General features: G+C 44.2%; 46 protein-coding genes, 1 pseudogene and 1 other annotated feature (2 of these 48 running past the window's edge). Of the genes and pseudogenes, 16 read left to right on the top strand and 31 right to left on the bottom strand.

Going from position 1 to position 57,671, the window contains the following annotated elements; all coding sequences use genetic code 11:
- The 10 genes from BM100_RS09735 to BM100_RS09685 all read right to left on the bottom strand — a co-directional run.
- Window positions 1–174: the 5' end (the start) of an MFS transporter gene (locus BM100_RS09735; protein WP_092510357.1), read on the bottom strand. It extends 1,098 nt beyond the left edge of the window; only the first 174 of its 1,272 coding nucleotides appear in the window; it begins with the start codon at window positions 172–174; its stop codon lies beyond the left edge, outside the window.
- A 321-nt stretch (window positions 175–495) separates the two neighbouring features.
- Window positions 496–1,071, bottom strand: a complete 576-nt coding sequence (locus BM100_RS09725; RefSeq protein WP_092510353.1) for a flavoprotein — start codon at window positions 1,069–1,071, stop codon at window positions 496–498.
- A gap of 51 nt (window positions 1,072–1,122) precedes the next feature.
- Window positions 1,123–1,965, bottom strand: a complete 843-nt coding sequence (locus BM100_RS09720) for a metallophosphoesterase family protein (protein ID WP_092510351.1) — start codon at window positions 1,963–1,965, stop codon at window positions 1,123–1,125.
- Between the two features lie 58 nt (window positions 1,966–2,023).
- The gene (locus BM100_RS09715; RefSeq protein WP_092510349.1) at window positions 2,024–2,488 is read right to left on the bottom strand and encodes a group II truncated hemoglobin; all 465 of its coding nucleotides are present in this window, start codon (window positions 2,486–2,488) and stop codon (window positions 2,024–2,026) included.
- Between the two features lie 77 nt (window positions 2,489–2,565).
- Window positions 2,566–3,435 (bottom strand): GNAT family N-acetyltransferase, encoded by an 870-nt coding sequence (locus BM100_RS09710; RefSeq protein WP_092510347.1) that lies wholly within the window; start codon window positions 3,433–3,435, stop codon window positions 2,566–2,568.
- A gap of 106 nt (window positions 3,436–3,541) precedes the next feature.
- A complete protein-coding gene (locus BM100_RS09705; RefSeq protein WP_092510345.1) occupies window positions 3,542–4,678 on the bottom strand; it encodes an acyl-CoA dehydrogenase family protein in 1,137 nt (378 codons plus the stop codon).
- 2 nt (window positions 4,679–4,680) lie between these two features.
- Window positions 4,681–5,412, bottom strand: a complete 732-nt coding sequence (locus BM100_RS09700; protein WP_092510343.1) for a thioesterase II family protein — start codon at window positions 5,410–5,412, stop codon at window positions 4,681–4,683.
- Entirely contained in the window at window positions 5,402–7,075 is a 1,674-nt protein-coding gene (locus BM100_RS09695; protein WP_169924699.1) for a GMC family oxidoreductase, read from the bottom strand. The genes BM100_RS09700 and BM100_RS09695 overlap by 11 nt, the downstream gene beginning before the upstream one ends.
- Entirely contained in the window at window positions 7,072–10,464 is a 3,393-nt protein-coding gene (locus BM100_RS09690) for a non-ribosomal peptide synthetase (protein ID WP_092510341.1), read from the bottom strand. The genes BM100_RS09695 and BM100_RS09690 overlap by 4 nt, the downstream gene beginning before the upstream one ends.
- A 719-nt stretch (window positions 10,465–11,183) precedes the next feature.
- Window positions 11,184–11,681 (bottom strand): DUF2938 domain-containing protein, encoded by a 498-nt coding sequence (locus tag BM100_RS09685; RefSeq protein WP_092510339.1) that lies wholly within the window; start codon window positions 11,679–11,681, stop codon window positions 11,184–11,186.
- A gap of 281 nt (window positions 11,682–11,962) precedes the next feature.
- Here BM100_RS09685 and BM100_RS09680 point away from each other — a divergent pair, with 281 nt between their 5' ends.
- From BM100_RS09680 to BM100_RS09670, 3 genes and pseudogenes are all read left to right on the top strand, one after another.
- Window positions 11,963–12,601, top strand: coding sequence for an ArsR/SmtB family transcription factor (locus BM100_RS09680; protein WP_092510399.1), 639 nt, complete (start codon window positions 11,963–11,965; stop codon window positions 12,599–12,601).
- A 523-nt stretch (window positions 12,602–13,124) separates the two neighbouring features.
- Window positions 13,125–14,573, top strand: a pseudogene (locus tag BM100_RS09675) (PTS transporter subunit EIIC); the annotation flags it as partial.
- A 135-nt stretch (window positions 14,574–14,708) separates the two neighbouring features.
- Complete coding sequence (locus tag BM100_RS09670; protein ID WP_092510335.1) at window positions 14,709–16,109, top strand: glycoside hydrolase family 1 protein; 1,401 nt, start codon at window positions 14,709–14,711, stop codon at window positions 16,107–16,109.
- Between the two features lie 90 nt (window positions 16,110–16,199).
- On the opposite strand, the gene mog is transcribed toward BM100_RS09670, so the two are convergent.
- Together mog and tal are read right to left on the bottom strand one after the other, a co-directional pair.
- Window positions 16,200–16,775 (bottom strand): molybdopterin adenylyltransferase, encoded by a 576-nt coding sequence (gene mog, locus BM100_RS09665; RefSeq protein WP_092510333.1) that lies wholly within the window; start codon window positions 16,773–16,775, stop codon window positions 16,200–16,202.
- A 77-nt stretch (window positions 16,776–16,852) separates the two neighbouring features.
- The gene (gene tal / locus BM100_RS09660) at window positions 16,853–17,806 is read right to left on the bottom strand and encodes a transaldolase (protein ID WP_092510331.1); all 954 of its coding nucleotides are present in this window, start codon (window positions 17,804–17,806) and stop codon (window positions 16,853–16,855) included.
- 194 nt (window positions 17,807–18,000) lie between these two features.
- On the opposite strand from tal, the gene yaaA reads away from it, so the two are divergent.
- The gene (gene yaaA, locus BM100_RS09655) at window positions 18,001–18,777 is read left to right on the top strand and encodes a peroxide stress protein YaaA (protein WP_092510329.1); all 777 of its coding nucleotides are present in this window, start codon (window positions 18,001–18,003) and stop codon (window positions 18,775–18,777) included.
- An 89-nt stretch (window positions 18,778–18,866) separates the two neighbouring features.
- Here the strand turns inward: yaaA and thrC are convergent, their stop codons facing one another.
- From thrC to thrA, 3 genes are read right to left on the bottom strand one after another with little or no spacing between them, the layout of a single operon-like run.
- Window positions 18,867–20,159 (bottom strand): threonine synthase, encoded by a 1,293-nt coding sequence (gene thrC / locus BM100_RS09650; protein WP_092510327.1) that lies wholly within the window; start codon window positions 20,157–20,159, stop codon window positions 18,867–18,869.
- Between the two features lie 2 nt (window positions 20,160–20,161).
- Window positions 20,162–21,112: a homoserine kinase gene (thrB, locus tag BM100_RS09645; RefSeq protein ID WP_092510325.1), complete on the bottom strand. Its 951-nt coding sequence runs from the start codon at window positions 21,110–21,112 to the stop codon at window positions 20,162–20,164.
- Window positions 21,094–23,553, bottom strand: coding sequence for a bifunctional aspartate kinase/homoserine dehydrogenase I (thrA, locus tag BM100_RS09640; protein ID WP_092510323.1), 2,460 nt, complete (start codon window positions 23,551–23,553; stop codon window positions 21,094–21,096). Before thrA ends, thrB begins: the two co-directional genes overlap by 19 nt.
- A gap of 24 nt (window positions 23,554–23,577) precedes the next feature.
- Window positions 23,578–23,696 (bottom strand) — a sequence feature (Thr leader region).
- 683 nt (window positions 23,697–24,379) lie between these two features.
- Between thrA and arcA the strand changes: the two genes are divergently transcribed.
- Window positions 24,380–25,096, top strand: coding sequence for a two-component system response regulator ArcA (gene arcA / locus BM100_RS09635; protein WP_092510321.1), 717 nt, complete (start codon window positions 24,380–24,382; stop codon window positions 25,094–25,096).
- Window positions 25,097–25,334: 238 nt separating this feature from the next.
- Here arcA and creA read toward each other — a convergent pair whose 3' ends face one another.
- On the bottom strand, window positions 25,335–25,808 hold the full coding sequence (gene creA, locus BM100_RS09630; protein ID WP_092510319.1) for a protein CreA: 474 nt from the start codon (window positions 25,806–25,808) through the stop codon (window positions 25,335–25,337).
- A 655-nt stretch (window positions 25,809–26,463) separates the two neighbouring features.
- Here creA and robA point away from each other — a divergent pair.
- The gene (gene robA / locus BM100_RS09625; RefSeq protein ID WP_092510317.1) at window positions 26,464–27,351 is read left to right on the top strand and encodes an MDR efflux pump AcrAB transcriptional activator RobA; all 888 of its coding nucleotides are present in this window, start codon (window positions 26,464–26,466) and stop codon (window positions 27,349–27,351) included.
- Here robA and gpmB read toward each other — a convergent pair.
- Window positions 27,348–27,995, bottom strand: coding sequence for a 2,3-diphosphoglycerate-dependent phosphoglycerate mutase GpmB (gene gpmB, locus BM100_RS09620; protein WP_092510315.1), 648 nt, complete (start codon window positions 27,993–27,995; stop codon window positions 27,348–27,350). The two genes, robA and gpmB, sit on opposite strands and share 4 nt — an antisense overlap.
- A 55-nt stretch (window positions 27,996–28,050) precedes the next feature.
- On the opposite strand from gpmB, the gene yjjX reads away from it, so the two are divergent.
- A complete protein-coding gene (gene yjjX / locus BM100_RS09615; protein ID WP_092510313.1) occupies window positions 28,051–28,584 on the top strand; it encodes an inosine/xanthosine triphosphatase in 534 nt (177 codons plus the stop codon).
- Window positions 28,585–28,649: 65 nt separating this feature from the next.
- Here yjjX and trpR read toward each other — a convergent pair whose 3' ends face one another.
- Together trpR and sltY are read right to left on the bottom strand one after the other, a co-directional pair.
- On the bottom strand, window positions 28,650–29,006 hold the full coding sequence (gene trpR, locus BM100_RS09610) for a trp operon repressor (protein WP_092510311.1): 357 nt from the start codon (window positions 29,004–29,006) through the stop codon (window positions 28,650–28,652).
- Between the two features lie 65 nt (window positions 29,007–29,071).
- Window positions 29,072–30,991, bottom strand: coding sequence for a murein transglycosylase (gene sltY / locus BM100_RS09605; RefSeq protein WP_092510397.1), 1,920 nt, complete (start codon window positions 30,989–30,991; stop codon window positions 29,072–29,074).
- 581 nt (window positions 30,992–31,572) lie between these two features.
- On the opposite strand from sltY, the gene ettA reads away from it, so the two are divergent.
- On the top strand, window positions 31,573–33,240 hold the full coding sequence (ettA, locus tag BM100_RS09600; RefSeq protein ID WP_092510309.1) for an energy-dependent translational throttle protein EttA: 1,668 nt from the start codon (window positions 31,573–31,575) through the stop codon (window positions 33,238–33,240).
- A 77-nt stretch (window positions 33,241–33,317) separates the two neighbouring features.
- On the opposite strand, the gene BM100_RS09595 is transcribed toward ettA, so the two are convergent.
- From BM100_RS09595 to serB, 4 genes are all read right to left on the bottom strand, one after another.
- Complete coding sequence (locus tag BM100_RS09595; RefSeq protein ID WP_092510307.1) at window positions 33,318–34,043, bottom strand: ATP-binding cassette domain-containing protein; 726 nt, start codon at window positions 34,041–34,043, stop codon at window positions 33,318–33,320.
- Window positions 34,044–34,720: 677 nt separating this feature from the next.
- Window positions 34,721–35,947, bottom strand: coding sequence for a multifunctional transcriptional regulator/nicotinamide-nucleotide adenylyltransferase/ribosylnicotinamide kinase NadR (gene nadR, locus BM100_RS09590; RefSeq protein WP_092510305.1), 1,227 nt, complete (start codon window positions 35,945–35,947; stop codon window positions 34,721–34,723).
- Window positions 35,948–36,316: 369 nt separating this feature from the next.
- Complete coding sequence (gene radA / locus BM100_RS09585; protein WP_092510303.1) at window positions 36,317–37,702, bottom strand: DNA repair protein RadA; 1,386 nt, start codon at window positions 37,700–37,702, stop codon at window positions 36,317–36,319.
- Between the two features lie 143 nt (window positions 37,703–37,845).
- Complete coding sequence (serB, locus tag BM100_RS09580) at window positions 37,846–38,823, bottom strand: phosphoserine phosphatase (RefSeq protein ID WP_092510301.1); 978 nt, start codon at window positions 38,821–38,823, stop codon at window positions 37,846–37,848.
- 116 nt (window positions 38,824–38,939) lie between these two features.
- Here serB and BM100_RS09575 point away from each other — a divergent pair, with 116 nt between their 5' ends.
- The gene (locus tag BM100_RS09575; protein ID WP_092510299.1) at window positions 38,940–39,596 is read left to right on the top strand and encodes a YtjB family periplasmic protein; all 657 of its coding nucleotides are present in this window, start codon (window positions 38,940–38,942) and stop codon (window positions 39,594–39,596) included.
- 971 nt (window positions 39,597–40,567) lie between these two features.
- Here BM100_RS09575 and dkgA read toward each other — a convergent pair.
- From dkgA to BM100_RS09550, 4 genes are all read right to left on the bottom strand, one after another.
- Window positions 40,568–41,398 carry a 2,5-didehydrogluconate reductase DkgA gene (gene dkgA / locus BM100_RS09565; protein WP_092510295.1) on the bottom strand — a complete coding sequence of 277 codons (831 nt, stop codon included), beginning with the start codon at window positions 41,396–41,398 and terminating at the stop codon, window positions 40,568–40,570.
- Window positions 41,399–41,422: 24 nt separating this feature from the next.
- Window positions 41,423–42,583, bottom strand: coding sequence for an alcohol dehydrogenase (yqhD, locus tag BM100_RS09560; RefSeq protein WP_092510293.1), 1,161 nt, complete (start codon window positions 42,581–42,583; stop codon window positions 41,423–41,425).
- Window positions 42,584–42,873: 290 nt separating this feature from the next.
- On the bottom strand, window positions 42,874–43,545 hold the full coding sequence (locus BM100_RS09555) for a DedA family protein (RefSeq protein ID WP_092510291.1): 672 nt from the start codon (window positions 43,543–43,545) through the stop codon (window positions 42,874–42,876).
- 414 nt (window positions 43,546–43,959) lie between these two features.
- Window positions 43,960–44,871: an MFS transporter gene (locus BM100_RS09550; RefSeq protein ID WP_211284493.1), complete on the bottom strand. Its 912-nt coding sequence runs from the start codon at window positions 44,869–44,871 to the stop codon at window positions 43,960–43,962.
- 1 nt (window position 44,872) lies between these two features.
- Here BM100_RS09550 and BM100_RS09545 point away from each other — a divergent pair, with 1 nt between their 5' ends.
- Window positions 44,873–45,511, top strand: coding sequence for a LysR substrate-binding domain-containing protein (locus BM100_RS09545; protein ID WP_211284494.1), 639 nt, complete (start codon window positions 44,873–44,875; stop codon window positions 45,509–45,511).
- 51 nt (window positions 45,512–45,562) lie between these two features.
- Here the strand turns inward: BM100_RS09545 and metC are convergent, their stop codons facing one another.
- On the bottom strand, window positions 45,563–46,756 hold the full coding sequence (gene metC / locus BM100_RS09540) for a cystathionine beta-lyase (RefSeq protein ID WP_092510287.1): 1,194 nt from the start codon (window positions 46,754–46,756) through the stop codon (window positions 45,563–45,565).
- Window positions 46,757–47,166: 410 nt separating this feature from the next.
- On the opposite strand from metC, the gene exbB reads away from it, so the two are divergent.
- The 5 genes from exbB to BM100_RS09515 all read left to right on the top strand — a co-directional run bounded on the left by exbB (window position 47,167) and on the right by BM100_RS09515 (window position 52,219).
- Entirely contained in the window at window positions 47,167–48,141 is a 975-nt protein-coding gene (gene exbB, locus BM100_RS09535; RefSeq protein ID WP_092510285.1) for a tonB-system energizer ExbB, read from the top strand.
- A 6-nt stretch (window positions 48,142–48,147) separates the two neighbouring features.
- Window positions 48,148–48,573, top strand: coding sequence for a TonB system transport protein ExbD (gene exbD / locus BM100_RS09530; protein ID WP_092510283.1), 426 nt, complete (start codon window positions 48,148–48,150; stop codon window positions 48,571–48,573).
- A gap of 323 nt (window positions 48,574–48,896) precedes the next feature.
- Window positions 48,897–50,111 (top strand): alpha-xenorhabdolysin family binary toxin subunit A, encoded by a 1,215-nt coding sequence (locus BM100_RS09525; RefSeq protein WP_092510280.1) that lies wholly within the window; start codon window positions 48,897–48,899, stop codon window positions 50,109–50,111.
- Window positions 50,112–50,167: 56 nt separating this feature from the next.
- The gene (locus BM100_RS09520) at window positions 50,168–51,220 is read left to right on the top strand and encodes an alpha-xenorhabdolysin family binary toxin subunit B (protein ID WP_092510277.1); all 1,053 of its coding nucleotides are present in this window, start codon (window positions 50,168–50,170) and stop codon (window positions 51,218–51,220) included.
- Between the two features lie 366 nt (window positions 51,221–51,586).
- The gene (locus BM100_RS09515; protein WP_092510275.1) at window positions 51,587–52,219 is read left to right on the top strand and encodes a DUF6058 family natural product biosynthesis protein; all 633 of its coding nucleotides are present in this window, start codon (window positions 51,587–51,589) and stop codon (window positions 52,217–52,219) included.
- Window positions 52,220–52,352: 133 nt separating this feature from the next.
- On the opposite strand, the gene BM100_RS09510 is transcribed toward BM100_RS09515, so the two are convergent.
- Window positions 52,353–54,737 (bottom strand): beta-N-acetylhexosaminidase, encoded by a 2,385-nt coding sequence (locus BM100_RS09510; RefSeq protein ID WP_092510273.1) that lies wholly within the window; start codon window positions 54,735–54,737, stop codon window positions 52,353–52,355.
- Window positions 54,738–54,893: 156 nt separating this feature from the next.
- Entirely contained in the window at window positions 54,894–55,532 is a 639-nt protein-coding gene (locus tag BM100_RS09505) for a TetR/AcrR family transcriptional regulator (protein WP_092510271.1), read from the bottom strand.
- Between the two features lie 577 nt (window positions 55,533–56,109).
- Between BM100_RS09505 and BM100_RS09500 the strand changes: the two genes are divergently transcribed.
- Window positions 56,110–57,258, top strand: coding sequence for a porin (locus BM100_RS09500; protein ID WP_092510269.1), 1,149 nt, complete (start codon window positions 56,110–56,112; stop codon window positions 57,256–57,258).
- 106 nt (window positions 57,259–57,364) lie between these two features.
- Here BM100_RS09500 and rdgC read toward each other — a convergent pair whose 3' ends face one another.
- Window positions 57,365–57,671, bottom strand: partial view of a recombination-associated protein RdgC gene (rdgC, locus tag BM100_RS09495; protein WP_092510267.1) — the 3' portion only. 605 nt of this gene lie beyond the right edge of the window; 307 of the gene's 912 nt are visible here — the last part of the coding sequence; the start codon falls outside the window, past its right edge — the gene reads right to left on this strand; it ends in the stop codon at window positions 57,365–57,367.

Raw genomic sequence — 57,671 nt, 5'->3', positions numbered from 1 at the left:
TTGCAGTTGTCTCAGCCATTCTGGGATGTCCGCAGGGAAAAATAATCCTCCAAGCACGACGGCAAAAAAGACAAAGATGATAAAGTCATAAAACTCCAGGGCACCGCCTAAAGCAGCCAAAGACAGAGTTTTATAGTCTTGCTTGTTTAATGAGCGAGTGTGATGTTGTGACATAAGTTACCGATTTATAGTTATAAAATTAGATTTTTATGATTATTTTCAATTACTCTCCTGTACACCGAGTAGATGAAAATAAAACTTATGCTATATTAAAAGGCATTTATTCTGCAATTTTTCAAATGAAATTCTTTCAGGTGAGTTATTTTGAAATCGTCACGGAAGGGTATAATTCTGTTTTTATCAATGGGTTGTTGAGGGAAGAGTCAAAATCCCAACTGTTGATTAACGCAACGATTGGGTAAGAATTACTGAACACTCTTCCACAAAATCAACTGACTTCCACAAAATCAACTGATTGCCGTATAACGTATAAAGTTAAGTTGGCAGGTATTCTTTCAATAAAGAAATAACGGTTTCAGTATCCGGCAAGGAAGGATGACCCACCATTCGTTGCAGTGATGCGTCAAAATTTTCGTGCCATACCGGTTCAATAACATGATAACCATCATCGCGCAATTGTATGATATTGCGTCGAGTTGCATTTTTATCCCACATCACGCTTCCCATGACCGGAAAAAACAGCACTGGAAACGTAGAGGCCAGAATGACGGTCGTCAAGCGATTGGGGGCGCCGCCGTGGGCTACGGTTGAAAGTGTATTGGCCGTCGCCGGTAAAACAGCCATGAGATCGTGGTCGGCAACAATGCGTGAAGGTTTGTCTGTCGGCCAATCTTGCGGCTTCTCACCACTGATGACGCGATCAGCGTAGAGTGCAACGGTTGCTGCCGGCAGAAAACTCGTGGCGCTGTTTGTCATCAATACCGTTAAGGTACAGTCAATGGTGGCTTTGATAGTTTGCAGGTATCTGGGAAGATGCGTGATATCCACTGACCCGGTTGCTCCAATGAGAATGCGTGGTTTTGTCTGTTGAATCATTTCATCATTTTTCATGGGTAAATTAACCTCTTATTATCGAAATGCCTGATTAGCGACAACACGTTGTCAGCGATACTCAACTGACATGTCCAGTAATCCATCCAACTCGTTCAGGTAACAATGCCGCCGATATTTTTGCCATTCCCGTGGATACCCAAGGGAGACTTCTACATGAGCAACGTTTTGAATATATTCAAGATTGGGGATGTGCAGATGGCCGTATATCACCATGCGCACTCCTTTCCTTGAGGCCCATTGGTGCGTTTTTTCGCTGCCGCACCAAATGGAGAATTCGGTATTCCGCAATGATTCGAGTGGTTTTCGGATAACGGGAAAATGGCTCATCAGTAGGATGTTCTCACCATCCGGGATAGCGTTAAGACGCTTCTCGGTGTACAGAAGGCGTTCCCGACACCAATCAACAATATTCTTATAGGGATAGGTTTTAAGGAAAAACTCATCAGAACTAATGACGCCACAGCGACGGGCGCGTTCGATGGCTTGATCAACCGTATAGTCGCAAGTATTTCTGAACGAATAATCGTATAGCGTGAAAATAGGGGCGATGGTGATTCTGGTACCATCGCCCATGCAATAGCTGCGGAACTCATCTTCAGGGGTGAGCACGTTATATTGTCGGCAAATGTTGACCAAATGTTCATAACGCAACACGCCGGGCAACTTTAATAAATCTTTGGGCGTACACCAAAGTTCATGATTGCCCGGTGTCCAGACAACTTGTGAAAACCGTTGGGACAGTGTACTTATGGCCCATATAAAATCAGCTTCCTGTTCGGCAATATCGCCTGCCAGCAGGAGCCAGTCATCTGATGTGGATGGCTCGAATGATTCAACAATCAATCGATTTTCGGCATGGGATACATGCAAGTCACTGATAGCCAACAGCATGAGCTCACCTCACTTTTACTTATTTTTTCTCGGCATTCGGGTGAATGCATTTGGTGAATTAAGGGGTTCCCGGAGGCGCATCTCCCCAACCCCATTTAGGTACAGTTTCACGACGTGATGGTGCTGCATCAGGTTGAGAATTTGCTTCCGCCCGACGAGAACCCCATTCGATATACCCCACAAATGCCGCACGAAATTCAGGATCGGATGGCAGGCCGACTTCATCGGCAGACAGCATCAACAAATCGACCCATCTTTTCCGTTGTTCCGGTTGGATACTTCTGCCCCGGTGACGGCTTATCATGACCTTGAATCCGCCACGTTCATTGGTATAGCGTTCTTCACCACCGAGTACTTCTTCCAGCCACATAGCAACGTGGCCTGGGTGATCGGATTTCATATTTTTGAACAGCGGGGCAAGCAGTTCATCTTGTTCAACCTTGGCATAAAAGGTGGTCATCAGTTTCATGAGCACCTCACGGCCTCCCATCCACTCAAATAAGGTGGGTGTTTCATTTGCCATAACATAACCTCTCATTTCAATACATTAATGATGTCAATGATGTATTCGCCCGAATCATGGTGACTCCGGGGTATCCATCAGCCCAATTCCAAAGAAGCAATGGCCTTGACTTTATCCTGCCGTCCTTTCGGTACGATATTGCCCTTGTACATTCGGTATGTGTGGAAGAGCTTCCGCAGCCCGTGCTCGTGAGCCAGCAGGAGAAAATCGTTGCTATCGGTTTCAGGGATATCGACTGAGACACTTTTACCGATGGGAACCAGTGCCAGTGCGCTCAGGGCGAGTATTTCGAGCACGTCAGAGTTATCGGCGTGAAAAGGCCCTATCCGATAGCCGTCGTGGGATCTCCTGATGCCGATAACGCCGGAAATTCCCGTCTGGGAATAGGTGCAAAATCCATAACGCTCTTTTCCCCAAAACCAGTCGGCAAGTAATGCATCCCGATGGACGCCGACACACTCGGCGTCATATTGAATAACTTCGTCAATATTGGCTGGCGTAATTGGAACGGCGCCTGCCGGTGGGATAATTTTCCGTGTGATGTCTCCGGAAAGCCGGACATTGCGGTGATGAATGACAAACCCTCTTTTTTCATAGAGCCGGGTTCTGTCCCAATTGCCGTCACAACCAATTGTTCGGTGTTCTGCATAGGCAATGGTTGGATCCCAGACTTTTGCCCCGCAAACGTTGTTACGGAATTCCGGTGCAATGATGAAATTGCCGGCAAACGCATAACTATCCGAATAATTCACCATCGACATTGATGAGATAGGCTGATCACCGCGGTAGACAATAAAAAAACCATTCGGCTCAACATTAAAGAAACGAGCCGTATCGCCTGCGCTTAAGTTCCAGTTCTCAGCATTTGCCCAATGGTAAACAATGGAGTTCCATTGATGGACATCCACAGATTGGATGAGACATGATTTGCGGTTCTTCTCATTCATGGCCAACAATCCTCCCAAATAGAATCTCGGTTTAAATGTGGGGGGCGTCAGACTTATCCATAACCACTTGGCGAGATATCTCTGCACTTGTGCATCGGATTAATTCCTAAAGCCCCATGGATTTACTGATAATTTCTTGCAGCACCTCGCTGGTTCCGCCGTAAATGGTTTGAGCGCGGCTGTTCAGCCAATTTTTGCCGGCAATGGAATCACGCATATATCCCATTCCCCCATGTAATTGCAGGCAGCGATCTGCTACTTTCATTTGCAGTTCAGTGGTCCACAATTTAATGCGTGCGGCATCCACCAAACTGAAAAGACCTTGGTTGAAGAGAGCAATGGCGTTATCAAGGTAGATTCGGGCAATTTTCACTTCGGTATCCAATTGCGCGAGGATAAAACGGTTGTACTGGAAAGAGCCTATGGACTGATTGAAGGCTTTTCTTTCTTTCACATATTCCAGAGTGTGTTGCAAAATATTCTCTGCGCTGGCAACCGCCACGGTTGAGATACTGAGCCGTTCACGGGGCATGGCAGACATAAAATAATAGTTACCGAGGTTCTCACGGCCGAGCAAATTGGTGACGGGTACTTTGCAGTCATGGAAAACGAGTTCGGCGGTGTCGCTGCCATTCCAGCCAATTTTTTTCAGCGGCTCTCCTCTGGAAAAACCGGGCATATCCCGTTCGATAACCAGCAGGCTGATGCCTTGGCCTTGCTGTCCTTCATCCGTCTTGACTGCCACGACGATCAAATCTGCATTGAAGCCATTGGTGATATAGGCTTTGCTGCCATTGACCACATAATAATCGCCTTGTCGCTCGGCCACGGTTTTAATATCTGCAGTGTTGGAGCCTCCGCCCGGCTCCGTCATGGCAATGGCTGCGACCCGCTTGCCGAGACATAATTCCGGCAGCCATCTCTTTTTTTGTTCTCCAGTGCCGAGGGCAAAAATGTAACTGGCAACAACATCATTGTGGGCGACGATCCCCGGTACGGTGACACCGGCTTTGATGAGTTCTTCAGTCAGGATCACGGCGAATCGATAGTCATGTTTCCCTTGCCCGCCAAATTCAGGGCTGACGCTGATGCCCAATAAGCCTGACTTTCCTAATTTTTCCCAGAAAGATCGCTCCATCAGTCCGTTCTCTTCCCATGCCTGATGATCAGGCACAATTTCACGCTTAAGAAACTCACGGCAGGATTTCCGATAGTTGTCCAAATTCTCAGTCTCAATACGCATAGTTACTCCAGATTCTGTGTCAGCAGTGTTTGCTTGATGGCATCCCAGTGTTGATATACAGCGAAATGACCCCCTTCAATACGAATGAGTGAAGTATTGCGGGAGGTGTGATGCTTCCAGGCTTCCATGTCTGACGAAGAGACATGAATGTCATCGGTGGCAGAAATCAACACCAGTGGATAATCCACTTGCAGATTGCCAAGCCGGGGAAATTGGCTGCGTATCAAATAATCACTGCGCAATTGCTTGATGAATGGCTTTATCAGCGCAGGTTCGTTCAAAATGGCGTCGGGAGTGCCTCTGTCTTCTTTGGTTTTCTGAATCAATTGCTCATCACTCCATTGGTGCCGCTCATCCTCTTTTTGAAGATGGGGAGGAACAGAGCAGGACACCACGCCAAACTGGGGAGAGATGCCATAGTTTTTCACCAATGCATGACCCACGGCGATGCTCAGTACACCGCCAAAGCTGTGGCCAAAGGTTACCCATTCTGTGATCCCTTGAGCCTGCCGCTGCTGGAAATCCTGCCAAATATCCGTTGCCAGCCGCTCTACCAATAAATTGAGATCATGAATTTCTGGCTCTTTAGCCAGATGGCCTCTGCCGGGCAGGGCGATGGGCTGCAAGAGAGCCTCTTTGGTTGACATCAGGTTATTCAACCAAGGGCGATAACTCGTTGTTGTCGCTCCCGCATGGGGGAAGGCATAAATGATCCGGTTACAGTTAATGTTCATTCGCCCTCCGCCCGTGGGAGGTTTCTTGTTCAATCAAGAAGCTGACAATGCGTTCGGCGGTCATGATGGTCGTCAGGTTCGTGGGCATGGAGGGGATCACCGGGAACAGGGAGGCATCGGCAACGGTGACGCCTGTGATACCGCGTACTTGCCCATCTTCCTGAGTCGCGCAGTCTGGATCGCCGTCTGCTCCCATTCTCAGCGTCCCGGAAGCGTGCCAACCCGGATTGACGAGGTTTTTAATCGCGCTGTTCATGATTTCATCGTTATAAATCATGGAGTGAGACCAGAACTGAATGCCATCCAAGAAAGCATCGACTTCCGGGTGCCGCAAAACCTCCCAAATTTTGCGTACACCGCCCACAAGCCGAGAAATATCAGCCGAATTGCGGGTCAGGGGCAGATCAATTTCGGGCAATACGGTGGGATCGGTACTACTGATAAATACGCGTCCCAGTGCTTGTGGGCGCATCAGCATCACAGAGGCGCCAACCAACATGGGATAAGCAACGCGATCCCTGAATCCCGGTACGGTGTCGCTGGCAACATTGTTCAGCAAGCCAATCTGAACATCGACTTTTTCGTCATAGCCGCTACTGATGCGCGCTGCTATTTGGCGCCACGGCAATCCTGTTGTACAAACACCCGCTTTGGGCAACGCCCACAACACCACGGATGCATGGTCAGTTAAATTTCGGCCAACGGCGGGGACATCCGCCACGACAGGAATGTCCAATGCATTCAAATGCGTGGAATCGCCCACGCCTGATCTCTGCAATAATGCGGCTGAGCCAATGGCTCCGGCACAAAGAACAATGTGTTTCGCCCGATAAATGTGTTCCTTGCCTGCCTGAATGACTTTGACGCCAGTGGCCTGTGTGCCATCAAAAATGATTTGCGCCGCCAGCGCATCTGTCATGATGTGCAGATTTTCCCGGCTGAGGACGGGTTCAAGGTACGAGCGATAAACGTCAACTCGTTCTGCCCCATTGATGACATTCGCCGGTACTGGGCCGACGGCGGGATCTTCCCCGCTATTCAGATCTTCGGCATAAGGCACGCCGGATTGTTCACAGGCGCGGGCAAAAGCCATATCCAGAGGGTGGATCTCTCCACCCGGTGGTCTACGCAGGCACATTGGCCCTTGTGAGCCATGCCTGTCGTCATCAATAAAATCGACATCATTTTCCAGATGCTTGAACCAAGGCAGAACCTGTTCCCAAGACCAATTGGGACAGCCCATTTTTACCCACGAAGCAAAATCACTCGGAAATCCCCTCAGGGCGATGGCCCCATTCACGGCGGAAGAGCCACCGAGCACTTTTCCTACCCGATAATTGAATGGCTTGCGCTCTTTATGTTTGCGGGGGGCTTGATTGCCTTCCCGCGATGAAGCCGAAGGAATAAGATCGGTGAATCGCTCCTCATTGCGTACATTCGCTGCGTAATCCCAGTTATATCCTTCCAGAACCAACCTTGATGCATCCCTGAGCGGGCTGGATAGATCATGGACATCTGAATCGTGGCCTGCTTCAATCAGCAAGACGGACATTAAGCTATTTTCAGACAAGCGCGATGCTGCCACACATCCCGCTGAACCACCCCCCACGATAATGTAATCGTAGGAGTCGTATATTTTGGTCGCCGTATATTCGCGGGTCATAATGCATCCACCGTTTGAGATTGAACGATTGTCTCGATGATGCGAGAGAAAGACTGAATATTGGAATTCATGAACAGCCCTTCGATGATGTCCTGTTCACCGACGGACGTGATCTTAAACTCCTGTCGCAGTGCGCTGAGTAAGCCAACGGCATGCAATGAATCACCGCCAATATCGAAAAAGCCATCGGTGACATCAAAATCATCATGCTGAAGCTGTGCTTGCCAGAGTTTCAGGATCTTCGCTTCTATTTCGTTGGCTGGCGCAACAGCAGCCTCGGCGTGCTCTTCGCTGTCAGACCAAGGCGTGGGCAGTGCTTTGCGGTCAATCTTGCCGTTGCTGGTCAATGGCATGTGAGGCAGCAAGATGTAATAACTGGGCACCATGTAGGAAGGCAGCGTTTTTCGGGCCATCTCGCGCAATTGATCCTGAAAATGACTGGGGTCTTGTAAAGTTTCTGCCGCCGCAGGGACAACATAGGAGACAATGTGCCGCTGACCGGTTTTGGCATGAACGGGGGCGTCAATGACAACATGGCTGGCATTCTCATGGGTCAGGAGACAGGCTTCAATTTCACCCAGTTCAATGCGGTAGCCATTGATTTTCACCTGATTATCTTCGCGCCCCAGAATTTCTATCAATCCATCCGAGATATAACGTCCCAGATCGCCTGTTCTATACAGCCGTTCACCGGTCACGGGATGAGTAATAAAGCGCAGGGCCGTTTTCTCGGCATCGCCCAGATAACCCTGAGTTACACCAACCCCACCGATATAGAGTTCCCCGGTGACCCATTTGGGGCAGGGGAGAAGCCAGTTGTTCAGAACATGGAAAGTCTGGTTTGCCAACGGCTTGCCGTAAGGAATGCTTTTCCAGTTCTTGTTAATTTTCTCTATCGGATAATGTATCGACCAGATTGAACCTTCAGTGGCTCCCCCGAGGCTGATTATTTCTGCATGCGGTAACATTTCTCGAATGCGTTCGGGAAGATCGACCGGTATCCAGTCTCCGCTCATGAGGATCAGCCTTAATTGGCTTTCAGCCAGTGCCGGGCCATTTCTGTCCACTAACACTTTTACAGGCGCAGGAACACTGTCCCAGATAGTAATTTGATGTTTTATAAGGGTTTTCAGCCAGATTTTGGGGTCATTGGCGGTTTCTGGCATGGAGAAAACCACTTTTCCGCCTGCACCCAATAAGCCGAAATAGTCATAAACGGACAAATCAAATCCTGCCGGTGCCACAGACAGTACGGTATCTTTCTCTGTGACGTGGAACTTATGGTTTATATCAAACACCGTATTTGCCGCATTGCGATGAGAGGCCATAACACCTTTTGGCTCCCCGGTTGAGCCGGAGGTGAAGATGACATAGGCCAGATCATCCAATCCTTGTATGGAATCTATCGCCCCTGTATCCATGACATCTGGTGTGGAGCATTTATCCAGATTGAGCCGGAATAAATGGGAAAACTCATCGTGCTTAAATTGGGTGCTGGTGGTAATAATGCATTTTGCGGCGCAACGGCTAAGCAGGCTCATGCGGCGTTCGGCAGGCAGTTGTGGATCAATTGCCACGTAGGCTGCACCTGACATGAGCGCGCCCAATAGCCCGATAACCAAGTCAGGGCTTTGTGGCAGGGAAACCGCAATAATATCATTGGGATTAATCTGGACGGCGGCGCGGATTTGCTGCGCGATGGTATTGGCTTTACCCACCATTTCAGAGTAGGTTATCTGGTTGTCTCCCTGTATAAGCGCAATGGAGTCAGGGAATTTGGCTGCTGCCTGCAAGACCATTTCATGCAGGAGCTTAAGTTCAAAATGAATGTTTGTTGCGTTAGCCTGAACCCGCTCTGTCAAATCTGACTCAGGCAGTTGGACTAATGACGCCGTCTGATCCCACGCTGAATCCTCTTCTGCACAGGTTTTGATCAGTGTCATATAGGCATCAAGCATGGATTCAACCAGGCCATCGGGGAAGAGTTCGCTTACTGTGTTCCAGTTAATTTGGACAAGGCCATCCGCACGCACAATTTGGTTTTCCAGCCAGACTTGCGGCGTTTGGTTACTGCTATAAACTTGAGTCGCTGCCGTCCAGCCCATGCCGGTGACAACATCTTCTAAATGTGCAGTCAGCGTGTTGCTGAATACCACGGGAGCCGCAGTTGCCCGATTGCCGTGATTGCGGCGGGTCAGCTCTCGCAGAACCTGAATGCCGTTGTAGGAAGAGTGCCAGCGACTCGTCATCAGGTCGGTTTGGATCTGGACTAAACGCTCATTCAGGCTTTCGTTGTCGGTGCCTTGTATTCCCAGCAACATCGGTTGCAGGAAGTTGCCGGCAATGTTCTCAATATCTTCAAAATAGGTGCGTCGGCCAAATTGGGTCATTGTCAGAGTAAAAGTCTGGCGTTTCGACCATTGGCGCAGAACCTCTGCATACAGTCCCAGTAAAACAGATTCCAGTGTCAGCTTACGTAACTCTGCTTTTTTCTTGAGGGACAGTAACGTCTCAGCGGCGATTTTTCGGCTGTAGCGTTTGAATGAAGGCCGGGAGATCAGCTCAGGAACATTTTTCAATGGCAATTCTGGCGATGGGGGAAGATTATCGAATTGCTGTTCCCAATAGGCTTTGTCTTGCAGCCCTTGCAATTGCCCCTGTAAGTAACGCTCTGATTTGACATAACTGCGAAAATCCGTACCCGCCGGTAACATCCGCAATTCATGGCCTTGGTACACCCGCCACCAATCACGCATGATCACGTGGACACTATGCATATCCACAAACATTAAATCGAAATAGAGATGCAGGCGAGTTAAGCCATCATCGAGCATCGTCGCCCGTATATCGAATGTCGGGGCTTTATCGATGGGCAGTAATTGACTTTCCATTTCCTGCCGGATTATGGACAGTTTTTCTTCTTTTTCTGATGCTGACCACGCTCTGCCATCCAGAATAGGGATGTCATAGATGAATGGCATCGGCAAAATGTGTTGCTGACCGCCGGGAGATAGCGTCGCCCGTAACATAGGATGATATTCAATTACCTTATTCAGGGCATCATTCAGTGCCTTGATATTCACTGAATTCATATTCCATTCGGTATATAAGCAACTGGTCAATCCTCCCAGCTCTAAACCGGGATTACGGCCAATTAAATAAGCATATTGAATATCAGTTAATGGAAAATCTGCTGTTTCAGCCTCTTCGGTTTGTAATGTTATTGGGGGTGGCGTATTTAAGGGTAATACATTCCTAAGCATTCCATGGATCTGCTGTATCAGTTGAGACGTTTCTGTGTCTGCATTTTTATTTTCTAGTTCAGATAACTCAGGAGAAACAGAAACTTGTAATCCAGATCCTTGTAATGCCTTGAGAAAATGTTGCATACATTATCTCCTACATGTAACTGAGAAATAGCGATTTCTCTGTGTGGTGTTGTGTGTAATTGTTTGCGATGATTTTTGAGGATCAAAATCAAACAGGTCCGAAAATATAGCTAGAATGATTGGTTAGATATAAAGGATATGTGTAGTTTTAGAATAAATGACACGCTAACTTTCTATACCCTATGGATTTCGAGTTGCGTCTAGGAAGAAGCAAGGAAATATATCCCTGAATGCAGCCGACAAAGATGCAACTTGAAATACGATGGATAGGTTTTTTTAATTGTTAATTTTCTGATATGCCAGATTTCATTGGATAGTATTTCTATGATTACGTAATTTCAACATTTTTATAACCATGATTTATATCTAATAACGATATTGAATGAATAATAATTGTTATATTGAGAATAATTCAGGTGGTTGTCATAATTTATTGATTAGTATATTGATTTTTTGTTCCAATTTTTGTTGGTTGAGGAATTTTTATATTAATTTAAGTATTATTGTAATACTGAAAATAAGAAATAAATGATGTGGATGATCGTTAATGATAAGAATAAATAAGAGTGGATTAAGAATGTAATTTAATTGGCGTAATTATAAATGAAATTCATCATGGGGAATAATTAATAGCGCTGTTTATCAATGCAGCGCTATTATTATCAACTTTGGGTGCTTACAACCTTTTTAACGATTTCTATTTTGTCTATACGAGCAAGTTACAGCACATGACTAAAAAGCAACGTGGCTAAATAAAGGCCGACACCATAAGAAGTATGTGCCATTAAACTTCTCAGTCTCGCTGTATTGGGAGCGGGAGTTTTGGATGCAGCGACACCCATTCCAAAACTGGGTTGCATAATGAAAAAAGGTGCTACGACAGAAATGATCCCTACAATTATTGCCGGAAGAAACGTCGGGTTTTTCGCCCAGTCCAATCCACAGATAAGTAATAGAACACCAGCAAAAATGATGCCTATCAGATAATGGGCAAGCCAACCGATGCCAGTTTCCCCTTTCACTGGTTCAGCCTGCATAATGCTTTGATGAGTAAACTGGCCTTTTGGCATATGCCCAATCCAGCGTCCCACCATGCTATAGTTCAACGAAGGAATACCGAAAAAGCGTTTGATGAAAACAGCCCAGAGATCCATTACAACTGTCGCCCCAACCCCAATGAGCACGGAACGAACAATCAACTCCAATCCTTCATTCATTTGTTGCTACCCTCCGAATTTTGACTAGTTACAATCATTGGTTGATGAAATAGTTAACCAATAAAATAGTCAATTACTGATATCTATACCCGTCGTACTTCAAGATGCATTTATGTTCTCCCCGCGACGCGGGGAGAACATAAGTTGCTTCCTGCAATTTGAAGTTAATTGCGTATACATCTAATTAGGCTGCAAACTGGTGCTCGCAATGCCTGACAGATTTTGATATTATCATGTTCAATAATTTTATTGAATGTAATAGTGTTGGAAGTATGATGTCAATGTTTGATAAACAATTTCTTGATGAAGTCGCGGAAATTGCCAAAGTGCTGGGAAATCCTCATCGCCTAACTTTGTTTGAGTGCTTGGTTAATTCTGAGCAATCCGTGGAAAACCTGTCGGAACTTTCTGGCCTGTCCATTGCCAATACTTCCCAACATCTCCAGCTCCTCAAACGAGTGGGTTTGCTTCAATCCCGCAAATCAGGAAAACATGTGTTTTACCGCCGGGGTGAAGGGCCTGTACAAGAAATTATCTCTGCACTCCAGAAATATGCTGAATTTAACCGCACAGAAATGCGCAGGCTGATCGATGATACGGACAGTCAGGAAGGGATTTCATGGGAAGAGTTGTTGGACAGGATCAAAGAACAGAGCATGACGTTACTGGATGTCAGGCCAAAAGAGGAATTCGAACAAGGCCACTTGCCCAATGCCATCAATATTCCCATCGATGAACTGGAAAACCGGCTGAGTGAATTGCCTTCCCGTGAGGATCTAATCGCTTATTGCCGCGGCCCTTATTGTGTGCTTTCCGCCAATGCCCTTGAATTGCTTAGGGCTAAAGGAATTCAGGCCCGCCGATTTAAAAAAGGGTTTTCGGGGTGGCGGGATGCTGGAATGAAAATAGATAAGAAGTAAATTTATACGCGTCGTACTTCAAGGTGCATGTATCATCATCCCGCGACGCGGGATGATGATATGCTGCTTCCTGAAACTTGGAGTTAATAGGGTATAAAATGTAAATTGGAAGCGCAAATTGAAAGTGTCATTTTGAGGGAACTCATGATTACTTTTTATCGCTTATGACTGCCGGGATTTAATCTCAGTAGGGAAAAAATCTGATATCGATCTTCTTTATGACATAGAGAAGGCGTGTCGGATTTTTTTTCATCTATAGTTTTTAATATATATCCAATGGATTTCAAGATGCAGTGTGGCGGCAAGAAAATGGCAAATTAATCGGAATCAAATTTGCCCAGTCACAGGCTGATTTTCAGTGAGAGGAAGGGCCTTTTATCGACTCCCTGGAGCGTAGCCAACAAAGCGGCAATTGAAAGACAATAGATATAAATGCGTTAAAGACAGACACCATATAGATGCTATCAGAGATAAAACCTCTTGCGACTGGAATATGTGCAGTGCATAAAACGAGGAAAGTGGCATGAAATACCAGAGCTTGGCTCAGGAAATCATTATTGATGTTGGTGGCAAAGAAAATATCGTTAGTCTTATCCATTGCGCTACTCGGTTACGCTTTAAACTCAAAGACCGGGCATTGGCCGATATAGATAAAATTAAAGCTAACACGGGTGTTATCACAGTCGTTGAAAGCGGAGGGCAATTTCAGGTCGTCATCGGTAACAATGTTGGAGAGGTTTATCAGGCCATTCAACACGTTTTACGCCTTTCTGATGCGTCGGCACCCACAGCAGAGGCCGGAGAGAAAGAGGAAAAAAAAGAGAACTTCTTTAATCGTTTCATTGACGTGGTTTCGGGAATTTTCACGCCATTTCTCGGCATCATGGCGGCATCGGGTATTTTGAAAGGCTTTCTTTCAGTTGCCATTGTATTTAATTGGATATCCGTTGAGAGCGGAACTTATCGCATTCTGTATGCCGCGAGCGATTCGCTGTTCTACTTTTTCCCTCTATTGCTGGGCTATACGGCCGGTAAAAAATTTGGCGGCAATCCTTTTATTACGATGGGAATCGGCGGGGCGCTGGTTCATCCCATAATCATCTCTGCCTTTGAAACCTCAACTGCCGTGGGTGCTGTCAGCGAGCATTTCATGGGGATCCCCATCACTTTCCTGAACTACAGCTCTTCGGTAATCCCAATTATTATTGCTGCTTGGTTCAGTTGTAAGTTGGAGAAAAAATTAAACGCGTATTCCCCTGCTGCAATCAAAAATTTCACGACCCCCCTGATTTGCCTGATATTGATGGTTCCGCTGGTATTTATTGTCATTGGGCCGGTTGCCGTATGGCTAAGTCAGCTATTGGCCGATGGATATCAAGCCATTTATGCGTTTGCTCCTGTTTTGGCTGGAGCGGTCATGGGGGCCATTTGGCAAATTTGTGTCATTTTTGGCCTGCATTGGAGCTTGGTACCCGTTGCCGTCAATAACTTGACGGTCATAGGGCATGATACGTTAGTTCCTTTATTGCTGCCTGCCGTGCTCGGGCAAACCGGTGCGGCATTCGGGGTATTCCTGCGTACCCGTGAGGCAAAGTTGAAAATGCTATCTGGCTCTACTGTCATATCTGGCTTGTTTGGCATTACGGAGCCGGCTGTTTATAGCGTGACTTTACCTTACCGACGCCCGTTTGTTTTTGGTTGCATAGCCGGAGCTATCGGCGGCGCTATCGTTGGATATTATCAAAGTGCTGTTTATTCAATGGGGTTAGTCAATATCTTAACCATCACCCAAATGATCCCGCCATCAGGTCTGGACAATACGGTATGGGGAGCGATGATTGGCGCGTTATTGGCGTTTGTTGTATCTACGGTCTTGACTTGGAAATTTGGTTTGCCGGCTACGGCTATCTCCGCGAAAGCTGGCCCAACCATTACTACACCACCTACTACTGCCTCCAGTATTACGACGCCATCTATTACGGCTCCAACGGTAACTATTCCAGTTACCACAAATGTACCTGCATCAGAAATAGGGCGAGAGGCAGAGCGAAACTAATTATTTTTTGTTAAGTACTTATATTCTTATAAGAGATAAGAGGAAATTTGAATGAAACAGTTCCCAACGCATTTCCTGTGGGGAGGCGCAGTTGCTGCCAATCAGGTTGAAGGTGCTTATTTGACGGATGGAAAAGGGGTATCAACATCAGATGTTATGCCTCAAGGTATCATAGGCCCCATTATCGAACGTGACCTTTCGGACAAAACACCTTATCTCAAAGATATCGCTATCGATTTTTATCACCGTTACCCTGAAGATATTGCTCTGTTCGCTGAAATGGGCTTTAAATGCCTGCGCACTTCCATTGCATGGAGCCGGATCTTTCCACAAGGGGATGAAGCACAGCCTAATGAAGCCGGATTGGCATTTTATGACAGACTATTCGATGAAATGGCGAAGTACGGCATTCAGCCTGTGATCACTTTATCCCATTATGAAATGCCTTGGGCAATGGTTAAAAAATATGGTGGCTGGGGTAACCGTAAATTAATTGCGTTTTTTGAACAGTACGCACGGACGGTATTTACCCGTTATCAGAAAAAAGTGAAATTATGGCTGACATTCAATGAAATCAATATGTCATTGCATGAACCGATGACGGGCGTTGGATTGGCAAGAAACAGCAGCAAATCTGACATCTATCAGGCCATTCACCATCAATTAGTTGCCAGTGCCCGTGTGGTCAAAATGTGCAGGGAAATCATTCCAGATGCCCAAATTGGGAACATGCTATTGGGGGGATTGGTGTACCCACTCACGTGTAAACCAGAAGATGTATTGGCGACGCTGCAACAGAATCAAAAATGGCTGTTTTTTGGGGATGTTCAATGTCGGGGCAGCTATCCGGGTTACATGCTGCGTTATTTTCGCGAAAATGGCATTAATCTCGCGATCACGGAACAAGATAGACAGGATTTGAAAAATACCGTCGACTTTATTTCGTTCAGCTATTACATGAGTGGCTGCACAACGGCGGATGAGTCCGAATATCAAAAACAACAGGGCAATATCCTGCGTATGATAACCAACCCTCATTTGCCCAGTTCCGAGTGGGGTTGGCAGATAGATCCTGTCGGGTTGCGCATTCTATTGAATTTATTGTGGGATCGTTACCAAAAACCGTTATTTATCGTTGAGAATGGGCTGGGGGCCAAAGATAAGCTGGAAGCGGATGGCAGTATTCAGGATGACTACCGTATTCAATATCTCAATGATCATCTTATTCAGGTCAGGCAAGCGATCGAGGATGGGGTTGAGATTATGGGATATACCAGTTGGGGAGCGATTGATTTGGTCAGTGCTTCAAAAGGTGAGATGACCAAACGCTACGGTTATATCTATGTTGACCAGAATGAGCAAGGAACCGGTTCATTGGAGCGGCGGCGCAAGAAAAGTTTCCATTGGTATAAGCAAGTGATTGAAACCAATGGCGGAAACTTGAGTGAATAATGCTGTTTTTGCCTACTCCACTGACTAATCTCATCGACTAATGAAATTTACAAAGGTTCTGAATGGATTCAGAACCTTCACGACAGCCCCTTAACGACGGGCACTTTTTGGCCTGAATGCGGCTACAACCGATTCGTCAGTTTCCACATAAGGGCCATCCAGCAATTGGATGCAATAAGGAACACTGGCAAAAATACCGGAGACTATCACCTTGCCATTCTCGTCTTTCAATCCTTCCAGCGTTTCGGCAATGGCTTTAGGTTGCCCCGGAAGATTAAGGATTAGCGCCTGATTGCGGATCACGCCTACCTGACGGGACAGGATTGCCGTTGGCACAAATTGCAGGCTGATTTGGCGCATCTGCTCACCAAATCCCGGCATTTCACGATCGGCTATTGCCAGAGTCGCATCCGGTGTTACATCACGGCGGGCAGGGCCTGTTCCCCCTGTGGTCAGTACCAAGTGGCATCCCAATTCATCGACCAATTCACACAGGGTTTGTTCAATCAGAAGCTGTTCATCAGGAATAAGGCGGGTTTCTACCTTAAAAGGTGTGGTAATTGCTTTTCCCAGCCACTCTTCCAGCGCTGGCAGCCCCTTATCCTGATAGACACCATTGGAAGCTCGATCGGAAACAGATACGAGGCCAATGCGTAATTCATTCATACGAACCTCAGTTATAGATAAAAAAGGCGACTCATTATGTCGCCTTTATGCAGGAAAAAATAGCGTATCGCTTAAGATTACAGCAGGTCAGCGATCATGTTTTCAAGTTTGCCTTGGTCGATTGCAAACTTACGGATACCTTCCGCCAGTTTTTCAGTGGCCATTGGATCCTGATGGTGTTCCCAATAGAACTCAGCTTCAGTCATTGGCTCTGGACGTGCTTTAACTTCGCCTTCATAGCCCAGTTTACGCTCAACTTCACCTTCTGCTTCAGACAGTTCTTTCAGCAAGGCAGGGGAGATTGTCAGGCGGTCACAGCCAGCCAGTTCCAGAATTTCACCAGAGTTACGGAAACTTGCGCCCATCACGACGGTGTTGTAGCCGTGCTCTTTGTAGTATTGGTAAATTTCAGAAACAGAAATCACACCTGGATCTTCATGTGGCGCGAACTCTTTCTTGTCGCTGTTCGCTTTGTACCAGTCGAGAATACGGCCGACGAATGGGGAAATCAGGAAAACACCGGCTTCTGCACAAGCACGTGCTTGGGCAAAGGAGAACAGCAGGGTCAGGTTACAGTTGATGCCTTCTTTTTCCAGCTGCTCTGCCGCGCGGATACCCTGCCATGTGGAAGCCAGTTTGATCAGGATACGGTCATTGCTGATGCCTGCTTCGTTGTACAGCTTGATCAGGCGTTTTGCTTTCGCTACGCTTGCTGCGGTGTCATAAGACAGACGAGCATCAACTTCTGTAGAAATGCGGCCAGGGATCAACTTCAGAATTTCCAGGCCAATGTTAACTGCCAATTTGTCGCCGGCATCGATAATTTGTTGTTCACGGGAATCACTTTGACCACGCGCCCATGCAACTGCGTCATCAATCAGTTGACGGTATTCCGGGATTTGGGCGGCATTCAAAATCAGGGAAGGGTTAGTGGTCGCATCTTGCGGCTGATACAATTTCATCGCCGCGATATCCCCGGTATCTGCTACTACTGTTGTCAGTTTACGCAGGGAAGTCAGTTTATCGGTCATGTTTAATATCTCATCGTTATACGTAAAATCTTTGGCAACGTTGCCTCGCCATTCTGTGATAATAACATGGTCAAGTGCGGCTGTACCAATATCGACATCAACGAAGCAATAAAAACGAAATTGCCGGAATCATTGCGATGAAGCAGGTAATTTTTGCTAAAGTGAAGAAAGCTCAGATTCTTAGGAAAAAAATAATGCTTATTACTATTTCACCTGCAAAAACACTCGATTATGCAAGTCCACTTGCAACAGAAAAATATAGCCAACCAGAATTGTTGGACAATTCTCAGCAATTGATCGAAGTTTGCCGTGCTTTAACTCCAGCACAGATCGGCAGTTTGATGAGTATCAGCGATAAATTGGCAGGCCTGAATGCAGCCCGTTTCAGCGAATGGCAGCCAAATTTCACGCCGGAAAATGCCCGTCAGGCGGTTTTGGCATTCAAGGGGGATGTTTATACCGGCATGCAGGCGGAAACTTTCTCTGCTGACGATTTTGATTTTGCCCAGACCCATTTGAGAATTCTATCCGGCCTGTATGGCGTATTGCGCCCTCTCGATTTAATGCAGCCTTACCGTTTGGAAATGGGCATTAAGTTGGAAAATTCGCGTGGTAAAGATCTGTATGCGTTTTGGGGTGATAGGATCACGGAAAACTTGAATAAAGCTCTGGAACAGCAAGGTGACGATGTCTTGGTTAATCTGGCATCAGACGAGTATTTTAAATCGGTAAATAGCAAAAAACTGGCTGCCAATATTATCAAACCTGTTTTTCTGGATGAAAAGAATGGCAAATTCAAAGTGATTAGTTTTTACGCCAAGAAAGCCCGTGGGTTGATGAGCCGCTTTATTATTCAGAATAAATTGACTGATCCGGCACAGTTGGTGGAATTTAATCTGGAAGGATATGCTTTCGATGATGCGCTGTCTAAAGGAAATGAACTGGTATTTAAGCGCCCTGAGCAAGGTTAATTTCTCTGCTCGGTGAATTTCACTCCACCTATGTGATAGGCGGAGTGATGAATGCTAATTAACGTCGAACATGTTGATGAACTGGCCCATTATTTTGGGGCTCTTTCCATCAAAAATTCACGCAGGCTGGAGAAATCAGCGGGCAAGAAATGGGAGAGCAAAGCCATATCTGCGCGCTCTGCCAGTTCTGTCGGCAACGGCAACGGCTGGCCGAGAATGGCTTCGACACTTTCTTTGAATTTGGCCGGGTGAGCTGTTCCCAAAAACAGGCCATATTCTCCTTCCTGTAATTGATCCCGCAAAACCCGATAAGCGATAGCCGCGTGTGGTTCGGAAATGTAACCTTTTGCAGCCAATTCCTGCATGGTGCTTTGGGTGGTTGCATCATCCACAACACCTTTTGCCAGTTCGCTCAGTGCCCAGCCTTGGCGTTTGAACAATTCTTCAATACGCGGCCAGTTATTGGGCTGGCTGACATCCATAGCGTTGGACAGGGTTGCGATGGTTTGGTGAGGCTTCCATTCGCCTTCTGCCAAATAACGGGGAACCGTGTCATTCACATTGGTTGCTGCGACAAAACGTTTTATTGGCAGCCCCAGCGATTTTGCCAGCAAGCCAGCCGTCAAATTGCCGAAGTTGCCACTTGGCACAGAAATCACCAACTGTTCGCGCTTCTCAGCAGGAATTTGTGCAACTGCCTCGAAGTAATAGCAGATTTGCGCCAGTAATCGGCTGATATTGATGGAATTGGCTGAATTGAGGTGCAGGGCTTGTTTTAGCTCTTCATCATCGAAAGCCTGCTTGACCAACGCTTGGCAAGCATCAAAATCGCCGTCGATAGCGACGGTGTGGATATTGCCGCCCAGTGTACAGAAAAGTTTTTCCTGTAGCGGGCTGATTTTGCCTTCAGGATACAAAATCACAACTTGCACGTTATCCAGACCATAGAAGGCATGGGCAACAGCGGCACCGGTATCTCCGGACGTGGCGGTCAAAATAGTAACAGGCTGTTCCCCGGCAATTTGTGCAAGGATTTGCGCCATAAAGCGGCCGCCAAAGTCTTTGAAAGCTAACGTTGGGCCGTGGTATAGCTCCAGCGAAGCGATATCGTCTTCAACTTGTGTTACCGGGGCAGGGAAAGCGAATGCGTTTTTAACGCGGGCCGCCAATTGCTCTGCGGGAATTTCATCACCAATAAAGGCTGAAAGGATCTTCTGGCTGCGGTTGGCAAGATCCAACTTCAATAGCTCGTCTATTTCGGCACGCGTGAATTTCGGTAAATCCTGCGGGAAAAACAGCCCTTGTTGTTTACCCAATCCCTGTTTTACTGCCTGTGAAAAACTAACCTGTTCACTGCTGTCTTTTAAGTTATAAAGTTTCATAATTACCCTACCTGTCGTGCGCCTTCGAGATCCAGACGGCAAATGTGTACAAAGCCTTCGTCATTTTGTACGTAATGTTGTTGCAGCCATTGTGCAACTTCTTTAGCTATGGTCATTTCGTTGCAAATGGCAAAAAGTGTCGGGCCTGAGCCGGAAATACTGCACGCCAGCGCGCCTAATTCTTTGACCGCATCACGGGCTTCGGCAAATCCGGGTAACAGCTGTGTGCGATAAGGTTCGGCGACCACATCTTTCATCAGTTCGGCAGCCAATTCTGACTGGCGGGTATGGCAGGCATGAATGAAACCTGCAAAATGGCGCCCGTGCTCGATGATATCGTTGCGGGAATAGTGTTTCGGCAAGATAGCCCGTGCTTCTGAAGTGGATACTTTGATACCGGGGTAAGCCATCACCCAAAGCCATTCATCAAATGAAGGGATTGACTGGCAAAGCGGTGTGTTCTGGGACAACAGCAATTGCAAGCCACCCAGATAGCAGGGGGCAACGTTATCATAGTGCACTCCGCCGGAAAGCCGTCCTTCCAGCTCCCCCATCATGAGCAGCAATTGATCGCGGTTAAACGGGCGGCCGGCATATTCATTGAGTGCCACCAAACCCGCAACGACGGAACAGGCGCTTGAACCCAATCCAGAACCAATGGGCATGTTTTTTTCCAAGGTTATGGCAACAGGAAGTTCTTTTCCCAGTTGCTGGCAAAAAAGCTGCCAGCATTGGTAGACAATATTCTGTTTGGGATCGGCAGGTAATTTGCCGACAAACCGTCCTTGATTATTCAGGCTGAAACTTTCAGCTTCATTGACGGAGACACAGTCTCCAAGCCATGTGCCATCAACGGGAGAAACTGCCGCGCCGAGCACATCAAATCCGACACCAACATTCCCGATAGAGGCAGGTGCATAAACCCTGATTGCCATTAAACCCCCAATTTCCATGACAGAGTACGTAATACATCAGCAAAGACGCCGGCTGCCGTCACGTCATTTCCAGCCCCATAACCACGCAGTACCAGCGGGATAGGTTGATAATAACGGGTATAGAAAGCCAGCGCATTTTCACCGTTTTTGACTTTATAAAGTGGATCGTTGCCATCAACAGCAACAATTTTCACAGTACAGCGCCCTTCTTCAATAAGACCAACATAGCGCAAAACTTTCCCCTGTGCTGCGGCATCGGCAACACGTTGAGTAAACGCCTGATCCAGTTGTGGCAAACGCTGCAAGAAGTCACTGACATCGCCGTTGTCATCGAATGATGCGGGAAGTACTGGCTCAACATGGATATCGTCTAACTCCAGTTCATAACCTGCTTCGCGCGCCAGAATCAATAACTTGCGGGCAACGTCCATGCCGGAAAGATCATCACGAGGATCAGGCTCCGTAAATCCTTTTTCTTTTGCCAGAAGAGTGGCTTGTGAAAGTGTCATGCCTTCGTCCAGCATCCCGAAGATATAGGAGAGTGAACCCGACAGGATCCCGCTGAACTGAACCAATTCATCCCCAGCATTGAGTAGGTTCTGCAAGTTTTCAATCACAGGTAAACCTGCACCGACGTTGGTGTCATACATGAATTTGCGCTTCGATTTTTCCGCTGCCTTACGGATTTGACGGTAATAATCCATCGACAGGGTATTGGCTTTTTTATTCGGTGTGACAACGTTAAAGCCATCGCTCAGGAAGCTGGCGTATTGTTCTGCAATCGCCTGATTCGAGGTACAGTCAACAATGACAGGATTCAGCAAATGGTACTCTTTTTCAAGGCGAATAAGGCGGCTCAGGCTAAAGGGTTCAGTTGCTTCGGACAGTGCCTGTTGCCAGTTATCCAGACTAATTCCCTGCATATCCGTCAATAAAGCCCGGGAATTGGCAATACCACAAACCCGCAGTTCAATGTGCTTTTGTTTAAGCCATGCTTGCTGGCGGCGGATCTGCTCTATTAATGCACTTCCTACGCCACCCACGCCCACAACGAAGACTTCAACAACCTGCGCGGTGTTGAACAGCATTTGGTGGCAGAGGCGAACAGCGGTCGTTGCCGCATCATTTTCAATGACGGCAGAGATGGAGCGTTCAGAAGAGCCTTGTGCTATGGCAATAATGTTGATGTTGGCACGTGTCAGTGCAGAGAAGAAACGGGCAGAAATGCCGCGCTGAGTGCGCATGCCGTCACCAACCACAGAAATGATGGCAAGGTTATTGATGACATCAATGGGATCCAGCACGCCGTCTTTCAATTCCAGATAAAACTCTTCTGTCAGTGCCTTCTGCGCTTTAACCAGCTCTTTTTGCGGGACACAGAAACTGATGCTGTATTCTGATGATGACTGTGTGATCAGCACGACAGAAATGCCTTTACGGGACATAACGGAGAATACCCGGGCTGCCATTCCGACCATCCCTTTCATCCCGGGGCCGGAAACGTTGATCATCGCCATGTGATCCAGATTGGTAATCCCCTTGATTGGCATACTTTCATCTTTTTGCCCGTTACCAATAAAAGTGCCCGGGGCATCAGGATTGGCTGTGTTTTTAATCAGGCAAGGGATCTGAAATTGGGCGATGGGGGCAATAGTGCGGGGATGAAGCACTTTTGCGCCAAAATAGGACAATTCCATCGCTTCTTGGTACGACATGCTTTTCAATAAGCGGGCATCTGCAACCGCCCTTGGATCACAAGTATAGACGCCATCGACATCAGTCCATATTTCGCAGCAATCGGCTCGCAGACATGCGGCCAGCACGGCGGCTGAATAATCAGAACCGTTACGTCCCAGTACCACAAGCTCGCCATTTTCATTGCCTGCGGTAAAGCCGGCCATCAAAATAATGTGATCAGCAGGAATGTTGAGTTCAGCAATGCGTTCGGAAGAAACATGGATATCGACGGTTGACTCAAGATAATGCCCATGCGCCAGCAAGTTTTTGACGGGATCAATGACAGTCACTTTATGGCCGCGAGCCTGCAACACGGCTTCCATGATGGCAATGGACAACTTTTCACCGCAACAAATCAGCGTTGCGTTAATGCTATCCGGGCACTGTTTCAGCAAGGAAACGCCGTGTAAGGTTTGCTTCAGATGAGCCAACTCCCGCTCGACAACGCCTTTCAGGCGCTCGTAATCGAATCCGGCTTGGTGTTCTTTCAATCCCGACAGCAAATCAGCAAAGATTTGGGTGGCATCGCTCATATGGGAAACAATATCTTGCCCATTCACTGTTTTTTCAATCATTGCCACAAGGTGGTTGGTAATTTTTGCCGGTGCAGACAGAACCAAAGCAACTTGCCCAAGTGACAACGCATTTTCGGCAATATCTGCAACACTCAGCATACGCTGGTGGTTTGCAACAGAAGTGCCCCCAAATTTCAGTACTCGCATTAACTTCCTCTCCTGATTTCTGTCCAAAAAAAAGCCCGTACCTTGTGGGATACGGGCTTGTTTTATTTTATATATACGCGTCAGCCCGCACCGTAACTCGTTGTTCCGGTGGTAATCGTAATTGTGGTTGTTGTAGCAACCGTTTTTTTCAGGCTGTTATGACGCATGGTTTCCTGTCTGCTTTTGATATGTTTGACCCCCTATTGGTTAAATTAATTGGTGGTCGATGTCAAATTTTTTTTATAGAGAACGTATAAAAAATAGTTTTTTTTCGTACTGCAATGAACCAAAATATAACAAAAAGGACAAATCATTATCTGGGTGCTTGGCTTATTTCCTAGTATTTAATTTTACAAAAAACATATTTTGTAATTATTTTGTCTTTATGATAAAAACATGCGCGTTTGGACACCTGCGCCTTAGCCCGTCTCTTCTGGCCTTCGGGTTGTCACGACGTTTTTTAACAAATTTTATTCAGATTAATAACAAAATATCTAGATTAAAATTAACAATTACAATTAATGTTAACGTGCTACAATTGATTTTGATATGTATCAACAAAAGTTAGTTTTTTTAGAAGGCATATGCATTACTAGCTGTTATATTGCTGTTAATAGACTAATATAGCACCTTGTTTAAATCGGGTTTTTTCAGGTATGTACCCTCCAAAAAAGCGACGCTGGCTTTTAGCGTAAAACATATCAAAACATTTATTTTGGGCATAAGCTGGTTTTCTGCACTCAGAACAAGATCAGCATATTTATCTTTTAATAATAACAGCTTATGTCATACAGATTCTGTTTTTTAGCGATTTTAGGTAGCAACCATGCAAACCCCGCACATTTTGATTGTTGAAGACGAAATTGTCACACGCAATACCCTTAAAAGCATTTTTGAAGCAGAAGGGTATGTCGTTTATGAAGCCACCGACGGTTCCGAAATGCACAACATTCTGTCAGATAACGATATCAATTTAGTGATTATGGATATTAATCTGCCAGGTAAAAATGGGCTGCTTCTTGCCCGTGAATTACGAGAGCAGGCTAATGTCGCTCTGATGTTCTTGACTGGCCGTGATAATGAAGTGGATAAGATCCTTGGCCTTGAAATAGGTGCTGACGATTACATCACTAAGCCCTTTAATCCACGTGAATTAACCATTCGCGCACGGAATTTGCTTTCACGGACAATGAATCTGAGCCACTCCGGTGAAGAACGTCGTCAGGTTGAAAGCTATAAATTCAACGGATGGGAATTGGATATCAATAGCCGTTCACTGGTTAGTCCAATGGGAGATCAATACAAACTGCCACGCAGTGAGTTCCGCGCCATGCTTCATTTCTGCGAGAATCCGGGGAAAATCCAGACTCGTGCAGAGTTGTTGAAGAAAATGACTGGCCGTGAACTGAAGCCTCACGATCGTACTGTTGATGTGACTATCCGTCGTATTCGTAAGCATTTTGAATCAACGCCAGATACGCCAGAAATTATTGCGACTATCCACGGTGAAGGTTACCGTTTCTGCGGTGATTTAGACGACTGATTGATGTCGCCGCCGGCACCGGAAATTGTCGGTATCGCAATAGAGATATAGCCGGAGCTGTTAAAAAAGCTCAGTCAAAAAGCCCCGTATGTTCAATGACATCAGGGCTTTTCTTCTTTTGTCTGCCTAATTTTTTCGCTTGTCTAATTTTCGTGTCTAAATGTAAACCACAAAAATGGCAAACGATATCCAACCACAAATTACCGCCTAATTGTAAACCAATCCAGAACGCTGTTGATTATTTCCACGGCATAATAGGTACAGCACTGATCGCATTCTTGGGTGAACCATCGATCACTTTGTCTGAATACGTCAAATAGATCAGCGAATTACGACTTTGATCGTAGAAGCGTACAACCTGAAGTTTTTTGAATACCAAAGAGGTACGTTTCTGGAAGACAACCTGCCCTTTCTTGGGGGATTTTTTGATTTTATCTGCCAGTTCGATCGGGCCGACTTGTTGGCAAGAGATGGCTGCGTCAGATGTATCTTCCGCTAACCCCAATCCTCCTTTGATCCCACCAGTCTTGGCCCTGCTCAAATAACAGGTAACATTTTTAACATCAGGATCATCAAAGGCTTCTATCACTATTTTGTTATCTGGGCCAAAAAGTTTGAACACGGTATCGACAGAGCCTATCTCTTCAGCATGCAAAACGACAGGAGAAAAGAGCAAGGCCGCTGCTATCACTATTTTCTTCATTGTTACCATATTTAGTCCACTTGAATTAAACAAATACAGTGAAAATATCTATCATTAACATATAATGCAACTAAATGTATTTAATTGGAATATTTCCACAGCGAATGTATCTATAATGAAACAGCAAAGTATGAAAAGTTGTAGCATTATAGCCTAACAAACATTCAAGACGAGTAAATTGTGGACACTAAATCACTTCTGCCAGCGATTCTGCTTTCTCAACTATCGTTCAAACAGACGCACTTCTTAGAGGATTGTAATGGTCATTAGAATGACATTCACTGTGCGTAAGAATAATTTAAATTTCTTACAATTCATGAAGTTAATTTATTCATAAATACAGAGCTTGACATTTTATTAGATCTGCTATTAATTTATTCCAAGTTTATTCTTGTTTAATTCAGTGTTAGCGAGTTGCATAACATAAAGCTAACAATAATAGTGATTTAAGTAAAATATTTTCGTGAGTGATTATTTGCTTGTGAATTAATTGCCGCTAAACAACCCTGGAAACGAAGTTTTTACCTTTTGGGGAAAGATAAATGTTGATCATCTAACAAGCTACACAACAGATGTATTCATGAAAATACTTTGATTTTCAACCTAACAAGTTTTTTCATATTTATATTATTTTCTTTTATGTCTTAATGACTTAGGGATATGTATGAACCAAACCAACATTATTCGAGATTTGCTACATTGGTTAGATAACAATCTAGATAGTCCATTGTCCCTTGATAACGTTGCTGCAAAATCTGGTTACTCTAAGTGGCACTTACAACGCATGTTCAAAGATGTGACTGGTCAGGCTATTGGCTCCTATATTCGTGCAAGACGATTATCCAGAGCTGCCATTGCCCTGCGTTTGACCAGCCGCTCTATTTTAGATATTGCTTTACAATATCGCTTTGATTCTCAACAGACTTTTACCAGAGCCTTCAAAAAACAGTTTAATCGAACGCCCGCTTCGTACCGCAGAAGTGAAGAGTGGTGTGCAACAGGCATATGCCCACCTATTTTGCTGGACAATAAGCCGTTGCCGGAACACAAATTCGTTACACTGGAAGATCAAACGCTTATTGGTACAGAGCATACTTGCAGCTTTATGCTGGGAGAATGGGCAGTGGCTGGCAAAGAGTTGAGACACGACTTTTGGGTTAATTATCTGGAAGAAGCCGAAGTATTGCCTCCCAGATTATATGGACTGCACCATACTATCCTCAATTCAGAAAACGAAGATGAGCATACTGTACTCTATACCACAGCCATAGAGCCGGAACACGCCACTTTTGAAACCAAGAAAAGTAATCCGGTTGTTTTGCCTGGCGGGAATTATATTTCGTTCAGTTACTTTGGTAACAACGAACAGTTACATGATTTTCTCTTCACAGTTTATGGGATCTGTTTACCTAAATTAAACATCACTCGCAGAAAGGGATACGATGTCGAGCGATACCACCTTACCAATCTTGAATGGAAAAACCCGAGGAATGAGTCTCAAACAGAACGGCATGTTTTGGAATTTGAGTATCTCATCCCCATTGAGTGTTAACCCTGTAATTCATCCAAAGCGGGCATATCCAAGTGTGTGATATCGCCCGCAGTCTCAATAATCCAGCCTGAAGCAAGCCACGGGCTATCCTGATAATCCACCCTCGATATAGAACAGTTTCTCAGTCGCAAGCGGCGCTCTGAATTGGCTGGCAGCCCCAGAATAGAACAGAGCAAACTCACCAGTGCCATACCATGACTCACCAATAATGGGCGGCTGCCTGCGGGCAGGGTAAGGCAATTTTCCAACGCTGCTCTCATACGAATTGACAACTCATTCATTGATTCACCTTCTGGGATCCGTCCATTTGGTGTACCATCGACAAGACTTTTACGCCAGCTTTCTTCTTCGGCTGTGAGAGAAGCCAGTTCGCGGTTTTCCAAAATACCCATATGTAATTCCCGCAAACGCGGTTCCAGAATTACCTTGCAACCACAAGCCTTAGCGATGATATCTGCTGTCTGGCGTGTTCGACCAAGGTCACTGGTAATAACATGGGTAATATTTTCAGATTTGACTCTTTGCGCAACTAGATGAGCCTGACGCTGTCCGTGCTCAGTCAAAGGACTGTCAGATTGCCCTTGAAGGCGGCGAGCTACGTTCCATTCGGTTTCACCATGACGAACAAGATAGACCTGTAACATATTTAATTTCCGTTATACTGCATCATGAAATAATTCAAAGGATAATTTATTTATTATGTACCACGTTATTGCAGCAACAACTAACCCTGCGAAAATAAAAGCGATTAGCCTTGCATTCGATGATGTTTTTGGCCCAGGCACTTACCGTATAGAAGATGTCAATGTAGACAGCAGTGTTCCTCAACAACCTATCGGTAATACGGAAACCCGCACAGGTGCTCGTCATCGGGTGATGGCTGCTCGCCAAGTCAGACCGGAAGCTGATTTCTGGGTTGGAGTCGAAGCTGGCATTGAAGATGACATGACGTTTGCCTGGATGGTTATTGAGCATAAGCAAATCAGAGGAGAATCGCGCTCCGCCAGTTTGATGCTGCCTGAAAAAGTCCTGGAAGGTATTCGGGAAGGACGTGAGCTTGGCCATGAAATGGCTTACGTGGCTGGCATTGATAATATTAAGCAAAAAGGTGGCGCAATCGGTTTTTTCACCAACGGCATTCTGACTCGCACCAGCGTTTACCATCAGGCTTTGATATTGGCTCTTGTTCCTATCCATCATGAAATTTACAAAGAATTAAATAACCAACCTTAACAGCACACTCAATGAAAAGCAGTTTGGGGTCATGATGAAATGACCCCAGTAACCATTTAATTAAGTCATTTAATTAAACTGTTCTTTTTGTCATTTAATAGCTGTTCTTCCAACCATGCTTTTACATGGGGGGGCGCGGCTTTTAAACTGTTTGAACCACGAGTAATGGTTGCAATACCCACACTTAGCTCGTTTTTCAATTCACGCTGGCTCATTTGCCCGCGCATTAGTTCTTGAATAATTCGAACACGGGTTGATAACGCCGTTCGTTCATCGGGAGTCAATAATAGCTGCAAAATAGAATGTTGCAAATTTTGTTCAAATGCTGTTTTCAACAATTCTACAAGCGCAAGCCAATCGTCCCCATTTTCCGGGGAGAGCGCCGGATCAATCAAATGATTTTGTGTTAGATTCTGTGTCATATAGTTAGCTGCCATACTATTTAACTAGTACGGCAGCATACCATATATCATATTTATTACATAAATTAATAACGCTTCTGCCATTCACTTTCAGTTAGTATGTTTGTCATTTTGCCCATAAAGTTGTTGTAGAACACATTGTAGGCAAGGACATTTTTGACATAAGAGCGCGTTTCAGCAAAAGGAATGCTCTCAATAAAAGCGATTGCATCAATGTTCCCGGCAGAATTTGTCAGCCAGCGGTTAACGTTTGTTGGGCCGGCGTTATAAGCGGCACTGGCAAGAATGCGGTTGTTGTCGAAACGTTGGTAAATCGAATCCAGATAAGCCGTACCTATTTTAATGTTCATGACAGGATTCATCAGTTGGTTGCTGCCGGCATAACCCTGGATTTTTTGGCTCTTTACTGTATGTTCGGCTGTTTTGGGCATAAGTTGCATTAATCCGCTGGCTCCTTTGGGAGAACGGGCCTCCGGATTCCAAGCGCTTTCCTGACGGGCAATTGCCATTGCATAGCTGGGTGAGATTTCTTTGTCCGACGTAAAATGGGCAAATTCGGTGTGCCATGCCAGTGGAAAACGCTCTTCAAGATGATCCCACATTTTGCCCGTAATGGTGGCTTGTACACTAAGCGCAGGCCAGTGCTGCTCAAATGCGTAACGCGCCAACTGTTCCTGCTTCAAGCGGCTTTGTGATGACACCAATCGAACCCATTCTGAGCGGGCTAAATCATCCAGATGCCAATGCAATAACTCACGGATACGCTGGATTTCCGGCATATTGGCAAGCGAAGGCTCAGGCTTTTCTGATTTGTTGATAATCAGGGGATAGGGAACCTGTAGTTTCTGGGCGGCAACCATGGGATAAAAACCACGCTTCTCAGTCAGCTTACGCAGTATCGTATCCCCTTTGGTATTTTTGCCCTGTTTAAACAGAATGACAGCACGCCAGTATTGCCATTCATCTTGTTGCAAAATTTCTTTCGGCAGCAGTGATAACCACTCTTCAAGACCGGTATAGTCATCATCTCTCAGCGCCAGACGAGCACGTCGCTCAAGCAATTTAGTTGAATGGGAATCCCGGATGCTTGCATCCCGCCATTTTGCCTGCTCTGGTGTGATATCTCCCATTAATTGCCATACAACGAGGTCTTTTAATTTTTGTACCTCAGCGTCATTCATTTTCTGTGCGCGAGCAAGTACAGGAATACTCATTCTGGCAAGCTCTGCATTTCCGCGGACAAAACGGGAAAACGCATTGATGACGACTGAACGGGTGAAGTCTGTTGGCGCTGTCGTTGTGGCAAATTGTTCAACTAATTTCGGATCTTGTTGCAGCTTGATTACATCAGCCCCTAAATTGTGGTAATCCAGAGGCAGGCGCTTGGCGAGATAGCTGACGAGCGCGGCGTTATTTTCCTTCATTGCCAGCTCGAGACGCTGCAAAATTAAATTTGCCGATAAATAGCCATTTTGTTCCCAGACATCGAATAGCTTATTGCAGTTTGTCGGCAATGAATTGCCGTTCAACCAAATCTCTTCGGCACCTTTCCATGCGACTTGCTGATTTCCTGTCGCCCATTGGGCAAAATAATAATTGCAGCGTTCCGCAATCGCAGTCGGCGGATTGGGGCTGAAAGCCAAAAGGCCATGCCAGTCGCCGTCATTGGTGAGCTGATTGATAAACCGGCTAGCCAAAGATCGCGCGGGCGGCAGGGTCGGATGAGTATTAATAAATTGCTGAACTTGCTGCGGAGTGGCAACGGGCAAATCTTGAACTAATTGACGATATTCAAGATAAGGGTAAAGAGGATAATTTTTCAGGGTCGGCATCAAGCGTTCGACCTCGGCCATGTTTTTGGCATCCCACGCTTGTTTTATCTCTTGATACCTTTGGCGCTGCGCATCGAGAGAATCAGCACGGGCCATTCCAGCAACCACTGAAACCATGCTCGCAGCCATCGCAAAATGCTGCCACTTACTTATTGCCACATACCCCTCCAGAAGACTACTATCGATGTTCAATCGCGCAATATTCAAACGCGATGCTCAAACGAACAGAACCCAAAATGAACAGCGCTAAAATGCGCAATGCATAATTACACAACACTCAGGCTGTTTGCCTGAGTGTTGTGTAATTATAAGCATATTATCTGCGTGATTTATTACAACTTAGCTAATTTCAATCGCATGACTTGAAAAAGGTCTGCTCAATGCATCACAAACTCTTCTTTCAAGGAATCGGAAAAAGAAGGATTAATCCATTTGTATTCCATTCACCAGTGAATACAATCGGCAATCTGGAACGGGATACCGTTTATAAACTGGTGTTCTACACATACCCAATGAATTTCAAGATTCAGCCGACAACGCTGCAACTTGAAAGGCGACGGATATAGAATGATTTTTACCGTTTGCGTGCATAGTTGGTTTGAACATAGCTGGTTTGGATATAATCCTAATCAGGTAACAACACGGTACGTAGAATTTAGGATAGAATACGCCATCCAAGCCTTATAAACGCAAATGAATTAAAAATTCACTTAATAATCAAAAGGTAAAGTACTTTGGCTCAATATGTTTATAGTATGCATCGGGTTGGCAAAATCGTTCCCCCGAAAAGGCATATTCTGAAAAATATTTCTCTGAGTTTTTTCCCGGGAGCAAAAATAGGCGTTCTTGGCCTCAATGGTGCGGGTAAATCGACGTTATTGCGCATCATGGCAGGCATTGATAAAGATATTGAAGGTGAAGCTCGCCCACAACCGGGAATTAAAATCGGTTACTTGCCACAGGAGCCTAAGCTCAATTTGGAGCATACGGTTCGTGAAGCTGTGGAAGAAGCGGTTAGCGAAGTTAAAAATGCCCTGACGCGCCTTGATGAAGTTTATGCAGCTTACGCGGATCCTGATGCGGATTTTGATAAGTTGGCAAAAGAGCAGGGAGAGCTGGAAGCGATTATTCAATCCCATGACGGGCATAATTTGGATAATCAGCTTGAAAGAGCGGCCGATGCCCTTCGCCTGCCGAGCTGGGATGCTAAAATTGAACACCTGTCTGGTGGTGAGCGTCGTCGTGTTGCTATCTGCCGCTTGCTGCTGGAAAAACCAGACATGCTGTTGCTTGATGAGCCTACCAACCACCTTGATGCTGAATCTGTTGCTTGGCTGGAGCGCTTCCTGCACGACTATGAAGGCACTGTGGTTGCGATTACCCATGACCGTTACTTCCTTGATAACGTAGCTGGCTGGATTCTGGAACTTGACCGTGGTGAAGGCATTCCATGGGAAGGAAATTACTCTTCATGGCTGGAGCAGAAAGATGAGCGTCTGGCACAAGAAGCTGCATCAGAAGCCGCCCGTCGTAAATCCATTGAGAAAGAACTTGAGTGGGTTCGCCAAAATCCGAAAGGACGTCAGGCAAAAGGTAAAGCGCGTTTGGCTCGTTTTGAAGAACTCAATAGCGTTGAGTATCAGAAACGTAATGAGACCAGTGAATTGTTCATTCCGCCTGGCCCACGTCTGGGTGACAAAGTGCTGGAAGTGAGCAACTTGACCAAGTCTTATGGCGACCGCGTTCTGATCGATGATCTGAGTTTCTCCCTGCCAAAAGGGGCGATTGTTGGGATCATCGGGCCGAATGGCGCGGGTAAATCCACACTGTTCCGTATGCTGTCCGGTCAGGAACAACCTGATTCTGGCTCTATTACATTGGGTGAAACCGTTAAACTGGCTTCCGTTGATCAGTTCCGTGATAGCATGGACGATAGCAAAACCGTTTGGGAAGAAGTTTCGGGCGGCCAAGACATCATGCGTATCGGCAACTTTGAGATTCCAAGCCGTGCTTACGTCGGGCGCTTTAACTTCAAAGGCGTTGATCAAGGCAAGCGCGTGGGTGAATTGTCTGGTGGTGAGCGCGGCCGTCTGCATTTATCCAAACTGCTGCAAGTTGGCGGCAACATGCTACTGCTTGATGAACCAACCAACGATCTGGATATTGAAACGCTGCGAGCGCTGGAAAACGCCCTGCTGGAATTCCCGGGTTGTGCAATGGTTATTTCCCATGACCGTTGGTTCCTTGACCGTATCGCAACACACATCATTGATTATCAGGATGAAGGTAAAGTTTCCTTCTTTGAGGGTAACTTCAGCGAATACGAAGATTATAAAAAGCGGACAATGGGCGCTGAAGCACTACAGCCTCACCGTATCAAATATAAAAAGATCAGCAAATAAGTTGATAAAAAAACGGCCTGCTATCAGGCCGTTTTTTCGTCGTTATGGTCATCATCATATGACCATATTAGCGATGACTACACGAGCACTCTCTGTTCCAGAAAAGATTCATAAGTTTTCACCGCTTTCCCGCGTGCTAAAGTGATAACGCTGTCTGCATGTTGCATCAGGCGCTTATCTTGGGAAGCAATCACAACTGTGCCTTTCTGTTCATGTGCAATAAATTTAAGGATATTCATGAGCGTCTGAAACGCTTGATGATCTAAGTTATGTGTTGGATCATCGGCAAATAAATATTCAGGTCTTCTGACAATGGCTTTTGCTATCGCAGCCAATTGTTTCTCGTTTTCAGACAACTCCCCTGGGTAATAACGGCTTTTATTGCCTAATTTCACAATATCTAACGACTTCTGTGCGATCTTTTCAGCTTGCTCGCGAGAAAGTGATAATCCATGTGAAGTTGATAATAACAAGTTATCTAACAGTGTAAGCTCACTGAATAAGTTGAATCCCGGGAAAATAAAACCACTATTTTCTGAGTGAAACTGTTCTAATTCTACCTCATTCATTAGTTTCAACTTGTTATTATTAATTAATACATCTCCTTGATCTGGTTGTAACATACCCGACGCAATCGACAGCATAGTGCGGTTTGTCGACGCCTTCGGCCCTGTTATCAAAGTAATTTCACCTGGTATAATAGAAAATGTGATATCTGAAATCATTTCATGATTAACTGTAGTATCAGTTAAACCATATGAAATATTGATAACTTCAATCGATTTAAATTGATTTAAGTTCATATTCTCAACACAATTAGGTTAAAAGATTAAAACTTTTTCCTTAACATATGCTGTCTAAATTCCTTCGCAATAACACTAATATCCATATTGTATTGTGCGAGTAAAAATAGTTTATATATGAAATATCTTCGCCCGGTATATAAGCCATCTTATGTCAATTATTATTTACAACGACCATATAATAAACGAGATATTTCTTAGTCTTAGAATAAAAAAACAAATAATATTAATTAATTACGTATAAGGTAAAGACTAAGTTAAATAAAAATAGTATAAAAACTTCTATCTTTATCTAATATAATAATAAGGAAAAAAGTCATTATATATTTCATTAATGTTTTAATGTTATCTTTTCATTGCCTCCATTGTTGTAATAAGCCTAAAATCTATGTGGATTAATTAATAACTAATAAATTTTATATAAATAAATCAATAGGTCTGTTCATTAAATGACTTATTTCCCTACAATTCAAGTCAAAACAGTAATGTTTAAGCATCAAAAAATATTATTATCACAATTTATTTTATTACTATTGTAAAAATAACCGCACTAAACATTCAATTAAATGTTAATGCGGAATAAATAGGCAGAAATAAATGTTTCCATGGAAAATAAATCATTATCAATTAATTGAGATAATAATATAAGATTTATCTATAAAACAGATAAATCTTAGCTACTCCATTAACATTTTTTGCACTAATTCAACACAGCTTAAAAAGCGTTGATCATAATCAGATGAATTGACGCAAATATAATCGATATTATTTTTCATTAACAAGCTTTCGAGTAATAACTGGAATTCTTTGCGATCCCGTTCACTGCCTAAACTTCTTAAGCCATCAGCGACCCAAGGAGTGTTGTTTTCTAAAAGAATAACTAAATCAAAGCGGTATTCGTCTATCAGGGCCTGAACAAAAGGATGCTCTTTTCCTTCATAGCGTTTGCAAAAGGCTTGTGTTGTCACGAAATCGGTGTCAATAAAAGCCACTTTATTGGCATATTTAACTGAAAAATCAATATATTGAGCATGGCCTAATGCAATTTTATCATAGTCAGAATATTGCAAGGCTCTTTCATCTCCGCCCAACTGGGAAAATACATATTCACGGCCGTATTCCCAGGCGCTGGTTGTGTTGAACATATTGGCTAGTTTATTGACCAGCGTTGATTTACCACTCGATTCCCCGCCAAGAATAGCGACAGTACGCACAAAAAAGGGCTTCACTTCGGTTGGGATATACTCCCAATAATGGAAAGGAGCCTGACGGATTTGGCTGCCACTGATGTTCATAAATGAGCGCTGCGGGTCGATAAGAACGGTTTCGATGTCGAAGTATTCTTTATAATGAGCGGCATCTTGTGCTTCACTGGAATAGATATATTTCGGATTCATGCCTTTTTCCGCCATGAAGGTTTTTATGCCTTGGCTCCATGTTTTCCAACCATTGGGGTAAGGTTCCATTCCGTGTTCGTCAAATGCATGGATAATTATATTTTTCTGATATTTAAACGTTTGCAGTAACCATCTCAAGCGATCGCTTACTGTCGGTTGCTGGGACATGGAACTGTTGATGAACAGCTCACGATCGCGCAATTCATCATAACAAAGAACAACATGTAATTCGTCAACCTGACTGGATGCACGTTGGATCAAATAAATATGACCTGTATGCAATGGGTAAAATTTACCAAACACAACACCGACGGTTTTCTTTTCCATGGGATAGGCTAATCCTAAATATTGATGGAGAGATGCAAGTTTCTGTGCGCTGGGGCTTTTTATTTTGTCGTTAATGAGCTGGCTTAAATAGCCTTTTGTCATACCATTCGCATCAGCAACTTGTTGTAATGTGTAACCCGCTTGTTTGATCGCTTCTTTTAAGTAGTCAAACTGCTTCATAAAACCCCCTCTTGTTTAATATACTAAACAAAATAGCATGATTGTTATGAAAGGTAAAAATATAAAGAAAACAAATAGCACATTATCAAGCCAATCATTAATTGATTTGAGTATGGAGACGCATGCATTTTGTTAGATTGTTTTTTAATCGTTATAAAAATGAATATATAACTGATTGCGGTTTAAAATATTGATAGGGTTTTGCAAAAATAAATTGAAATAAAAAGGGAAAGCCGAAGAAGTTAAATAATATAATCTATGACGTTAAGTGATTTATTATTTGCCTGTATCATTTGGAGTGATGATAGCAGGCAAATAATAATGCATACCTAATGGGTTCTGTATGTCGGCCGTTTATGGGCGAAGTGGTTAGTCATTAAGATCTTCCAGAACTGATAAAGCATCAGACAACTTTTTCACGCCGAATACTTTCATATTGGGTAAATCTTTTTTCGGCATATTTGCGTATGGAACAATAGCCCGTTTAAAACCATGCTTGGCCGCTTCTGAAATACGTTCCTGACCGCTGGGAACCGGGCGAATTTCTCCTGCCAGACCGACTTCACCAAATACCACTAAATCTTTGGGCAGGGGCCTGTCACGGAAACTGGACACCAAAGAGAGCAATAAAGCGAGATCGGCACTTGTCTCTGTTACTTTTACTCCGCCCACGACATTGACGAAAACATCTTGGTCAGCCATTTGCAGACCGCCGTGTCGATGCAGGACAGCGAGCAAAATAGCCAGCCTGTTTTGTTCAAGCCCCACGGCTACCCGGCGTGGATTTGACATCATGGAATGATCGACCAGAGCCTGAATTTCCACCAGCAAAGGGCGAGTGCCTTCCCAGACAATCATAACGGAGCTGCCTGAGGTAATCTCATCCCCACGGCTCAGGAAGATAGCGGAAGGATTGCTGACTTCCCGCAACCCCTGTTCGGTCATTGCAAATACGCCCAGTTCATTTACCGCACCAAAGCGGTTTTTGTGGCTGCGCAGGGTACGAAAGCGGGAGTCTGCTTCGCCGTCCAGCATTACTGAGCAGTCTATACAGTGTTCGAGCACTTTGGGGCCGGCCAGAGAGCCATCTTTTGTCACGTGCCCGACCATAATAATGGCAACACCACGGGTTTTGGCAAAACGGGTCAGGTAAGCGGCGGTTTCCCTTACCTGAGCCACACTACCCGGTGAGGATTGAATGTCCGCCATGTGCATAACCTGAATTGAGTCAATAACCATCAGTTTTGGCTGTTCTTGCTCTGCTGTCAGGCAAATTTGCTCAATGCTGGTTTCTGACAGCATATTCAGTTGATCGGTCGGCAAACCCAGCCGATATGCCCGCATCGCCACTTGTTGTAATGATTCTTCCCCCGTCACATACAGGGTTTTCATCTGTGTCGATAGTTGGCACATAGTTTGTAACAGCAGGGTACTTTTCCCGGCTCCCGGGTTACCGCCAATCAAAATAGCACTGCCGGGAACCACGCCGCCGCCGAGAACGCGGTCAAACTCTTTGAATCCAGTGGAAAAGCGGGGCAATTCTTCCAAACTGATATCAGACAGTTTCTGGACTTTACTGATGCCGGTATCTCCGGCATAACCGCTGAAACGTTCATTGCGGGAAGATGGCGCTGCGGCCAAACGTACTTCTGTAATAGTATTCCATGCGTGGCATGCGGTACATTGCCCCTGCCAGCGGGGATAATCCGCGCCACATTCGTTACAGACAAATGCCCGTTTTGCTGCTTTTGCCACTTTGCTCTCCCTTAATATGGTTACTCTTGGCTGTTTTTTAGCCTTTCAAGGTAAAACTTAACACTTATTAGGGGTTTTCCCTTCAGCCTTTTAAGTTATGACCTCGTTGGTGATACTTCATTTAACACTTATTGGGTATCTGATTAACGCTCTTCGTGCTTCAGGCCGCCACTCAAAACACATAAAACGCCCATTAAATCTGCATGACGGATGGCAACCTTGGCCTGCGCATAAACTTTGGGTTTAGCATGATAGGCGATACCCAATCCGGCCTTGCGGATCATTTTCAGGTCATTGGCGCCATCACCAATAGCGATGGTCTGGCTTAATGGAATACCCAACTCTTTTGCCAGCCTTATCAATGTGGTTGCTTTACATTTTGCATCGACAATCGGCCCTTTGACTTTACCCGTCAATTTGCCATCTTTTACCTCAAGTTGATTAGCCACTGCGGCATAAAGGCGTAATCGCTGGCGGAGATTATCGGAGAAGAACGTGAATCCCCCAGACGCAATTGCCACATGCCAATCCAATGATTGCAACTTGCGCACAAGGCTGGTCAGCCCCGGCATCAAAGGAAGTGTATCCATCACGTGCTGCAAGATAGAGATATCAGCGCCTTTCAGTTGGGCAACCCGCGCATGCAGGCTCTCTGAAAAATCCAGTTCACCGAGCATGGCGCGCTCAGTGATTTCAGCTACTTTATCGCCAACTCCTGCCAGACGAGCAATTTCGTCGATACATTCTATCTGGATAGCGGTTGAATCCATATCCATCACCAAAAGGCCGGGGGAACGCAAACGCGGGATCTGCCCCAAGGGCACAACATCGAGCTGGAAATCATCGGCCAGCCGTTTGATGCGTGGTGAAAGACTGCCGGCGATACGGACAACTTGGTAATCATCAATGCGCCATGAAGACACAATGACCATAGCTGCGCCGAGGCGGTGTTGGAAATTGCTGATGCGTTGCTTATCCAAGCCACGGCCATATAACAACCAGCCACTGTCCCCGGCTCGGTAATCCAGCGGCATGACTTCATCGCCGCTGAGAGATAATGGTAATCCCGGCCATTTATGGATCTCATCCGGTAAGTAACGATAGGCCAGATTATTTGACATGAATATCGACTCCTGTAATTCCATACAATTTTGGGCAGGCAAAAAACGCTTTTCAAACTATCCTATCAATACCGCATCTGGCAACATGTGCTTTCCGAACATGGGATGGGATAACTATGATCAAAGCAAAACTAAAGTTTCGGCTGCACAAGACGGCGATTATTTTAATATGCATAGCTCTGCTGGTATTGCTGATGCAGGGCGTTTCGTATTTCAGCCGCTCCCAGCAACAGGCCCACATGGATCAGTTTGAGGATCTGGCTAAGACATTGGCAAAGCAGGTTGCATTCAGCTTGTCTGATTATATGGAGAATGGTAGCAAAGATCTTAATAATAAAAAGATTGTCGCGAATCTGAATTACTTGACGAGCGCAAGCCGCATTTTGGATGCCAGTGTTTATCTGGAAAATGGAACACAGATTGCACGAAGTGGTGAGCCGGTTTCTGTTCGTGAGCGGTTATCATTGGAAGGAAAAAAATCCAGTGGCTACTTTAACCAACAAATCGTTGTCCCTATACCGGGAAAAGACCATCCGAAAGGTTTCCTTCGTCTGACACTGGATACCCACAGATTGGCAACGGAGGCAAAGCAGGTTGATAACACCACGAACTTACTCCGGATTATGCTGCTGTTATCATTGGCGATTGGTTTTATTCTGGCTCATAACTTGCTGCAATTGTCGCCCAGCCGCTGGCAACAGTCACCTTACCTTTTGACTGCGAATACTAAATCACCAGACGAAGAAGACGGGAACAACAACTCTGCCCGTTAGCCGATCTTTATATCAAGCCGGAATTTATCTCAGCCTATCACCGCAAAAGTGAGTGATAGGCTGAAAACATTTTTTGATGCTTTTTAAGATTTAAAGCGCCCAATGAAGCAATGGCACCCATAAATCAAATCTTTTCAGGAACCGTTTTCCCATAATACCGTTTAAAACAAATGGAATAGACCAAAGCGTATAGCAGTGCAATCACAATAGCGCCATAAAGCACGACGGAGCTGTGTGAAATGGCAACGTTCACAAATGGAAGTTTGTTGAAACGGAAAATGTACATATGAAACGTTATTGCCATCACGGTGAACAGTATTCCCGCCGCATTGTGATGGATATGGCTCGATATCAGGAGCCGCTTTATTATGAGAAAGAAAGGAATAAGCATCAATAAAGAAATAACTATGTAAATCATTATCACTTCCTTAAGTTTAACTCGGATTTTTAATGAGGCAGAGATACTGATTGTTGTCATGCTTAAGCCGAAAATGACGTCATGGCAATCCCATAATTGGCTTATAAATAGAAATTTTTTCAGTATCTGACCATCTGGTTTTTTAGTTATTTAACTAGATGAAGTAAGCCTACATCATGAAGAATATATAAATAGTAAATATAGTTATTATTGGAAAAGTCGATTTTGTTTATAAATTATTATGTTTTAGAGGCATTATTTTTGCGGGGAGAAATTATGTGTGAAATAGAAAATCATGTATGAAAGTGAAAATGCGCAAATAGAGCACGCTGGGACAGGTTACATGACCTGAACTCTGCCGGAACACAGAATTCAGGTCAGTTGAAATGAATTAGATGAATGGATATTAATCCTGATATTTTCTCAGACAAAGTCATGTTGTGTTTGTTCTTTAACCAGTCCGTTGTTTCCGTTAATCATTTTGTAACCAATTTTATGACGTTTCTTTTAAAGAAAGTTTGTTTCGGTCGATGATGTTTTAAAATTGAGCGCCTTAAAGTTGATTGTAAGTGTCAGGATTTGGGCCTATCCGCTTACCGATATCTAATTCAGCCATAGCCGTTAAATCTTCTTTTTCTAACCTAAAATCAAACACATCAAAATTCTCTTTAATGCGGGAAGGAGTAACTGATTTAGGAATAGCAATCATGCCGCGTTCAAGATGCCAGCGAATGACAATCTGCGCTGGCGTCTTATCGTGTTTAATCGCCAGTTGTTCAACGAGTGAAGAATTAAAAACACCTTTCCCCCCTCGTGATAATGGGCTCCAGGATTCCGTTGTAATATGGTGGGTGGCATTCCATGAATGAAGCTGCCGCTGTTGTAACAAAGGATGCAATTCAATTTGATTGATTGCAGGGGTTACGCCCGTTTCTGTGATCAATTTCTGCAAGTGTTCAATATGAAAATTACAAACACCGATACTGCGGCTCAATCCAGCCTCTTTCAGCTCGATCAGTTGCTTCCAGGCCTCAACATAATGATCCTGTTCGGGTACAGGCCATTGAATGAGATAGAGATCAACATAGTCTAGCTGTAGCCTATCCAAACTTTCCTGTAATGCTGTTTTTGCATCCAGATGGCGATCATTCCAGAGCTTGGTGGTGATAAAAATTTCTTCACGTGGTATATCGCTCTCTTTCAGTGCCTTCCCGACACCTTCTTCATTATGATAAATTGCTGCTGTATCAATGGAACGATAGCCTACTTCTAATGCGGTGTGGATAGCTCCAACAACCTGCTCATTATTCGCTTTCCAAACCCCCAGCCCCAGTTGAGGCATGTGGTTATCGTCAACGAGTTTAATAATTGTCTGCAGACCCATTCTTACCTCCTCAGGTTTAAGTTTTCAGATGGACGCCTCATAAATCCGCTTACTGATATCAAGCGTAATATCCTGATGTTCACCGAGAGAAACTAAACCTTGTTGTTCTAATTTATTAACCATGGCCGGAATAGAACTGCCATCAAGCTGATAATCAGAAAGGTGGGTTTTTATGCCCAAACTTTCAAAAAACTGACGAGTGGCATAGATGGCCTTATCAATTCTTTCGTCTTCAGAGCCCTCTGTTAAATTCCAAACACGCTCTGCGTATTGCAGAAGCTTATCGTGTTTTACATCGCGTTTTTCCTGCAAAAGTTGCGGCAAAATAATCGCCAGTGTCTGGGCATGATCTAAACCGTGAAATGCGGTTAGTTGGTGAGCCAGCATATGGGTCGCCCAATCTTGCGGCACACCAGCACCTAAAACGCCATTCAGTGCTTGAGTGGCGCTCCACATGATATTGGCACGGACGTCATAATTTTCAGGCTCTTCCAGCGCCTTTGGCCCTTCTTCAAGTAACGTCATCAATAAGCCTTCAGCGTAACGATCTTGTACTTTTGCATTGACAGGGTAAGTCAGGTATTGCTCCAACGTATGGACAAAAGCATCCACAATGCCGTTGGCGACTTGTCTTGGAGGCAGGGAAAACGCGGCAGCAGGATCGAGGATGGCGACTTGGGGATAAACAAAAGGAGAAGCAAAATGGAGTTTGTCATCGGTTTCACGACGGCTGATGACAGAAATATTATTCGTTTCTGAACCTGTTGCGGGCAATGTCAGTACACAAGAAAACGGGATGGCTGAAGTGATATGGGCACCGCCGCTTGTCATGATTTCCCATGGATCTGCACCAGGATACTTCGCTGCCGCAGCGATGAATTTGGTGCCATCAATGACAGAACCGCCCCCAACGGCCAGTAGATAATCAATCTTGTTCTGATGAATGTATTCGACGGCCTTGATAAGGGTTTCATAAGCGGGATTGGGTTCAATTCCTCCGAACAATTCAACGGAATAACCCTCCAATGCGGCATGGACTTGAGAAAGGACACCATTATGTTTAATGCTGCCGCCGCCATAAATTAACAATATTTTTGCATCTTTGGGGATTTCATTGCTTAGCTGGGCAATTTGCCCTTTGCCAAAAATGACTTTAGTGGGTGTGTGTAGAGTAAAGTTTTGCATAAAAACCGCCTTTACTTGCAGTATCGTATAACCCGTGGCGATACTATTGAAACTGTTTTTTATTGTATTTTCATGATTTATTATTTATTAAAATTACTTAATTAAGTGAGTGGCCCATTCCGTTAAGAATATACATTTCGTTAAGAATATAAGTTATACAGCAGGTGGAATAGCGCTGTATTTAATCCTCAGTCAGTAATAATACCAGTTGGAATGGGCTGGGCGTTTAAATTTTTCGTAATGAAAAGAAAATTTTCTTTTGTATAAGATGAATTAAATGATAAGGATATTTACTTAGTTTTTTTGAGTAATTTTTTCTTGTGACGCCAGTACATCAGCAAGGAAGCAGACAAGCCACTGATCAACAGAATGACGGGTAAAATGAGCAAAATATTCATGACCAGCTCCTGATGAGCCTTGATAAATGGGATCTGGTTCAGGATATAGCCAAAACCCACCACAATAATGACCCATAAAAAGCCACTTAACCAGTTAAAAAACTGAAAGCGTTTATTATTTAGACCAGAAATACCGGCAAAGGTTGGTAACAAAGTGCGGACAAATGCTAAGAAACGACCAATAAGAAGGGCAGATAAGCCGTGTTTGGCGAACAGCAGATTGGTTTTTTGTCGATAATGCAAAGGAAGTTGGGCAAGCCAGTTTTTGACAATATGGGTATGGCCGAGCCAGCGCCCTTGCAAATAACTCAACCAACATCCCAGGCTGGCAGCGATGGACAGCAGGACAACGGTGGGAATAAAGCTCATGACACCTTTGGCTATCAAGGCGCCAGACAATAACAATAGCGTATCTCCGGGTAAAAAAGCAGTAGGCAACAGTCCATTTTCCAGCAAAATCGTGGCAAAGAGGACTCCATAAATAACCCAGATGAAATCCGGATTGGCGAGTTGGTTAAAATCATGATGCCAGAGCGCATGCACGATCTCGCTTAACGTTTCCATTGTTTATCCTGTAATTTTGGCAAGTAAACTAATTAACAAAAGATCCTTTTCAGTGTAACCCATAACAGGGAGATCGGAGTTGATTTGATCAGCATACGGGACAGAAAAAGGCAAAAAACTGCGGTTGTTTGTCATTGGTGGATGATCAACATGGAGTGGTAAGCATGAGCCAGAAATTCGGCAGCACGTTTCAGCGTACCCAAAATGCCGTAATCCCTCACTCCATTTCCTTTGGAATGAGGGGAATATTAGCGATGTGATGATTGCCGCTGGTGGTTTAATGGCAGTGGAAATAGGGATAATAGTGTAACTGTACTATACGCGTCGTACTTCAAGGTGCATGTATCATCATCCCGCGACGCGGGATGATGATACGTTGCTTCCTGAAACTTGGAGTTAATAGGCTATAACCACTTATTTTAGCCGTGCGATCCATGCCACCATAAGGATCGCTACCGCAGCAATACCGGTAGCCACGTAGCCGATACTGCCCAGACCCCATTGTGAGATTGCTACCCCGCCAATGATTGCCCCTAATCCTGTCCCTGCATTAGCAGCAGAAACGTTCAAAGTACCTGCCAGCGCTTGGGCGCGCGATGCGGATTTCATGACACGTATCTGACAGATGGGAAATAATGCGGTGTAAGCAATTCCCCACATTGCCAAAGAGATCCCAAGCAGTAACGAAGAACCCGCCAGCGGTACACTCAAGCTCATTCCTATACCTAACAGCAATGTGAATATCACCGTGGCTCTTAGTGGATTGCTATCAACAAATCGACCACCGAGCCAGTTTCCGATCAAGCCAATGGCACCAAAACCCATCAGCCACCATCCGACATATGCCGTCTGAACTCCGGCAATGCGCTCTAATGTATTGGCTAAATAAGTGTAAGCCGTGAACATTGCGGTAAAAACAACAACAGAGAGCACGAGGTTCGCGACAAATCGCCGATCTTTTAGAATCCGTATTTGTTCCTTAATTTTTATCTTCTCCGGCCGTGCAACAACGGGCATGAAGACAAACATGAGAATTGCCATCAAAAGTGACAGGCCGGCCAAGCCCCAGAATGTGCTTCGCCAACCAACGGAATCGGATGCAAGTGTGCCCAGTGGAATACCAAAAAGCAGCGCTGCTGAAATGCCCAAATAAACTTGTGAAACCGCTCTGCCTGCACGTTTGGGGCCGACAATTTGCCCGGCTGTTTCGCTGGCGGTTCCCCAAAATACAGGGAGCATCAAGGCAGGAATAAAACGGGCGATAGCAAGTATCCAAATATTTTGGGCAACTGCGGCTAGCGCATTGGAAGCTGAAAATATCAGCAAAATGACGATAAATAAGCGCTTGCGGCTAGATGTGCCAGAGGCGTTTGGTCGTCTACATGTGTTGCCGCTACTTTTACAGTTCACGGAACAGCATCCCCATTTATTGCCCCACGTATCATTTACCGATCGTTTTGTTGATTTACAGGATGAGGGAATTGATGTGGCGGTACGCATTGGGGGAGCGGAATATTGGCCGGCTTCTTTGGGGCATAGCTATCTTGGCTGCGAACGCATGATTTTTTGTGCCTCGCCCGATTATTTAGCAAAACGCGGTGTACCCACATCGATAAATGAGTTGGTATCCCATGATTCTGTGCTCTATGGTAAGGCTGATGGGAGTACAACCCCTTGGTTGATTTTGAATAATACCGGGTTGGTTGAACGTAAAACAATGGAAGGGCGCATTATTGTTGGCAGCGGAGAAGCAAAAGTTAGTGCCGTCAAGGCTGGATATGGCATAGCACAATTAGCGACATGGTTGGTACGTGATGATATCAAGCGAGGTGATTTAGTGATGATTTTGCCTGAGCTAATCACCGATGGCTTGCCGCTTCATTTAATGTGGCCGATTGGAAGGCAATTATTGCCAAAGGTGAGTGGCATATTGGCGTTTCTGAGAAAAGAGTTGCGAATTAACTAGATACATTATCCACAACTCGTATCATTTTCAGAATCATCTTTAATGAGCAAATTAACGGCCTCTGAGGCGAGAGAAACCTGCGACCAGATCATCAATCAAATCTTGCGGATCTTCCAACCCTATGTGCAGGCGAATCAATGTGCCGGTTTTTAGCGGCAGGTTATATTGGCGCAGTATTTTGAGCGCCTTGGGTTGAATTTCCATAATCAGTGATTCAAACCCTCCCCATGAAAACGCCATTTTAAAATGCTTCATGTTATCGAGATAATCAGACAGTTGCTTGGAGGTCAGTTGAGTCTTCAGGAGGAAAGAAAATAGCCCACACGATCCTGTAAAATCACGTTTAAAATAGATGTGCCCGGGGCAGGAAGGCAGGGCAGGGTGGTAAACTTCACTCACTTCTGGCCGTTGTGCGAGCCATTTAGCAATGTGAATGCTGCTTTTTTCATGCTGCTTTAGACGCACAGCCAGTGTATGCAAACCACGGGTTGCCATATAAACCGTATCGGGATCAGCAATTTGTCCCAGCAGATAAGATTTTTCCCTGAGTTGCTCCCAGCATCGGGCATTGGCGACAGCGGTTCCCAGCATTCCATCCGAATGGCCGATAATATATTTGGTGGCAGATTGGACAGAAATATCAACACCGAATTCCAGCGCCTTGAACAGAATGCCGGCCGACCATGTATTATCAATAATGATCACAATCTTAGGGTTAATCTGACGGGCAGCTTGTACGATAGCGGGAACATCTTGGACTTCCATCGTCAAAGAGCCGGGGGATTCAAGAAAAAGCACTTTAGTGTTTGGCTTAATGAGCGCTGCAATGCCTTTCCCAATCATCGGATCAAAATAATCGGTGGTAATGTTCATCTTGCGCAGGAAATGATCGCAAAAAGATTGGGTTGGTTCGTACGCGGTTCCTGTCACCAGCACATGATCGCCGCTTTCCACAAAAGCCAGAATCGAGCTCGTAATTGCGGCCGTACCGGAAGGATATAATGCGCAACCGGCTCCGCCTTCAAGCGTGGTCATGGCATCCCGAAAGGCGAAATGCGTCATCGTGCCACGGCGGCCATAAATTAATGTGCCCTTATGGTGGGTTTTTAAAGCATGTTGCAGGTCTTCAATGGTATCAAAAATGACCGATGATGTACGTTGAATAAGGGGATTTACGGCCCCTTGCGTGTATTTTTTTTCCCTTCCTACATTGACCAATAAAGTGTCTATCTTCTTTTTTGCCATGGCATCTTACCCCATATGAATTTTTTGATTTACCGTTTAATGGCCAATTAAATTGTTCAAATAATGATTAGCAAGTTAAAAGATTTAGGTTGGATTTGCCAAAGGGATTCTAACAACTTGACGAAAATTCAAGATGATCAGTCGATGTTAAACCAGAAGAGATCCGCAGAGGTGTACCATTAATCGGTACTTTTTTATTAAATAGTAATGATAATTACTATCAAATCGCCCAATGTCTGATATCATTTGCAGCTGACTTTTTCCCTCTGATGGTTCGTGGGCAAGTGAGTGAGCTCTTGGAGTAAGAAAGTAAAACGCATGACTCAGGTCATATTAGGATTAGCAAGATGAGTAAACGCGATTCACTGCTAAGTAACAAAATCTATAAAAAGAGAGAGTAAGGCTAACTGATGCGTAATTTGACAGCTTCTATTCTATTGGCATTCGGATTAACAAGTTCAGCATGGGCTGATACATCGGCTGTTACGCCAGAAAATCAGGCTGCTGCTCAGGTAGCCGCTCCGGCAACCACAGAATCTTCCGCCGCTTCACAAACAACAGCACCGAAAACGGATGCCTCATCAAACGCGGGAACACAGACCGCAGAGACAGTGACTACTGAAACCACAGTTACTGAAACCGCTATAATGCCAGTTGATGAAAAATCTGAAAACTTGTCCAGTGGCTTTGCAACTGATCTGTCTGTTTTTGGCATGTACCAGAACGCGGACGCAGTAGTAAAAACGGTGATGATAGGGTTGGTGGTAGCCTCCATTATCACATGGGCACTATTTTTCTCCAAAGGCGTTGAATTGCTAACAGCACGTCGCCGCTTGCGCAAAGAGCAACTGGCTCTGGCAGATGCTGCCAACTTAGATGCAGCAGTAAAGACTGCCGCTGAGTTTGGCAAATTGAGCATCAGCCGCCTGTTATTGAACGAAGCACAATCAGAACGCGCTTTGTCAATTGAAAGCACAGATAAAACGGGTATCAAAGAGCGCACGGCATTCCGTATGGAGCGCTCCGTTGCTGCAATTAGCCGCCATATGGGACGTGGTAACGGTTATCTGGCAACTATCGGCGCAATCTCCCCGTTTGTCGGCCTGTTCGGGACAGTTTGGGGGATCATGAACAGCTTTATCGGTATCGCCCATTCACAAACCACGAACCTGGCTGTTGTTGCTCCGGGTATTGCAGAAGCATTGCTGGCAACCGCACTTGGTCTGGTCGCCGCTATTCCTGCGGTTGTGATTTATAACGTCTTTGCCCGTGTCATCACGTCATATCGTGGGCAAGTGGGGGATATGGCTGCTCAGGCAATCCTATTGCTGGGGCGTGATCTTGATCTGGCTGACAGCAAAGCAGAAAAAACAGAGGCAAGGTAATTAACTATGGCAATACGTCTTAATGAAGATTTGGACGATAGCGGTGAATTGCATGAAATCAACGTCACGCCATTTATTGACGTGATGTTGGTACTGCTGATTATTTTCATGGTAGCAGCGCCACTGGCAACAGTAGATATTAAAGTTGATTTGCCGGCATCATCAGCCCAGCCGCAACCGCGGCCAGAAAAGCCAGTATTTCTGACCGTGAAAGCGGATCATCAGCTTTATGTGGGTGATCAACAAGTTGACCGCGATACCTTATCCTCGGTATTGGATCAGACTACACAATCCAACAAAGACACGACGATTTTCTTTCAGGCAGATAAAACTGTCGATTATGAGACGTTGATGAGTGTCATGGATTCCCTGCGCAAAGCAGGTTATCTCAAAATTGGGTTGGTAGGCATGGAAAATGTGGCAGCCCAATAAGCTTGCTTGATTTTCTGAAAATATAAATGGCCCTGCCCTGAATAAGAGCAGGGCCATTTAATATCTTTATTTTTTCCTTATATGCTAAATTTTGAAAAACAAATAAGTAACAAATAAATATAATTTGGCTTTTGTCATTATAGATTTTTAATTGAAATTAAATAAATAAAGTTATTTTGATACAAATAAAAAACTTTCATTTTTTCATTAAAAATAACGTAATTATTCATATTTATAGCATATTAAAATTAAAGAGTTCTCAGACAGAAAGGTGTGCCGTTATATTAAATCAAAACGAGACATCAACTTGAATGGAGAACAATATGAAATTGGATCAATACGCGGCAGAAAATAAAGTGCCTGTGTCCGAGGTTCCCAGCATTACCTTGAAAATGTTAACCTCACAAATAGAAGGTGTTTCCCGCCCTGGAGGCATATTTACCAAAGAAGACCTCATTAATCTCAAGCTATATGCAAAACGCAGTTTGGAACTGCCTACTACGCTTGAAGGGGTAAAAGAATATATTGGTTATAGTGATATTGATATTAATGGGCTGAAACCAGAAAATATTACATCTTTATTTAAAGATATTCATTCTCATGCTGCCAGTTGGAGTGGCGTAGAAAGTAAAGTTCAACAACAAAGCATTGACTTGGAAGATGCCGGCAAACAAATCACCTCAACTGGTAGAGAAATAATCAGTGTGATTAACCAGATGCCGATTATTGAACGAGTAAAGAAAAAACTGGGAGAATTAACAGACGAACAGCTGGCTGAAATAACCTATACCAATGATGATAAAGAAATCTCTGTTGCTTTGGGTGATATTCTCGACAGTATGAAGAAAGTCATTATAAAACAGCAGGAAAATACCCAAAAAGTCAAAACTGCGGTATCTGACTTTAAGCTGGAATTGATTGGTGGGGAATTATCAAACGGTAAGATTGTTCAAGGGTTACAGCCACAGGTCAATAGCAAGAAAAAATTGATGGATGACAATAAACTTTCTGTCACTATCAAAGAACTGCAAGACAAGATCGATGAGAAAAATAAAGAAATTGAGCAACTCAAAAAAGACTATGATAAATATGTTGGCTTAGCGTTCTCTGGAATGGCTGGTGGAATTATTGGCTGGGCAATTACCGGTGGAATATTTGGTGATAAAGCGGAAAAAGCCCGTAAAAGGAAAAACCAGCTGATTGAAGAAGTTAAAGGGCTACAAGATCAAGTTAAAAACAAAAGTGCATTACAAACAGCCATCCAAAATTTGTCCCTAAACTTCTTTAACATTCATACTTATATGTTGGATGCGGAAGTTGCCTTAAACCACTTGGATTTCATGTGGAGCACGATGTTAACTCAAATTACCACGTCTAAAGAGAGATTCGCAGAAATTAATGACGCATTGAGACTTACTTCCTTTGTGGCAACGTTTGAGCAAGTCATTAGTCCTTGGGAAGAAGTTAAAGGATCTTCCAGTCAATTAATTAAGACCTTTGATGAAGCACTGGCTGAATATAGAAAACTCTATAGCTAATCGTTCTATAGTTAATTTTCTCCTGAAATAATTGATCAAATAAAAAGGATATTTCAATGTCTGAAGTTATGAACTCTCAAAAAGAAAATATGTACCCTCAAGTCAATATAAAAGCGTTAGAGCTTGCTGTAAAAAATATTTGGTCTTTATCTGCCATGCAAAAAACGGATTTGGGGCCAATCAACGAAAAAACTAAACGCCTTGAACTTAATAGCCGCGATCTCACTCAATCCATGCATGAATCTGTAACGCAATTGTCAGCGGAATTAAAGCAACTGACTGGCGGGGAAATTTTTCAGACGATTATGCAAATTGATGAAGCCATGAAAGATCCTTCCTTGAGTGAAGATGACCGCAATAGCTTGTTGCAAGAGCGTGAACAACTGATCCAGAAATTATCGAAAGATATCGACCGTGTGATTGTAAGCTTCAGCGGGAAATCCGGTCAGCTGGCTGAGAAAATGAGCTATGTCCGTAATATTGTATTGGCTGAACGCCTGCATGATCTGATAGAACAAACAGAAGCGCAAGAAACAGAGCTTCAGGCTGATATCAAACAGAAAGGTGAACAAAGAGATAAATTAAATGCTGATCGAGATAAAATCATCGAAAGCCAAGACGTTATTCGTGCAAACAACATTGCGGATATGTTTAAAGATTTTATCCCTAGTGCCAGTGATATTGATAAATTAGATCTCTCTGATCCTAAAAAAGAAGCGATTAAACAGGCCATCAAACAAGGTGTAGAAATAGTCAGAAAGATATTGGGCAAAGTTTCAGAGGGATTGAAATATATCGATTTAGCTGACACCAGAACAAAACTGACTGACCAAATTGAGCAAGTAATCAAAGAGACGGATGCGCTGAAAACCAAACTGCAGGCAGTGACGCAACGTTTATCTGACTTGAACAATGTGATGAAAATAGATTCAGAGCGCAATATTCTTCTTTTAGAAGTGAATAAAGTGCATCAGGCATGGAGTCTGTTTTCCGAACAACTGCATAAATTATCAGGCAGTGAAATCAATCAGAGCGAATTGGGCAACCTGATAAACGGCCAATTAACCTTTTTGGATGATTTGGTTACTCAATATCTTGATTTGAAATAGTCATATACGCGTCGTACTTCAAGGTGCATGTATTATCATCCTGCGACGCGGGATGATAATACGTTGCTTCCTGAAACTTGGAGTTAATAGGGTATAGATAAAAATAACCAATTTATATAAATTATATAGCAAAAGGCCGGAAATTTTATCCGGCCTTTTTGTGTTTAATCGCATTCACATAATGAGTGATTCTGTCAGCGTAGCTGGCTGCTGAATCACAAAATTGCGTGCAGGATTAGAAAATGTTTTTCAGCAAGAATATATTGCTCTGATGTTGAGGATATACCAGATGGATGAATATTTCTCGCTCAACAGTCTATAATCATTGATGAATAAAAAATATTATTAACAAAGAGAAACTGAGCAATGAATATTATTGATGCCTATTTGAGTGATAATTTTATTTTAGAACAAGACTTTTTATCGGGTAACGCATGCTCTCTTGATGAGTTGGTTATCTGGCAAAAAAATAAAATATTCCCATTACCCTCTTATATAACAGAGAACATATATTCGGTTATTTCATTTTTTGGTGAGCATAATATAAATAAAAGTAATAAATGGTATGCCAAAGGGCTGTGTGATTGGGTTAATTTAGTGAGGGAATACAGTTACGATCATAATAAGTTGAAAAATCTATTTTTTTACAGATATGAAAATAAAATAAAAGAACTACAACAGTTAGGTATCTATGATAATGAAACTGACTATAGTCAGGTGATGGAAGAAGCGTGGAATCATTTTCTGGATGGCACGTATGGGGTTTGTACAAAAGATAATTCACCGGAACAAATCGCGGTCAAAGGGGTGGCCATTAGGGTTATAGATAGAATAACGGAAAAACAACTAAGAAAGTCTATTCCTGAATCAGATATGAATACCTTGATAACATCAGTCAATCTCCTCGACGAAGTTAGTTCAATGTTTGCTCCCCACGAAAGAGAACGTAGTTCACGCAAAAGATGTATAGAATTGGTGCGTTCTAAATATCTAATCTGAAAATTTTTATAGGTAACCAGAGTATGACTGTTAAAGAATGTCATACTCTGGATGATTTTTTATGACTGAATGGATGGCTGAAATGAACATATCAAAAGCAGGTTCATTGCATGATAGCGATCAGTAAAACCCATTAATTCAGCTCTTTGAGCATTCTTTCCAACGGATATACTGCCCGTATTACCACTTCATCACGCATTTGCGCGCCCTGTGACAGTAATTTTTGTGCATCCTGCCGTTGTTGTGGAGAAAACGTTTTTCCCGATTTCAGATGATCTAACATGAGCAAGCCCAACTCAGCAATCTCTCCCACGTCATTCGCGACAGGGACAAGATCACTCATCATGTAGTTCGCTCTGACTATTTTCATGACGGCATTGTGGTTATCCCGCCAACGAATCAACCTATCGCGCAACGCCTGCTCTGCCTGCCAATCCTGTTTATTTTTTAAGAATTGAGTCACCCATATATCCATCTCCCTGACAACCTGGCTTTCTGGCCCCAGGGCATCAGCAAAACGGTACAGAGGTTCATATTGATGGTAATTGCCGGCCTTGAATTTGGCATGATGGCGGGAATAATAGTGAGCGGGTTCTACCGCTTCTGCCAAGATTTGCAGTGGTTCGATATTTGTACTGTTTGCCAGACGGGTCATCAGCCGCTGGCTGCTGGCGTGTTGTTGCAAACCGACGGACACCGTCGTCCATGTATCCATTGCCTGCAAGCGTTGATACATGCGTTTTTCATTCGTGACATCCTTGGCAGACCAAAGCCGTTCAGCGATGGCAAAGGTGCGGGGCCAGAGCTTAATATCCAGTACTTCAGCCGTGACGTTTTCCGACCATAAAGCCGCTTCAGCACCTAAAATATTTTGTTGTTGGCGGGAAGCAGGTACGACAGGTGATTCGCCAACGGGGGAGACGGCCAGTTTTTCTCCGGAAATGGGATAGCGCACATTACCCAATAAAATATAACCGTCTGCGGTTTTCTGCTTTTGATTAAGATTCACAACAGGTGTGGTTTCGCCCATCCAACTGTCTACCGTAAATTTAACCGTATTTCCGTGCCAGACTATCTTATCGACAGCGCGGCGTGACTTGCCCGTGAAATCAATAAAACCACGCCAGTTATCTTGATTATCGCGGATCAACGTAAAGCTGCCGGTCACAGGGCTGCCTTTCAGGCGCGGCATGTTAAATGACCAGCTTTGTGACGTTTCACCGGCTTTCACGTTATTATCCACATCAAAGTGTTGCGGCAATATTTCATTGCGGTAGTGATAGGCCGTGCTTTGGGGCTGATCGAGGTAAAACCCGGTAGATAAAATGCCTTGGTAGCCTTTATCCGCGCTTTTGCCCAGCGAATCTTGGCCTTGCCATGATTGAATGACGATGGAATTAGGCAATGAAGGATGATAAATCTCATCCCAGCCCACCATTTTCCGCCCGTGCTTTTCAAGGATTTTTTCCAACTCCTGATTGAACCAGGCATGCAGGGAATGCGGATCTTTTAAGCCTTTTTCCTGCATAAACTTGCTTATTTTCGAGGAAGCCTGCCATTGCGATGCATCGACTTCGTCACCGCCAATGTGAATATAGGGATCGGGGAAAATTGCGGCGACTTCGCCAATTAAGGTATCGGCGAACTGATGAACTTTAGGTTTACTGGGATCTAATGTTGGTTTGTGAACCCCCCATTGACGCTCCATCTGATAATTTTTGCGTTCGCTTATCAGTTCAGGGTAGGCAACAGCAATGGCAGAAGCATGGCCGGGTAAATCTATCTCAGGTACAACACGGATGCCTAAGTTGCTGGCGTAAGCAACGATATCCTGCATTTGGGCTTTAGTGTAAAACAGACCATCGCTGGCGAGTTGTTGCAGTTTAGGGTAATTCTCTGACGCGAAGCGCCAGCCTTGGTCATCAGTTAAGTGCCAATGGAAAACATTCATTTTAGCAGCGGCCATGCCATCCAATTGGCGTTTTATTGCCTCAATGGGCAGAAAGTGGCGCGCTGAATCAAGCATGACACCACGCCATGAGAACCGGGGGCTATCAGTAATATTCACCAACGGCAGGTAAGTTCCTTTCGCATCGTTTTGCAGCAATTGCAGCACTGTTTCCATGCCACGCATTGCGCCAAAGCGTGTGGCGGCTTTAAGGGTGACGCCGCGGGGTTCAATAACCAATTGATAACTTTCATCACTGCCAGGCTGGGGAATAGGGGAAACTTTTTTTGCGATACTTACCTTGATAGTTTGCATATCAGAATCAGGTGGAGGCAATATCCAGCCTGTCTGAGCTTCAATGCGCGTTCGCCAATGGGATATTGCATCCTGCATATTATCTCCCGTGACGGTAATATTTACCTTTCTATCCAGATAATAAAGACGACCTTGCTGCACTGAGACTTGTTGCGGCCATGGCATCAACAGCAGATGCTCGGTAGAAATGGCGATTGATGAAAAACTGCAACTTAAGGCAGCCATGAATAATAGGGACGGGAAGGAATATTTCATGTTGTCGTTCTCATTATTAGAGAAGGCGCTGAAACTTTAATTTCCTCAGCGCCAGTTTATCGTTCTGCGGTGATTATATTATTTTATAAAATAAACTAGTCAGAAAATAACACGGTTTTCTATATGTTATTACTGCGCCATGACTTCCTGTTATTTTTATTTTTCTATAATCCCGTGTTCAAGCAATGTCAGTGCAGCGGCAATACGGGGTGTGATATCCGTTTCTGGCAGCGGGGGAAGAAGACCCAGTGCCATTTGCCGGAGTGGTTCAGCAACAACCATTGATATCAAAAGGTTACTTAAAATGTGAAAATCCATTTTTTTCAGCAACCCTTGTTGATATTGTTGTTCGAGCCAATTAGCCAACGTCTTTTGGCTGCTCTCAATATTACTTTTCTGATATTTTTCCAGTAATGTTGTACGACATGGAAAATCAGACTGTAATAATTTAAATAAGCCTACAGCATCAGAGGATAATGTCCGGCCAGCTATTTCAGCCAAATATAATTTCAATGATTTTATAACTTGTCGAAAATTATTGGCTGCTTTTCCCATCACGGGAACAACGCTATCTGTCCAGCGCATAACAACTTGTTCAATCAGGTCTTCCCGGTTTTTGACAAACCGGTAAAGTGTTTTTTTGGCAATACCGGCTCTCTTGGCAACCACATCCATAGTGGTTTTGTTATACCCTTGATTAATAAGAAGTAAAAGAGTGACCTCGTGAATTTTCTGACGTATTTCTTGCTCTGGAATTGTGGGGCGGCCCCGTGGACGTGAATGATTTTCTGCCATTTTAGCACCTTATGAGTTGTTAAAATTTGTACCGCAGTGGCCTTATTCCATTAAGAAAGAGAAATTACTGACTTAAACTCAAATGAAAGAAATAAATCTCGTTTCACCAAATACAAAATTAAAAGGTTCTTGTCAATGATATCGATAATTTATTATAACTCTATCCATTATTGATAGTGGCAAAAATATAAATGAAAGTTAATGTATTACCTTTAATTATAATGTCACGGGTATTTATTCTATATTTTTGATAATTATAACTTGTTGCTTTAAATACATTACTTACCGTTTTAAATAAATTATTGTGATATTTAATACTATTTGATTATTAGATTTATACCTAGGGTGTGATTTCCATCACAGGATGGCACTTTTAGACAATTTTTTGTCAATTTTTGTTAGCAAAAGGTCTGTTTAAATCTTAGTATCCTCATTGCTTGTTACAAATTTAACATTTTAGTAACGAGTTCATGTAAAAAATCACTCCGCTCACCTGATTATTTATCCCAGAAATCTTTTTGGGATCTGCGTCTTTTGGCGGTGGCGAAAAATAACAAAACTCATGAGGATCATGATAATGATAAAGCACAACGCAATAGCAATGGCACTTCCGGTACTTTTAATTGCTGGGGCAGCAAATGCTGCTGAAGTTTATAATAAAGATGGTAATAAAATTGATTTATATGGAAAAGCAGATGTCCAAAGAACGTTCTCTAAATCTAAGTCAAATGCGGGTGATGCTTCTGTTGGTCGTATAGGTATTAAAGGTTCAACCCAAGTTACGGACAAACTGATCGGTTATGGTCGCTGGGAGTTCAACATGGGGGCAAATGGAATTGAGATAGACAGCGGTAAAAATACCCGAACTCGCTATGCGTTCGCCGGTTTTAAATTTGGTGACTATGGTTCACTGGATTATGGCCGTAACATGGGCGTGGTTTATGATGGCAACGCATGGACAGATGCATTGCCAATCTTTGGCGGCGATTCTATGGCGGCAACCGATAACTTCATGATGGGTCGTTCGACAGGGTTGTTGACATACCGCAATACTGACTTTTTTGGTTTGGTGAATGGCCTGAATTTTGCCTTGCAGTACCAAGCAAAAAATGACAACGGCACCAGAAATAGCCGTGATGATGTTGCAAGACAAAACGGAGATGGTTTCGGTCTTTCCAGTACCTATGATTTCGGCAATGGTTTCAATATCGGTGCGTCATACGGGAACTCTAACCGCACCGCAGCACAAAAAACAGGTGCAAAAGGTGTTAACGTACTTGCCAAAGGGAATAAAGCGGAAGCATGGCTTGTGACTGCCAAGTATGACAAAAATAACGTTTATCTGGCAGCCATGTATGGTGAAGCTCATAACTTAACCCGATTCGGCAGCTCTGTGAACAATCACACCATGTTTGCCAACAAGACTCAAAACCTTGAGCTGACTGCGCAATATCAGTTTGATTTTGGCCTGCGTCCATCCATTGGTTTTGTTTACTCCAAAGGTAAAGATCTGGGTAAGGACTTAGCTGATAAGAGCATACTGACAACCAAGGGTTCTGAAGATTTAGTGAAGTATGTTTCAGTGGGTGCTTTCTATGATTTCAATAAAAATATGGGCACTTATGCTGAATACCAATTCAACTTGCTGAAAGATAATGATTTCACCAAAAAGACCAAGTTGGATGTTGATGATGTATTCGGGGTTGGTTTAATTTACCGCTTTTAATTGAGATAGCGATGCTATTATCAGGTAACTGAAAAACGGCAAGTGTTATTTCGTTGAACTGCCTCAATGCATATCACCATTGTAGGCAGTTCTATTCGGTTCTTTATTACTTTTCTGCTTCGCCGCCCAGCGCTTCAATAGTGTTTTTGATTAATGCACTTAACTCACCGGTCATTAAGGTGAAGTCGGCATCGAATCGTTGAGCGAAATCTTCACGATCAATATCATCGTTTTGCTCACGCAGCGTTTCACTGAATTTGATGCGCTTGAAAGCGCCATCATCTGACAGCATAAACTGGATGCGCTCTTCCCAATCCAGCGCCAGTTTGGTGACATACTTGCCTGATTCAATATGTGCCGCAATTTCGTCTGACACCAGTTCCTGTTTCTTACAGCGGATAACCCCGCCTCCT

Origin of the sequence: Xenorhabdus mauleonii (genome assembly GCF_900113945.1) — a bacterium.
In the GTDB taxonomy this organism is placed as follows: Bacteria; Pseudomonadota; Gammaproteobacteria; order Enterobacterales; family Enterobacteriaceae; genus Xenorhabdus; species Xenorhabdus mauleonii.
Note: the sequence above shows the minus strand (reverse complement) of the source record. Positions and strands in the feature narration are given on the sequence as shown.

Bases quoted from the DNA above. Each gene is read 5' to 3' on its own strand.
- BM100_RS09725 (WP_092510353.1), bottom strand. From the start codon at position 1,071: ATGAAAAATGATGAAATGATTCAACAGACAAAACCACGCATTCTCATT.
- BM100_RS09720 (WP_092510351.1), bottom strand. From the start codon at position 1,965: ATGCTGTTGGCTATCAGTGACTTGCATGTATCCCATGCCGAAAATCGA.
- BM100_RS09715 (WP_092510349.1), bottom strand. From the start codon at position 2,488: ATGGCAAATGAAACACCCACCTTATTTGAGTGGATGGGAGGCCGTGAG.
- BM100_RS09710 (WP_092510347.1), bottom strand. From the start codon at position 3,435: ATGAATGAGAAGAACCGCAAATCATGTCTCATCCAATCTGTGGATGTC.
- BM100_RS09705 (WP_092510345.1), bottom strand. From the start codon at position 4,678: ATGCGTATTGAGACTGAGAATTTGGACAACTATCGGAAATCCTGCCGT.
- BM100_RS09700 (WP_092510343.1), bottom strand. From the start codon at position 5,412: ATGAACATTAACTGTAACCGGATCATTTATGCCTTCCCCCATGCGGGA.
- BM100_RS09695 (WP_169924699.1), bottom strand. From the start codon at position 7,075: ATGACCCGCGAATATACGGCGACCAAAATATACGACTCCTACGATTAC.
- BM100_RS09690 (WP_092510341.1), bottom strand. From the start codon at position 10,464: ATGCAACATTTTCTCAAGGCATTACAAGGATCTGGATTACAAGTTTCT.
- BM100_RS09685 (WP_092510339.1), bottom strand. From the start codon at position 11,681: ATGAATGAAGGATTGGAGTTGATTGTTCGTTCCGTGCTCATTGGGGTT.
- BM100_RS09680 (WP_092510399.1), top strand. From the start codon at position 11,963: ATGTTTGATAAACAATTTCTTGATGAAGTCGCGGAAATTGCCAAAGTG.
- BM100_RS09670 (WP_092510335.1), top strand. From the start codon at position 14,709: ATGAAACAGTTCCCAACGCATTTCCTGTGGGGAGGCGCAGTTGCTGCC.
- mog (WP_092510333.1), bottom strand. From the start codon at position 16,775: ATGAATGAATTACGCATTGGCCTCGTATCTGTTTCCGATCGAGCTTCC.
- tal (WP_092510331.1), bottom strand. From the start codon at position 17,806: ATGACCGATAAACTGACTTCCCTGCGTAAACTGACAACAGTAGTAGCA.
- yaaA (WP_092510329.1), top strand. From the start codon at position 18,001: ATGCTTATTACTATTTCACCTGCAAAAACACTCGATTATGCAAGTCCA.
- thrC (WP_092510327.1), bottom strand. From the start codon at position 20,159: ATGAAACTTTATAACTTAAAAGACAGCAGTGAACAGGTTAGTTTTTCA.
- thrB (WP_092510325.1), bottom strand. From the start codon at position 21,112: ATGGAAATTGGGGGTTTAATGGCAATCAGGGTTTATGCACCTGCCTCT.
- thrA (WP_092510323.1), bottom strand. From the start codon at position 23,553: ATGCGAGTACTGAAATTTGGGGGCACTTCTGTTGCAAACCACCAGCGT.
- arcA (WP_092510321.1), top strand. From the start codon at position 24,380: ATGCAAACCCCGCACATTTTGATTGTTGAAGACGAAATTGTCACACGC.
- creA (WP_092510319.1), bottom strand. From the start codon at position 25,808: ATGGTAACAATGAAGAAAATAGTGATAGCAGCGGCCTTGCTCTTTTCT.
- robA (WP_092510317.1), top strand. From the start codon at position 26,464: ATGAACCAAACCAACATTATTCGAGATTTGCTACATTGGTTAGATAAC.
- gpmB (WP_092510315.1), bottom strand. From the start codon at position 27,995: ATGTTACAGGTCTATCTTGTTCGTCATGGTGAAACCGAATGGAACGTA.
- yjjX (WP_092510313.1), top strand. From the start codon at position 28,051: ATGTACCACGTTATTGCAGCAACAACTAACCCTGCGAAAATAAAAGCG.
- trpR (WP_092510311.1), bottom strand. From the start codon at position 29,006: ATGACACAGAATCTAACACAAAATCATTTGATTGATCCGGCGCTCTCC.
- BM100_RS09595 (WP_092510307.1), bottom strand. From the start codon at position 34,043: ATGAACTTAAATCAATTTAAATCGATTGAAGTTATCAATATTTCATAT.
- nadR (WP_092510305.1), bottom strand. From the start codon at position 35,947: ATGAAGCAGTTTGACTACTTAAAAGAAGCGATCAAACAAGCGGGTTAC.
- serB (WP_092510301.1), bottom strand. From the start codon at position 38,823: ATGTCAAATAATCTGGCCTATCGTTACTTACCGGATGAGATCCATAAA.
- BM100_RS09575 (WP_092510299.1), top strand. From the start codon at position 38,940: ATGATCAAAGCAAAACTAAAGTTTCGGCTGCACAAGACGGCGATTATT.
- dkgA (WP_092510295.1), bottom strand. From the start codon at position 41,398: ATGGGTCTGCAGACAATTATTAAACTCGTTGACGATAACCACATGCCT.
- yqhD (WP_092510293.1), bottom strand. From the start codon at position 42,583: ATGCAAAACTTTACTCTACACACACCCACTAAAGTCATTTTTGGCAAA.
- BM100_RS09555 (WP_092510291.1), bottom strand. From the start codon at position 43,545: ATGGAAACGTTAAGCGAGATCGTGCATGCGCTCTGGCATCATGATTTT.
- BM100_RS09545 (WP_211284494.1), top strand. From the start codon at position 44,873: ATGACGATAAATAAGCGCTTGCGGCTAGATGTGCCAGAGGCGTTTGGT.
- metC (WP_092510287.1), bottom strand. From the start codon at position 46,756: ATGGCAAAAAAGAAGATAGACACTTTATTGGTCAATGTAGGAAGGGAA.
- exbB (WP_092510285.1), top strand. From the start codon at position 47,167: ATGCGTAATTTGACAGCTTCTATTCTATTGGCATTCGGATTAACAAGT.
- exbD (WP_092510283.1), top strand. From the start codon at position 48,148: ATGGCAATACGTCTTAATGAAGATTTGGACGATAGCGGTGAATTGCAT.
- BM100_RS09525 (WP_092510280.1), top strand. From the start codon at position 48,897: ATGAAATTGGATCAATACGCGGCAGAAAATAAAGTGCCTGTGTCCGAG.
- BM100_RS09520 (WP_092510277.1), top strand. From the start codon at position 50,168: ATGTCTGAAGTTATGAACTCTCAAAAAGAAAATATGTACCCTCAAGTC.
- BM100_RS09515 (WP_092510275.1), top strand. From the start codon at position 51,587: ATGAATATTATTGATGCCTATTTGAGTGATAATTTTATTTTAGAACAA.
- BM100_RS09510 (WP_092510273.1), bottom strand. From the start codon at position 54,737: ATGAAATATTCCTTCCCGTCCCTATTATTCATGGCTGCCTTAAGTTGC.
- BM100_RS09505 (WP_092510271.1), bottom strand. From the start codon at position 55,532: ATGGCAGAAAATCATTCACGTCCACGGGGCCGCCCCACAATTCCAGAG.
- BM100_RS09500 (WP_092510269.1), top strand. From the start codon at position 56,110: ATGATAAAGCACAACGCAATAGCAATGGCACTTCCGGTACTTTTAATT.